Here is a 55,867-nt window from a genome sequence, read left to right on the forward strand (position 1 = left end):
GGTGGTGGGCATCAAGCTTGCCGCCCCGGCCAGCCAAATTGCCGCGCCCAATCCAAGGGCGCGGTGCCAGGGGATGCGTTTTTCCGCGCGTCCGTATAAGAGCGTTACCAAAGGCGAGACAATGAAGAAGGGGAACATCATGGCAGTGGAAATGGGGGCAGCGGACATGGGGCGGAGCGGTGGCTTGCGTCTGGGTGTGGCCGCGGTGGCCTTGGCCGTCGGGATCATGGCAGGGTTTGGTGACGGGGCGATGGCAGCGGCTCCTGCCACCGGTTCCGAGGCCGCCAGCCTTGACGCCGACCTGGCCAAGATCAAGACCGTGGTCGTGATCTACGCGGAAAACCGCGGCTTCGACAACCTGTATGGCACCTTCCCCGGCGCCAATGGCATCGCCAACGCGCCGCAGGACAGCCTGGCCCAGCGCGACCGCGACGGCACGGTGCTCAAGGAACTGCCGCCCATCTGGAAGGGCCTCACCGCCCGCGGCGTGACGCCGGAGGTGACGCAGGCCCAGACGGAGCACCTACCCAACCAGCCCTTCGCCATCGACGATCCCAAGGGCTTCAACCAGGGGCAGGGCGTCATCACCCGCGACCTGGTGCACCGCTTCTATGAGAACCAGATGCAGATCGACGGCGGCAAGAACGACAAGTTCGTCGCCTATGCCGATTCCGGCGCGCTGGTCATGGGCCACTATGACGGAACCAAGCAGGCGATGTGGAAGCTGGCGCAGCAATATACGCTGGCCGACAACTTCTTCATGGGCGGCTTCGGTGGTTCCTTCTTCAACCACTTCATCCTGATCTGCTCCTGCGCGCCCTATTACCCCAACGCCGACCAGGGGCCGGCCAAGGAATTGATCTCGGTGGTGGAGCCGGACCGCGTCACCCTGACCCAGGCGCCGAACTCGCCCACATCAGCGCTGCAGGGGCCGCCTAAGTTCGTGAACAGCGGCAACCTGACGCCCGACTTCTATGCCGTGAACACCATGCAGCCGCCCTACCAGCCCAGCGCCAACAAGCCGGCGCCCGGTGCCGACCCGCGGTTCGCCGATCCGTCCAACCCCACCACCCTGCCGCCGCAGACCATGCCCAACATCGGCGACCTGCTGAGCCAGAAGAAGATCGGCTGGGCCTGGTACAGCGGCGCTTGGCAGGAGACGCTGGACCACGGCAACGCGGCGCCGGTGCCCAATTTCCAGTACCACCACCAGCCCTTCAACTATTTCGCCGACATGGCCCCGGGCACGGCGGCGCGCAAGGAGCATCTGCGCGACGGCGGGCTGTCGGGCAAGGCCTTCCTCAAGGACATCGACGCCGGCAAGCTGCCCGCCGTCACCTTCTACAAGCCGCAGGGCAACCTGACCCAGCATTCAGGCTATGCCGACGTGCAGTCGGGCGACGCCCATATCGCCGACGTGATCGAACACCTGCGCAAGTCGCCGCAGTGGAAGAACATGCTGGTGGTGGTGACGTATGATGAGAACGGCGGCTACTGGGACCACGCGGCCCCGCCCAAGGCCGACCGCTGGGGCCCCGGCACCCGCATCCCGGCCATCATCATCTCGCCCTACGCCAAGAAGGGCTATGTCGACCACACCTTCTACGACACCACCTCCATCCTGCGCTTCATCACCCGCCGCTTCGACCTGCCCAAGCTGGAAGGCATCAAGCAGCGCGACGCGGCCCTGGCCGCCAACGGCAGCCCGGCCCTGGGCGACCTGACGGGCGCCTTGGACTTCGCCCAGAAATAAGCGGGTGGGACGGTTCAGGCTTGAACGGAACGGGCGCCAGCGACGGCGCCCGTTTTCGCTCTGGTTCCCGGTGGAATGGGATGACCCTCTTCGGATGATCCGGCGACGCCCGGGGCAAGGCCCGCCTTGACAGACGGGCTGCTGCGTCCTGATCTGGCCCAGGTCTTTCATCGCCGATTGGTTGGACGCCCGCCCATGCCGCTGCTGCGGACACTGCCCCTGGTCCTGTTGGACGCGGACACCTACGCCCGCCTGTGGTCCCTGCTGGATGAGGGGGAGCGGGCGCGGGCCAACCGTTTCATGTTCGAGGCCAACCGGCGGGAATATGTGGCGGCCCATGGCCTGGTGCGCCTGTGGCTGGGCCATCTGCTGGACCGTCCGCCGGCGGCCCTGGCCTTCACCCCGGTCACGGCCCAGGGCAAGCCGGGCCTGGTGGACGGCCTGCCGGACCTGGATTTCAACCTTTCCCACACCGACGGCTTGGTGGCCTGCGCCGTGACCCGGGGGCCGGGCTGCCGCGTGGGCGCGGATGTGGAGCCGGGCGGCCGCCACATCGGAGCCGACGTGGCGACGGCCATGTTCGCGGCGGAGGAGCTGGCCTGGCTGGACGCCCGACCCGCCGGCCGCTCGGGCCCCGACATGGTGGGCGTGTGGACCCTGAAGGAGGCCTACATCAAGGCGCTGGGCATGGGGCTGTCATTGCCGACCGACAGCTTCGCCATACAGCCGGATGGGCCGCGTCTGATCCGCCACGACGGTTCCCTGCCGGCGGGGCAGGCGTGCCGGCTGTGGACCCGCGACCTGCCCAGTGGTCACAAGGCGGCGGTGGCTTTGATGGGGCCCGAGGACCGCCTAGCCGTCGATCTGACGGTGGAGGAGGGGGTGTCGGATCTCTAAGCCGCAGCCTCTGGCTGCCGGGGCAAGCACCCTGCCGCACAAGCTTGTCGGTTGTATGACACCGGCCGCCCTGGCGCGGACATGGCAGCAATTCGGGGGACCTCGAGCGATTTCCCTTGTACCTGGGACCGGTCACAGCCACTTATGCGGTCTTAAGGAATGGATGAACCTCATCCGTTCCCATGCCGGGCCGCTGGGCCTGGCGGTATCCCCCGGGTGGCGCGTAGCGGTGGCGGCCAAATCGCCCCTGTGCACCCAGGGCATGCTGACCCTTTCGACACCACGCCTGCCGGCACGCGCCCGGGCAAGGGCTTGACCGCGATTTCGCAGCCGCGCACATGACCGCGGCCGGCGCGTCGCCCTGGGATTCTACGACATTGACCGCTTTCGACACCCTTTCGCTGCGTCCTGAGATTCAGGCCGCCTTGGCCCAGCTGGGCCATCACACCGCCACCCCCATCCAGGCGCGGGCCATTCCCCACGCGCTGGAGGGCCGCGACATCCTGGGCATCGCCCAGACCGGCACCGGCAAGACCGCCGCCTTCACCCTGCCCATCCTACAGCGCCTGGGCGCCGCCCCGTCGGCCCTGCCGCTGCGCATGCCCCGTGCCCTGATCCTGACGCCGACGCGTGAGCTGGCGGTGCAGATCGGCGAGAGCATCACCAACTACGGCACCGGCCTGAAGCTCAGCCACACCGTCATCCTGGGCGGCGTCGGCCAGGGCAACCAGGTGAAGGCGCTGGCCGCCGGCATCGACATCGTGGTCGCCACCCCCGGCCGCCTGCTGGACCTGATGACCCAGGGCCATGTGCGCCTGGACAAGGTCGAGGTGCTGGTGCTGGACGAGGCCGACCGCATGCTGGACATGGGCTTCATCCACAGCCTGAAGAAGATCATGGCCAAGCTGCCGTCCAACCGGCAGACGTTGTTCTTCTCCGCCACCATGCCGGGCGACGTGTCGGAACTGGCGAACAAGATGCTGCGCGATCCGCTGCGCGTGGAGGTGACGCCCGTCTCCACCACCGCCGAGCGCATCGACCAGAAGGTCATCTTCGTGCCGGCGCCGGAAAAGCGCCACGTGCTGGTCGACCTGATCCGGCGTGACACCGGCATGCAGCGCAGCATCGTCTTCACCCGCACCAAGCACGGCGCCAATCGTGTGTCGGCGCAGTTGGAGCAGGCGGGCATCGAGGCTGCCGCCATCCACGGCAACAAGTCGCAGAACGCGCGGCAGAAGGCGCTGGACGGCTTCCGCGCCGGCACCGTGCGCGTGCTGGTCGCGACCGACATCGCGGCGCGCGGCATCGACGTCGACGGTGTCACCCATGTGGTGAACTTCGACTTGCCCAACGAGCCGGAAACCTACGTCCATCGCATCGGCCGCACCGCCCGTGCCGGCGCCTCCGGCGTCGCCGTGTCGCTGTGCACGGCCGATGGCGAGGAGCGGGGCTACCTGCGGGACATCGAGAAGCTGATCCGCAAGTCCATCCCGGTGGGTGAACGGCCGGAGGCCACGCCCCAGGCCGCCGCCGCCCCGGTGAGCCGCCCGCCGCTGCCGGCCCGCCCCCCGCGCAACGGTGGTGGCAACCCCGGCCGTGGCCAGCGCCAGGGCGCGCGGGCGTCCGAGGGCCCGGCGGAAGGACGTTCGTCCGCCCGCAATGACGGCCCGCGTCCCGCCCGTCCAGACGGTGGCCGTCCGCAGCAGGCCCGCCCGGCCCAGCCGCAGGGTCCGCGTCCCGCCCAGGCGGGCCCGCGCCCCGAAGGCCGTCCGCAGGCCGCGCGTCCGGCTCAGCCCCAGGGCGCCCGTCCCGCCGCCGCCCGGCCCACCCCCCGGTCCCCGGCCCCGCGTCCCGCCCAGGACGGTGGCCGTGGCACCCCGTTCTCCAGCTTCGTGGCGGCATTGAACGCCAATGAAGACCAGCAGCAGCCGGCGCGTGAGGGCCGCGACCGTCCCCGCCGCCGCCGCTGAGCCGCGGGTCGTTTCGTAGTGTGATGGTTTTTTAGGAAGAGGAGGTCCCCATGGGCCGCAGCAGCAAGCCGAAATCCAAGTCCGTCGCCGAATTCGTCCTGTTCGATGTCCTCTATGACGATGGGTCGCGGTCGTCCAACCGCCGCGTTCCGTCCTCCGAACTGGGCGGCCTGGACGGTGACGAACCGGCGCGCGCCATCATCGAGGCGCAGGACCGCGAAATCGCCCTCATGTCCGGCAGCCCGCGCGGCCGTATCAAGTCGCTGACGCGCTCACCCGTCCGTTGAGCCGTCAGTTGGCTCCGCGCTGATCCATCCGGGTTGGCGCCCCGTATAGAAAAGCGCCCCGTGACTTGATCCCGGGGCGCTTTTTCTTTGTAACGGGGGAAGGGAGAGGCCATGGGCCCGGTGCTGCGTTATGCCGCGATTTATGCGGCCACCCTCATCACCTTCGTCGCCTTGGATGCCGTCTGGCTGACCCGCATGATCGGGTTCTACCGCCAGGTCATGGGCGACATGGTGGCGGACCAGCCGCGCGTCGGGCCGGCGGCACTGTTCTATCTGCTGATGGGCGCCGGCATCGTCTTCTTCGCTGTGGAGCCGGCGAGCCGCGCGGACTCCCCCCTGGTCCAGGCGCTGGTGCGGGGGGCGCTGTTCGGCCTGCTCACCTACGGCACCTATGACCTGACCAACCACGCGACCTTGCGGCTGTGGTCCGCGCGGTTGACGGCGCTGGACATGGCCTGGGGGGCGGTGCTAACCGCCGTGGCCGCCACGGCCGGCTGCGCCGTGGCCCTTTACTTCAGCAGGAAGCCGTAATAGCGGCCCCCGGCCGTCCGATTGACGGATTGGCCGGGGGTATAATCGAAGGTGTCGTCCAGGGTCAGGCGCGTGAAAACCGGCTTGCCCACCATGTCCAGGTGCGCCAGATCCGCGATCTCGTAATGGACATGAACCTTGCCGTTGGCCAGGGACACCATCGCCACGTCGCCGCCGATGCACACCTGGTCGTTGAACTTGGCGCGGACATAATAGGTCTCGCGGCCATCGGCCAACACCATGGATTCGATGCGGCGCACGTCCACCGGCGTCAGCGGCAATTCGATGCGGTAGAAGGACAGCACGTCGGTGCCGGTGGGGCGCGTGGTGTGCAATTCCAAGGCGCAGGCGGCCTGCAGCATCTTCTGATCGGGGCCGGGGCCCATCGGCTCCTCATGGGAGCAGCCGGCCAGTACCAAGCTGGCGCCCAGGCCCAAGACGGGCGTAATCCTCAGCCAAGCGCGCATGCCAATCCCCTTAGCGACCCTATCCCGCTATTGGACAGAGCGCCGATGGATGGTCAAGGGGCTAATCCGTGTCCACCCGGCGCGGGGGCAGGGAAAAAAGGCGCTGGTGCGCCGGCAATAGGCGGCGAAGGCGGCACCGCGCGATCGGGCCATGTGCGCCTCCAGCGGGGGAATGCCGGAGACGTGGACCAGCAGGCCATACATCATGGCCGGCCCGATGAACGCCAGCCAGCCCCAGGCCCAGGGTCCGTCGGCGGATGGCGCCAGGGCGAAGCAGGGATAGGCCAGCCAGATCAGCCATTCGAAGAAATAATTCGGATGACGCGACCACCGCCACAGCCCGACATCGCAAATACGGCCGTGGGCATTGGGGGCGTGGATGGGCGCGCGGTGGCGGAAACGGGTCAACTGGGCGTCGGCGATCCCCTCGCCGGCGATCCCCGCCAGCAAGACCAGGGTCCCCATCACGTCCAGCACGCCAAGGCCGGGAGCCGGGTTGCGCGCCGCGATATAGACCGTAACGGCCAGCAGCGCCGCCGCCACCGCCTGGCTTTGCAGGAACCAGAACAGGCGGGAGGACGCTTTCGCTCCCCAGGTCCGCATCAGTTCGGCGTAGCGCGGATCGTCACCGGCGCCCCGGGTGCGCAGGGCGATGTGGCCGGCCAGGCGGGCCGACCATAACCCGACCAGCGTGGCGACCAGAACTTGCCGGGCGCTGGTCGGCAGGGCGCCCAACGCGGCGTCGCCCACAGGGATCAGGGCGGCGCATAGACCGCCCCCACCCACGGTGAAGGACCAGGTGGCGTCCACCCACCCCGACTGTCGCGTCAGCCGCTGGACCGCCCAGGCGAGCGCCATGAGGGCGCATTGGCCTAGCGCGATGGCCAGCAGCAGCGCCAGTGGTGTCACCGGTTAAAGTCCCACCAGGGGCTGAACCAAGCGGCCCAGCAGGCTGTGGATGCGCAGCCGGCCGCGCACGGCGATCAGGCACAGGCAGTCGCTGTCCGGATCGGCCAGGGGCTGATGTTCGTCGGCCGCGTCCACCGCCGCCATGTCGCCGGAGGCGAAGCGGCCGAAGGCGTCGCTGAAAGCGCCATCGATGACGCAGGTGTATTCCATCCCGCGATGGCCGTGGGTGGGGATGGCCATGCCGGCACCCACGCGGAAAAGCATGACCTTGTAGTCCTCAGCGGGATCCATCCGCACGGCGCGACCCCGGATGCCCGGGGCGACGAAGCGCCAGGGGCCCAGCGCGCGCTGGCGCAAGGCGGGTGGCAGCGCCATGTCGGCTTTCGGCTCCGTCTTGGGGCGCGCCCTGGCCGCCGGAAGTGGCGCATCCAGCCGGGCCAGCGCCCGTTCCAGCGCATCTTCGGCCAAGGACTCCGGCCGCTGGCTGTTCAGCAGCGCGCCACCGACCGCATCCCATGCGTGAACCTGGCGGCGGCACACGGGGCAGAAGTCCAGGTGCGTGGCCACCACCAAGGCGGGGCCGCCGGGCAGTGTACCGGCCGCGTACCGCATCAGCAGGTCCGCATCGGGGTGATGGGTGGGGAGGGGAATGGACGGTGGTTTGCTCATGGCGGTGATCATGGCTTGACCCCCACCGGATCAATCAGCCCGCGCAGGCGGGCCATGGCCAGCCGTAGGCGCGATTTGACAGTCCCAAGGGGGATGCCCAGGCGGCGGGCGATATCGGGGTGGGGCGCATCTTCGAAGAAAGAAAGTCTCACGACCGCCAATTGATCCGGCGGCAGGGTGGCCAGGGTGGCCCGCAGGCGGTCGGCGATCTGCAACGCGGACAGCACCTCGTCCGCCTGTTCCGGCTCGGCCGGGGTCAGGCTTTCCTGGGCCAGCGCCGCGTCCGCCGCGCGGCTGCGGCGGGCGGCATCGATGCGCAGGTTTCGGGCGATGGTGAAGATCCAGGTGGCGGCTCGGGCGCGGGCCGGGTCGAAAATGGCCGCCTTGCGCCAGATGGTGAGCATGGCCTCCTGGGCCAGCTCCTCCGCCTCCATCGCCGGCAGGCCCGTGGTCATCAAGTAACTTTTAATGCGCGGCGCGTAGTGTCGGAACAGGGCGGCGTAGGCGGCGCGGTCGCCCTGGGTGGCGATGGCCTGCAGGTGCCGCGCATGCACATCCTCCAGCACCACAGTGGCGGCGGGCGGGGACGCAGCTGAGCCTGCCTCCGGCAAGCCCATGTCGCCACCGCCGGTCAAGCGGATGTCTCCGGCGCGTCCGTCCACAGGGCGCCCATCACCGGGCCTGCCATCTGCCGGCCGGCCATTTGGGGGCACACCATTCGGGGGCACACCATTTGGGGGCAAAGTCCAAGGCGTGCCCGGTCGGCCGGCTGACGGCCGGCGGCGCGGGAAGGAGTTGCGAAGGGTGCGAGCGTCATGCATGCCACTCTATACGAACCACGGCCGGTTCGGATCAGTCCTTTATCAACTGATCCGCTATTCCCCGTGGCGCGTATAGAAATGGCAAAGATGAACTGCCGGACGTGCGGGAGGGATGGGTCGGATGACGGGGGCGATGCGGGCCAGCGATGGGAACAGGGGGCAGGACGGGGACACCGCGTCCCGCCTGCCGGCCATCCACAGCGCCCTCTACCGGGGGGTGGTGGCGCACCGCCGTACCTGGCCGCGCCATCATTACTTACGGTATCGCGTCTGGTCCATGGTGCTCGACCTGGATGAACTGCCGGTTCTGCACCAGCGGCTGCGCCTGTTTTCGTACAACCGCTTCAACCTCCTGTCCTTCCATGACGCCGACCACGGCGATGGGTCGGGCCAGCCCTTGGGCGCCCAGGTGGCGCGCCTGCTGGCGGAGGCGGATGCCGGTTATGACGGCGGGCCCATCCGGCTGTGGTGCATGCCCCGGGTGCTGGGCTATGTCTTCAACCCCCTCAGCATCTATTTCTGTCACCGCCGCGACGGATCGCTGTGCGCCCTGGTGCATGAGGTGAACAACACCTTCGGGCTGCGCCATAGCTATGTCATCCCCGTCGATGCCGGGGCCGGGGGCCTGGTGCGCCAGCGCTGCGCCAAGCGCCTGCATGTCTCCCCCTTCATGGACATGGATGCGCGGTACGACTTCCGCATCGCGCCCCCCGCGGACAGCTTGAGCGTCGCCATTCAGGTGCGCCGGGGCCGGGAGGATCGGGGCGATGGCCCATCTGTCCCCATCCTGTCCGCCTGGTTCACCGGCCGGCGCCAGGCGTTGGACGATGCCGCCATCCTGTCCGCCTGGGCGGCGCACCCTCTGCTTACCCTCAAGGTGATGGCCGCCATCCACTGGCAGGCTCTCAAGCTGTGGCTGAAGGGTGTCGGCTTCCGTCCCAGCCCGCCGGCGCCGTCCCAGCCTGTCACCATCGTTTCTCCCGCTGACTCCGGCCTGTAGGACCTCTCCGCCCATGTCTACCTTGGATCTCTCTTCCAAATCCCCGACCTCGGCGCAGCCTTTGCGGCGGCTGGCGGCTCATTTGCTGTCGCGCGTCATGGCCCGTGTGTCGGCTGGACGGATCACGGTGCAACTGCCCGACGGCACCCGCCTGACGCGCCAGGCCGCCCATCCCGGGCCGGACGGCGTGCTGGAGATCCACCGCTGGCGGGCTGTGCGGCGCCTGGCGTTTGGCGGGGACGTGGCCTTCGCCGAGGCCTATGCCGATGGCGATTGGTCCAGCCCCGACCTGCCGGCGCTGCTGGAACTGGCGGCGCGCAACATCAGCCGGCTGGATGGCGCCTTCGCCGGCACGCCCCTGGCCCGCATGGTCAAGACTCTGGTGCATCGTGGCCGCGCCAACACGCGCAAGGGCAGCCGCCGCAACATCATGGCCCACTATGATCTGGGCAATGATTTCTACGCCCGCTGGCTGGACCGGGGCATGGCCTATTCCTCCGCCCTGTACACCGCCGCCGACCAGACGCTGGAGGCGGCGCAGGACGTCAAGCTGGACCGTATCGTGCAGCTTCTGGGCCTCAGCGGCCGGGAACAGGTGCTGGAGATCGGCTGCGGCTGGGGCGGCCTGGCGGAGCGGATCGCGCGTGCGGGCTGCCATGTCACCGGCCTGACGCTGTCGCCGTCGCAACTGGCCGTGGCCCAGGACCGGCTGGCCAAGGCCGGCCTGGAGGTCAGGGCCGACCTGCGTCTGCAGGATTACCGCGACGTCACCGGCACCTATGACCGCATCGTCTCCATCGAGATGCTGGAGGCGGTGGGCGAGCGCTACTGGCCCGTCTATTTCCAGACGCTGCGCCGGCGCCTGTCCGATCAGGGTGTCGCCGTGCTGCAGGTCATCACCATCGACGAATCCCGCTTCGAGCACTACCGCCGCGAGGTCGACTTCATCCAGCGCCACGTCTTCCCCGGCGGCATGCTGCCGTCGCCCTCGCGCCTGGTGCGGGAGGCCGAGGCCGCCGGCCTGCGCCTGGAGGGGGCGGAGACGTTCGGCGACAGCTACGCGCGCACGCTGGCGGAATGGCGCCAGCGCTTCCACGCCGCCTGGACGGATATCCACGCCATGGGCTTCCCGCCCCATTTCCGCCGGCTGTGGGACTACTACCTGGCGTACTGCGAGGCGGGTTTCCGCGCCGGCGTGATCGATGTCGGCCTGTACCGCCTGGTGCCGGCGGCCTGAGTTGGGACGAACCGTCCCTGGAGAAAAGTGAAAAGGACTGATCCGGATCAAGCGGTGCGGCCGGCACATGGTTTATGGCTGAGGCAAATCCTGATCCGGACATCGTCCCATGCACGACCACCTGTCCATGCTGCAGTCAGCGCCGTTGAGCTTGCCCGCCCTGATGGCCGCCGTGTTCATGGCCGGCCTGACGGGCGGCTTCGGCCATTGCGTCGGCATGTGCGGCCCCTTCGTGCTGGCGCAGGTGGGCGCGGGGGAGGCGGCGGGCCCGGCGCTGACACGCCCCGCCGGTGCCTTGCTGTTGCCCTATCACCTGGGCCGCATGACCACCTACGCCGCCTTGGGCGCCGTCGCCGGCGGCTTATCCGGCCTTGTCGTGCGGGCGACGGAATATCGTTGGCTGCTGGCGGTGTTTCTGGGGATCGCGGCCCTGCTGTTCCTGCGCCAGGGCCTGGCCGGGCTTGGCCGGGTGGCGCCCCGCCTGGTACGCTTGGTGCCGGCCGGGCGCTTCAGCCTGGGGACGGCGGGGGCGGCGCGCCTGACGGCGGCGCTGGCCCGGCCGCTGCGCCGGCTGTTCGCCGACCCGCGCGGCCTCAACGGCTATCTTCTCGGTGTGCTGCTGGGCTTCATCCCCTGCGGCATGGTCTATGCGGCGCTGGCGGCGGCGGTCAGCAGCGGTTCCGCCGGCGGCGGCGCGCTGGTGCTGGCGGCCTTCGCCGTGGGCACGGCCCCCAGCCTGATGACCGTGGCGGTGGCCGGCCGGGCGGTGGGACGGCAATTCAGCGGCGTCGCCGCCTGGGTCACCCCGCCGCTGATGCTGCTGAACGCGGCCTTGCTGCTCAGCCTGGCTTTTGGCGTCCTCGACCGCAGCCCGTTCTGAGCCGCTAGACGGTACAGAGCGTCCGGGCGCGTTCGATGGCCGCCATCACATCGTGGCGGCGGGTCCAGGGCAGGAAATGGCCGGCCCCCTCCAGCGTGCGCACCTCCACCGTCGCCTGGGTCAGGTGGCGCTGTAGATAGGCGACATTGCCGTAGGGCGATTCCCGGTCCGCCGTGCCGTGCAGGATGACCACGGGGCAGCGCAGCTGGCCCAGGTCGCGCGCCAGGGCGTGAAGTTCCGGCACGATGGTCAACAATTCCCGGTTGGCGTTGCGCAGCGGCCGGGGCAGCAGCCGGCGCCAGGGTTCCCGGTCCGCCCAGGGCTGCAAGGGATGCTGGTGCTCCAGGTCCGGATCGAAAGAAGTCGCCACCAGCACCAGGGCGGCCACCCGCTCCGGCTGGTCCAGCGCCAAGCGCGCCACCACGGGGCCGCCCATGGAATGGCCCACCAGGATGGCCGGCGGGTTGGCGGGGTTCAGCGCCAGCAGCGGCGCCAGCCGTCCGGCCTGGGCCTTCAGGCCGATCAAGGCTTCCCGCGGGGCGCTGTGGCCAAAGCCCGGCCGGTCTGGCGCCAGCAGCGACACCCCCTGCGGGCCGTGGCCCAGGAACCAGCGCCAGCCGCCGGCGCTGCCCGGCGTGCCGTGAACCATGATGATGGGACGGGCCGCCTGGTCCACCGGGTCCGGGCCGGCGGCCAGGACGCTCAGGCCATGGGCGCCGACGGTCAGCCGGTGGACGCTATTCATTCGGTCCCGCCGTCGCCCTGGCGATAGGGGCTTTCCGCCATCAGCGTTTCGATGTCGGCGGCGACACCTGCGCGCTCCCGCTCCACGAAATCGGCCACGGCGCGGCGCAGGCCGGGGTCGGCGATGTAGTGGGCGCTGTGGGTGGTGACCGGCAGGTAGCCGCGCTGCACCTTGTGTTCGCCCTGCGCCCCGGCTTCCACCCGCTTCAGGCCGCGCTCAATGGCGAACTCGATGGCGCGGTAGTAGCAGGCCTCGAAATGAAGGAAGGGGTAGTCGCCGGCGGAGCCCCAGTTGCGGCCGTACAGCGTGTCGTCGCCCATCAGGTTCAGGGCACCCCCCACCCAGGTGGGGCGGCCCTTGTCGTCCGGGCGGGCGGGGTCACGGGCCATGACCAGCACGACGCTGTCCGCCATCTCCGCCCCCAACTGGTGGAAGAAGTCTTCCGTCAGATAGGCCCAGCCCCATTTACGGTCGCTGGTGGCGTTGTACAGGCTGAAAAAAGCGTCCCAGTGTTCCTCGGTCAGGGCGTCCCCCGTCAGGGTCAGCACCTCCACCCCGCTGTCGGCCACCGCCTGGCGTTCCTTGCGCACCGCCTTGCGCTTGCGGCTGCTGAAGGCGCCCAGGAAGTCGGTGAAGTCGCGGTAGCCCCTGTTCTCCCAGTGGTATTGCACGCCGTGGCGGTCCAGCCAGCCGCCCTCCATCAGGGCCGCGCGATCCTCCGCCGCGGGGAAGGTGACGTGGACGGACGACAGCTTGTTGTCCACCGCGGCACTGCGCAGTGCCGCCACCATCAGCCGCCGCACGCCCTCCGGGTCCGGGCACCGGGTGTCGACCAGCAGGCGGGGCCCGGTCGCGGGCGTGAAGGGAATGGAGACTTGAAGCTTGGGATAATACGACCCGCCCACGCGCTCATAGGCGCTGGCCCAGCCTTGGTCGAAGACGTACTCGCCATAGGAATGGGACTTCAGGTACATCGGCGCCGCCCCCACCAGGCGGCCTTGGGCGTCGCGCACTGTCAGGTGCTGCGGCAGCCAGCCGGCCTTGCGTCCGACGGAGCCGCTGTCCTCCAGGATGCGCAGGAAGGCATGGCGGGTGAAGGGATGGCCGGGGTAGGCGTCGCTGGCCGCCACGCGATCCCAGTCCGCCGCTTCCAGCGCGCCAATGCGCGGGGCCACGGCCACCTTGAGACCCGCCGTCCAGTCGCTGCTTCCGTCCGCCATCACGCTATCCCGGTCCGTTCGGCACCCAGGCTAATAGTCGGGTGCCGAACGACATTTAACAAGAGCGGGCGGCGTGCAAAAGATGAAGAGGCTCAGGCCACTTCCAGGATGGCCTCGACCTCGACGGCGACGCCCAGCGGCAGGGCGGCGGCGCTGACGGCGGAGCGGGCGTGGCGGCCGGCATCGCCGAACACCTGCACGAAGGTCTCGGAGGCGCCGTTGATGACCTTGGGCTGGTCGGTGAAGTCACCGGTGGAATTGACGAAGCCCACCAGCTTGACCACCCGCACCACGCGGTCCAGGTCGCCCTCCAGGGCGGCCTTGGCCTGGGCGATCAGGTTCAGGGCGCACAGGCGGGCGGCTTCGGCGCCCTGTTCCACCGTGAAATTGTCGCCCAGCTTGCCGACGCAGCGCAGCTCCCCGTTCCAGAACGGAATCTGGCCGGACAGGAACAGGGTGTTGCCCGTGCGCACGGCCGGGACGTAGGCCGCCACCGGGATGGCCGGGGTCGGCAGCTCGATGGCGAGTTCTTTCAGACGGGCGTCGATACGGCCGGCCATGTCTTCCTCCATGATGGGATCGTTGGGATTGAAACTGCTATCGGCCGGGGACCATAGCGCCATTGGGCGCCGGCAACCAGCCACGGCGTATGAAGAGATCGCGCAAGGGGCGGGTGGTCAGCATCGCCACGGCCGCCCCCGCCACCACGTCGGACGGATAGTGCGCGCCCACCCACAGCCGCGTGGTGGCCAGGGCCAAGGCCAGCCCCACCAGCGCCAGCCGGTGGCGGGGCCACAGGGTGCCGATCGACAGAGCCAGCGCCACCAGGGTGTCGGCGTGGCCGGAGGGGAAGGAATAATAGCGGAAGCCCATGTGGAAGGGCTGGGGCCAGACGGCGCCCTCGCTCAGGAACAGGATGGGCCGGGGCCGGCCCACCGCCGCCTTCACCGCATCCACCGCCAGGCCGGACAGGGCCACGGCCAGGAAGACGAAGGCCACGGCCCCCAGCCAACGGCCCAGCCGCTCCCGTTGGGTCCCTTCCGCCTGGGCGCGCGCCGTGGTCAGCGCCAGGATCGCCAGGCCCAGGGGCACCAGGCTGTACAAGCTGTCACCCAACCGCGTCAGATGATGGCTGGTGGCCGTGACCCAATGCGGCAGCTGCGCCGCCCATAGGGCGAAGGGCCGGTCCACCCACAGCATGAGCACGGCCTCCAGCACCAGGACGCTGCCCCAGATCAGGCCCCGGGTCAGGACCGCGCGCCTCACGGCTGGGGCGTCGCCGGTGCCGGCTCGGCAGCCGGCGCGTTGACCGGCGCGCCGGCGCGGTACAGGGCCAGGTTGGCCCAGTTGCCGCGGGAGTAGTTGAAGCCGCGGAAATGCTTGACCAGTTCCGGCGACAGGCCGCGCGCGGCCAATTGGGCGGCGAAGGCTGGTTCCTCCTTGTCCCGCACCAGGGCCAGGCCGCAGCCGGGATCGTCGGCCAGATGGTTGGCCACCATGTCCGGCTCACCCAGCTTGGTCTTGGTGCCCACCAGGAACACCATGCTGGGCTCGGTGTACCCCGATGCCGCCAGGACGCTGGTCGGGCACAGGCGGTGGTCCGCCACGGCCTGGGCGATGGCGGGGCTCAGCCACATGGCCTTCAGGCTGGGCATGACCAGGCCCAGGATGCTGATCATGCTGAGTGCGCCGCCCGCGGCCACGCCCAGGGTCAGCCGCTGCAGGCAGCCAATCCGCTCCAGCACCACGAAGGCGATGCCGGTGGCCAGCGCCAGGCCGCCGGCGACGAAGCCTGCCGGCAGGTTGGTGCCTTCCAGCCGCAGCGGCGCGCCGGCACCCAGGATGGCCAGCGCCACGGTGATGACCAGGTAGACGATCACGACGGCCCAGCGGCCGATGCGGCCGGCTGTGGTCGCTTGGTCCAGCGTGCCTTGGGTGCTGCCCCGACCGGCCGCCGCCTTGGCGTCGATGCGCGACAGCAGCGCCGCCATGCCCAGGAAGGCCAGGGCGGGGAAGGTGGGCAGGACGTAGTGGGGCAGCTTGGTCGCCACCGCCTCGAAGATCAGCCAGGTGGGCACGATCCAGGCCAGGCAGAAGCGCACGGCGTCGTCATGGCGGCGGCGCCAGGCCCAGGCGGCGCCCAGGCCCACCAGCAAGCTGCCGGGCCAGAAGCTGAGCCAGAAGGTGATGAGGTAATAGCCGGGCGGGCCGGCATGCTTTTCCTGGCCGGAGTTCACTTTTCCTAAGAACTCGTGCCCGATGGCGTCGGCGAAGAACTGGCCCTTGGTGGCCACGGCGATGGCGATGGCCCAGGGCAGCACCATGGCCAGCACGATGGCCAGGCCGGGCAGGGGGCGCAGGCCCTTCAGCCAGGACCAGTCGCGGTCGGCGAAGCCCAGGGTGACGATGCTGCCCAGGACGGGCAGCAGGATGACCGGCCCCTTGATCAGGATGCCCACACCCAGCGCCACCCAGAAGGTCAACGTCAGCCCCCAGGTGGGGGGCAGGGGCTTGCGCCGGTCCAGATAGATGCGGCCCAGCGCGCCCATGGCCGCCACCACCGTGGCCAGCAACACGGCGTCGGTCTTGGCCATGCGCGCCTCGACGCCCAGCAGCACGCTGACGGCCATGAGCAGCCCGGCGCCGAAGCCGGCGGTGGCGCCGAACAGCAGCTGTCCCGCCCAGGCGGTCAGCAGCACGGCGGCGACGGCGCCGATGAGCGAGGGCAGGCGGTACGCCCAGATGGGCGTCGTTTCGGGATCATGGTCGCCGGTGACGGCCTGCACCGCCGTGACGGTGGCGCTCTGCAGCCAATGGATGCCCACGGGCTTCTTGTTGCGCGCCTCGTCCTGGAAACGGATGGAGACGAAGTCGTGCGTTTCCAGCATCTGCCGGGTCGCCTGGGCGAAGCGGCTCTCATCCCGGTCGAAGGGCGGAATGGTGGTGAAGCCCGGCAGGAAGGTGGCCAGGGCCAGCAGCGCCAGGATGACGTAGTGCGCGGGGCGCAGGACGGCGGGGCGGAAGATATCGGTCATAAAGGGGGCGTCCCGTCAGGTCGCGGCGGCGGCTTCGGCGCGCTTGTGCTTATGGATCAGGTGCAGATTGCGGGCGTAGACCACCAGGCCCGGCATCTGGCCGGCGATGATGACCAGGTCCGGCTTCAGCAGGCCGTACAGCAGCACCAGGGCGCCACCCGCCAGGCTGAAATACCAGAAGGTCACGGGCACGACGCTGCGGCCGGCGCGCTCGCTGGAAATCCACTGCACGATGAATCGCGACATGAACATCGCCTGGCCGAACAGGCCGAAGGCCGCGATCCAGCCGTTCTTGCCCAGCGCCTCCTGCCACCAGTGCGCCAGGAACTGGGCGATATGCTCCCACACCATGGCCTCAAACCTCCCGCACGGTGCCGGGCATGGTGTTCCGCCGCAGCATCCACAGCATGCCCAAGAGGTCGAAGAAGCCGACGAAGGCGCGGCCGATGTTGGTGTACTTGGACCGGCCGGCGTGGCGCTTGCGGTCGTTGATGGGCACGTTGGCCATCTTCCAGCCGCTGTAGGTCGCCACGGTGGGGATGAAGCGGTGGATGGCGTCGAACTGCGGGAGTTCCAGCATGGCGGCGCGGTGCACCAGCTTGAAGCCGCAGCCGGTGTCGGGGCAGCCGTCGCGCAGCAGGGACCGGCGGATGCCATTGCCCAGGCGCGAGGTGATCTTCTTGGCCAGGGTGTCGTCGCGGCGACGGCGGATGCCGCATACCACCTTCACCTCCGGATCCCGCTCCACCGCCGCCAGCATGGGCGCGATGTCGCGGGGGTCGTTCTGCATGTCGCCATCGACCATCATGATCCAGTCGGTCTTGGCGGCATGGCAGCCGCTGCGGATGGCGCGGCTCTTGCCCGCGCGCTGGCCGTGGCGCAGGACCCGGACGAACGGATACTTGGCCTTGGCCTGCTGCAGTTCCGCCGGGGTGCCGTCCGTGCTGCCGTCGTCGACGAACAGGACCTCATAGTCCCCGGGATAGGGCGCCACGGCTTGCAGCTCTTCCAGGAGCGGCAGGATGTTGCCCTGCTCGTTCAGGACGGAAATCAGGATGGTGTAGCGCAAACCCATCACCTCGGCGCACGAAGGGCACGAAAAAATCCGGGCTGCCGCCTCGGCAGAGGCGCCCGGGATATGTTTGGGGCAGGAAGCTACAGTTTGCCGCCAGCGTCAACAAGGGCGGCCTGCCCCGGGGTGCTGGATAGGGCAGGGGTGCCTTGCGGCGGCGCGCCTTGAAGGTCGCCGCTTTGCGAACGCCGCCGCGCCGGGGGTGTCAGGCGACGGAGGCCAAGGGCGCGTCCAGGGCCAGCACGTCCGCCAGGCTGACGCTGCGCACGCCGGCCGCCGTCCAGTCGCGCCGCGCGGCGGTGAGGGAGCCGTGCAGGTCGATGGCCCGGCAGGCGTCCTCCACGATCAGCGCCTCGAAGCCCAGGCGGGCGGCATCGGTGGCGGAGTAGGCGACGCAATAGTCCGTGGCCAGCCCCGCCAGGTAGATCCGCTGCACCCCGCGTTCACGCAGGGCGCCGGCCAGGCCGGTCGGCGTCACCCGGTCATTCTCGAAAAAGGCGGAATAGCTGTCGATATGCGGGCGGAAGCCCTTGCGCACCACCAGCTGCGCCTTGTCCACCGCCGGGGCCAGCCCGGGATGGAAGGCCGCGCCCTGCGTCCCCTGGACGCAGTGGTCCGGCCACAGCATCTGCGGCCCATAGGGCATCTGCACCATGTCGAACGGGCGATGGCCAGCATGGGCGCTGGCGAAGGAACGGTGGCCGGCCGGGTGCCAGTCCTGCGTCAGGATCACGGTGGCGAAATGGGCCGCCAGCTCATTGGCCGGGCCCACCACCGCGTCGCCGTCCGCGACGGCAAGGGCCCCGCCGGGACAAAAATCGTTCTGGATGTCGATCAGGATCAAGGCGTCGGTATCGGTGCGCATTCGGACTGCCTGGCGTTCGGGGCGGCTCCTGCGGCGGCGGGAGGCACGCGTGATGGTTTCCAGCGACTCCGCGCCCAAAGGCACCGCCGCCTTCACACGGGGAATTCATTCATCTGAAACACATCGTACATGAAAAAGCCCTCCCAAACCGCAGTTCAGGAGGGCTGATTCTTTTAGGATTATGGCCCTAGGCCCTCTGTCCGAAGGGGCCTAGGGCCAGAAGGACTTATTTCAGCACGCGGCTCCACCAACCCTTTTTCGGCTGTTCCACCGGCGGATTCAGCTCCACCGATGGATGCACCGTGGGGGCGGCTTCATCAGCCGTGGGCACCACGTCGGTCGCCGGCTCCGCCGCTACCGGTTCCGTCACCGCCGGTTCCGTCACCGCCGGTTCCGTTACCACCGCCTCGGCAACCGGCGTGTCGGTCACGGCCAGCGGGGCTTCGGCAGTAGCTTCTTCAGCAGGGACTTCGGCGGCGGGGGCGGCCTTCTTGCGGCTGCGGGTGGCGCGCTTGGGCTTGGCCGGGGCCTCTTCGACGACCGGCGCGGCCTCGGCCACCGGGGCTTCCGCCGCCGGCGCGTCGGTCACGGCCAGGGGGGCCTCGGCAGTAGCCTCTTCGGCGGCGGGGGCGGCCTTCTTGCGGCTGCGGGTGGCGCGCTTGGGCTTGGCCGGGGCCTCTTCCGCGACCGGCTCGGCGGCCGGGGCGGCGTCGACCGGGGCGGGCTCGGCCACCGGGGCGGCCACCACCTCGGCCGGGGCTTCCACCACCGGCTCGGTGGCGGGCACCGGAACGGCGGCGTCGGCGGTCACGGCATCGCCTTCGGCACCCTCGGCCGCGACGACGTCACCATCCTCACCCTCGGCGGCATCACTTCCCGTGACGTCACCCTCGGCGCCTTCACCCTCGGCACCATGGCGGCCGCGACGGCGACCGCCGCGCTTGCCGCGACGGCGCTTCTTGCGCTCGCCATTGGCGTCATCGCCATCGGCGGTTTCCAGGCCCCCGGCACCTTCGCCGTCAGCACCCTCGCCATCGGCATCCTCGCCAGCGGCGGGGTCGATGGCTTCACCGGCGACGCCGGCCTCGGCGGGCTGTTCGTCCTCGGCCGCGTCGGCGGCCTGCGGCGCGCCTTCGCCCCGCTCATGCCCACCGCCACGGCGGCGGCGGCGGCGGCGGCGGCGGTCCTGGCCGTTGCCTTCGCCATGGCCGTTCTCGGCCGTGGTTTCCTCGACCTCTTCCTCGGCGACCTCTTCCTCCACCTCATCGGCCTTTTCCAGGGCGCGGTCGGTTTCGGCGTAGATGCGCTCGGCACTGACGGCGGCAGCGGGCTGGTCGTCGGCGGCCGTGCGGGCGCGGATGCGCTCCAGACGGTGGTCCGGCGGCACCAGGCTGTCGTCGGTCGACAGGAAGACGCGCAGGCCATAGCGGCGCTCGATGGCCGTCAGGGCGTCGCGCTTCTGGTTAAGGATGTACAGGGTGACCGAGCTGGCGGCCGTCACCGTGATTTCGGTGGACCGGCGGCGGATGCCCTCATCCTCGATGGCCCGCAGCACGGCCAGGGCCGCGCTTTCCAGCGACCGCACCATGCCGGTGCCCTCGCAGTGCGGGCAACGCTCGAAGTTGATTTCCTGCAGGCTGGGGCGCAGCCGCTGGCGCGACAGCTCCATCAGGCCGAAGGGCGAGATGCGGCCCAGCTGGATGCGCGCCCGGTCGGCCTTCATGGCCTCCTTCAGGCGCTTCTCGACCGCGGCGTTGTTGCGGCCGTCCTCCATGTCGATGAAGTCGATGACGATCAGGCCGGCCAGGTCGCGCAGGCGCAGCTGGCGGGCCACCTCCTCGGCGGCCTCCAGGTTGGTGCGCACCGCCGTCTCCTCGATGTTCCGCTCCTTGGTGGAGCGGCCGGAGTTCACGTCGATGGCGACCAGGGCTTCCGTCTGGTTGATGACGATGTACCCGCCGGAGCGCAACTGCACCACCGGGTTGAACATGGCGTCGATCTGGTTTTCCACCTGGAAGCGGTGGAACAGCGGAATGTCGTCCGTGTAGGGCTGGATCTTCTTGGCGTGGCTGGGCATCAGCATGCGCATGAAGTCCTTGGCGGTGCGGTAGCCCGCAGCACCTTCCACATGCACTTCGTCGATGTCGCTGGCGTACAGGTCGCGGATGGACCGCTTGATGAGATTCGCTTCCTCATAAATCAGCGCCGGCGCCACCGCCTGCATGGTCTGCTCGCGGATATTGTCCCACAGACGCATCAGGTACTCGAGGTCGCGCTTGATCTCCTGCTTGGACCGTTCCATGCCCGCGGTGCGCAGGATGACGGCCATGCCTTTCGGAATGTCCAGCTCCTCCAGCAACTCCTTCAGGCGCTTGCGGTCCTGCGGGTTGGTGATCTTGCGGGAAATGCCGCCGCCCCGGGGGGTGTTGGGCATCAGCACGCAGTAGCGGCCGGGCAGCGACAGATAGGTGGTCAGGGCGGCACCCTTGGTGCCGCGCTCTTCCTTCGTCACCTGCACCAGCAGGATCTGCCGGCGGCGGATGACTTCCTGGATCTTGTAGGACCGCAGCGAGCGGGGGCGGCGGCGCTCCTCGCCCTCGTCCTCGGCGTGCGCGGCCTCGCCATGGCCGTTTTCCTGGGGCGCGCGGTCGCCGTTGCGGTCGCCCCGCTCCCGGCCGCGGCGGCCGCGGCGGCCACGATGACGGCGGCGGTCGGCGGCCTGGCGGCTCGCGTCGCCTTCACCGGTTTCGCCATCGGCGTCGGCGCTCTCACCATCGCCGCCCTCATCACCCTCGGCATCGCCGTCGGTGTCGTCGTCCTCGCCGTCACCCTCGACGTATTCCGCCGTCTCGCCATCGGCGTCGCCGCTGGCGGCGTGCTCGGCGGACAGTTCCTCGGTGATGTAGGGCTGCTCGATGGTCAGCGGCTGCGCCGGCGGCACATAGGCGTCTTCGGGGTGCCCCTCCGGCACCACCAGGTCGGTGGCCACCGTCTCATGGGCGCCCACCTCGTCCGCGACCGCCTCATAAGCGGCGGCGGGTTTGGCCTGGGCGTCGTCATAGCTGACGGCGGAGGCGCCGGCTTCCAGCAGGGGCGGATGCTCCGCCGCGTGCAGGGCCTCCTCCTCCTCGTGCTCCAGCGCCTCGCGCTCCCGCTCCAGTTCCTCCTGCTCGCGCAGCAGGGCCTCGCGGTCGGCGACCGGGATGCGGTAGTAGTCGGGATGGATTTCAGAGAAGGCGAGGAAGCCGTGGCGGTTGCCGCCGTACTCCACGAAGGCCGCCTGCAACGACGGCTCCACCCGGATCACCTTGGCAAGATAGATATTGCCCTTCAGCTGCTTCCGGCTGGCGATTTCGAAATCAAGCTCATCGAGCTTGTTACCGTTGACGACGACGACCCGGGTCTGCTCCGGATGCGTGGCGTCGACAAGCATACGCTTGGCCATTTTTTATCCTCATGGCACAGGGACGGCATGCCCGCACGACGGACGGGCCCACCGGTGTGCCACCGTTTAGTGCCGAAGCGTTGGGTCCCCATCGCCGCCGAGCGAAGAACACCCCGAAACGGCGCTTCCAGGAAGCGGCCAGCGGGGGGCGGGCGACACGGACCTGGCGCCAACCCCAATCCTTATCAAGGGGGCCGGCGCCGGCTTCGTGGTTTCACAGGACCGAGCATCCCATCAAGCGTCACACCCACGGATCGCATCGCAGCGGACTTGGCTGGCTGCGGCACGAGACCCGGGGGCGACGCCCCTACCCCGGGGAGGGGCAGGCCAGGATACTGGTTGTCGCGAATTCAAGATAAACACGGGGTGGCCCATACTACAATGAAAGAATCACGGGCGGGCTCGGGGGCTGATGGCGACCCGGCCTTGTTCGGACGGGCGGGGCGGGGTGGGGCCGCCCCGCCGCCGCCGCGCGCCCGCCGTTTCTTAGCCAGAATCTCATGATCATGCTTGAAGCGATTGATTCGTCGGCGGTATAAGGCCCATTGGTAAGGCCCGTCTCGTCTCGTTCGGGGGGAACCTGTCTTGTCCGCCTTTGGGCGTCGACATCATCTGTTCTTGGCATATCGGGGGAGGCGGCGCGCACCCCTCGCGGGCGCCCTGGTGGGCGCGGCGATTGTGGCTGGGCTCTCCCTGATTTCGCCCTGGGCCGCCCCCTCGGCGGCAGCCGGCAGCCTGGGGACCCTGGGCGGCCTGGATGTCGCGCAGGCGCAGTCGTTGCGCATGCCCTCCGCGCCCAACCGCAGCGCCGTCCTGGCCGTGCGGCTGGGCCTGCAAGGGGACCAGACCCGGTTCGTGCTGGAGATGAGCGCCCGCACCGACTACCGCGTCACCACGTCCGTCAGCCCGACGCAGGTGGTGATCGACCTGCCGGCCGTGAACTGGCAGGCAGCGCTGCCTGGCGCCGGCCGAGGCCTGGTCAAGGCGATCCGCATGACCAACAGCCTGACCGGCTCCGCCCAGGTGGTGCTGGAAACCGACGGCCCGGTGCGCGTGGCCAACGCCGATTTCCTGCCGGCGCGGGACGGCCATCCACCCCGCCTGGTGCTGGATCTGGCCCATGGTGACCTGGGCAGCCTGATGGCCGCCGTCGCCGGCCCGTCCGCCCCGCCGCCACCGCCCACCGCCCGGACGGAGGAAACCCCGGCCGTCGCCGTTCTGCCCGACGCGCCGCGCGCCGATCTGCCGCCATCGGCGGGAGCGGGGGGCGCCGTCGTGCCGGCCGCCAACCGCATCGGCGCCCTGCCGCCCCAGCCGGCGCCCAAGGCGGATCCGGTGGTGGTTGTGCCACCTTCGCCGGGAGCCAAGCCCACCCTGCGCGACCGCACGCCGCTGATCGTCCTGGACCCCGGCCATGGTGGCGACGATCCCGGCGCCACCGCCGTCACTGGCGTCTATGAGAAGGACATCACGCTGGCCATGGCCCGGGCGGTGGCCCGCGCGCTGGAGGCCACCGGCCGCTATCGCGTGGCGCTGACCCGCGACAGCGACGTCTTCATCCCCCTGCGGGATCGCCCGGGCAAGGCGCGGGCGCTGGGCGCCGACCTGTTCATCTCCCTGCATGCCGACATCGTGGTGGGCCGTTCCGTGCGGGGCCTGTCGGTCTACACCCTGTCGGACAAGGCCACCGACCGCGAGGCCGACATGCTGGCCCAGCGGGAGAACCGGTCCGACGCCATTGCCGGCCTGGACTTGGCGGACCAGAGCACCCAGGTGGCCAGCATCCTGATCGACCTGGCGCAGCGCGACACCCGCAACCAGTCGCGGCGCCTGGCCAACCTGGTGGTGGACTCGGTGGGGCGGGACATCGCGCTGCTGAACTCACCCTTGCGCTCCGCCGGTTTCGCCGTGCTGACGGCGCCGGACGTGCCCGCCATCCTGGTGGAGATGGGCTACCTGTCCCACCCCACCGACGCCCGCCTGTTGACCACGGACAGCCACCGCCGGCGTTTCGCCGCCGACATGGTGCGCGCCATCGACAGCTATTTCGGCCCCCGGCGGCCCGCAGGACGCAAGTAGGCCTCCCGCAAATAAGCCACAGTCGCGTCGCGATAGCTTGCGGCGGCAGTCGTGCGCCTGGGGCATGCGCGCCGCCGCCGGCCGGACGGCGACAGGGCGGGCGCTTCCTGCTAGGGTGCCGCGGTCTTTTGGTCTTATCGCCCGCGGGTGTTGGTCGGTTCCATGCGCATTATCGTCAAGCTGTTGGTCGTGCTGTTGATTCTGGCGGGGGCCGGCTGTGTCGGCCTCTACCTGGGCTATCGCCATTACGCGGCCGACCTGCCGGACTATCACCAGTTGGTGGATTACCAGCCGCCCACGGCCACGCGGGTGCAGGCCGGCGACGGCCGGATGATCGCGGAGTTCGCGGCGGAGCGGCGGGTGTTCGTGCCCATCAGCCTGATCCCCAAGCGCGTGCGCCAGGCCTTCGTCTCGGCCGAGGACCAGAACTTCTATCAGCATGGCGGCGTGGACTGGCTGGCCATCGCCCGCGCCATGGCCACCAACGTGGAACGGGTGGGGCAGGACCGGCGGCCCATCGGCGCCAGCACCATCACCCAGCAGGTGACGCGCCTGTTCCTGCTGAACAACGAGGTCAGCTACGTCCGCAAGATCAAGGAGGCCATCCTCTCCTACCGGATCGAGGACGCGCTGTCCAAGGACCGCATCCTTGAGCTGTACCTGAACGAGATTTTCCTGGGCAACCGCTCCTTCGGTGTGGCCGCCGCCGCGCTGAACTACTTCAATAAGTCGCTGGATGAGCTGACGGTGGATGAGGCGGCCTTCCTGGCCAGCCTGCCCAAGGCGCCGGACCGCTACTACCGCGACCGCTTCCACGACGCCGCCATCGCCCGCCGCAACTACGTGCTGGGCCGCATGGCGGAGGATGGCTACATCACCACCGCCGAGGCCAAGGAGGCGCAGGCCCGGCCGCTGACCTTCCGCGACCGCCATGCCGAGGGCCAGGTCGACGCCGATTACTTCGTGGAGGAGGTGCGGCGCGAGCTGCTGTCCGTCTACGGCGAATCCAAACTGTATGAGGGCGGCCTGTCCATCCGCACCACCCTCGATCCCAAGCTGCAGCAGGCGGCGGTGGAGGCCCTGCGCCATGGGCTGGAGGCGTTCGACCGCCGCAAGGGCTGGCGCGGCCCCGTGGCCCACCTGGACGGTCCGGCCAACTGGCAGGACCAGTTGGCCAAGGCGACCCTGCCGGCCGGTGGCGAACGCTGGCAGTTGGCCGTGGTGCTGAAGGCCGACGGGGAAGAGGCCGCCATTGGCCTGAAGGACGGCAGCCAGGGCAAGCTGCAGCCGGCCGACGTGCGCTGGGCCAAGCGCGCCACCGCGCTGACGCCCGGCGACCTCATCATGGTCGATGCCGCGATGTCGGAGGCCAAGCCCGCGTCGAAGGGCCAGAAGGCGGAAGAGCCGGCGCCCATCCCCGGCGTTTACGCCCTGCGGCAGATTCCCGAGCTGCAAGGCGCCGTCGTGGCTATGGACCCGCGCACCGGCCGCGTGCTGGCCATGAGCGGCGGCTTCAGCGCCCGCATCAGCGCCTTCAACCGCGCCACCCAGGCCAACCGTCAGCCCGGCTCCGCCTTCAAGCCCTTCGTCTACCTGGCGGCGCTGGACCGGGGCTTCACCCCCTCCAGCCTGGTGCTGGACGCGCCTTTCTCCCTGGAACAAGGGCCGGGGCAGGAGAAGTGGCGGCCCAGCAACTACACCGACCAGTTCTACGGCCCCACGCCGCTGCGCGTGGGCATCGAGAAATCGCGCAACGTCATGACCGTGCGCCTGGCGCAGAACATCGGCATGCCGGCGGTGGTGAACGAGGCCAAGCTGTTCGGCATCAGTGACCATCTGGCGCCGGAACTGTCCATGGCGCTGGGCGCCGGCGAGACCACGGTGCTGAAGCTGACCACCGCCTACGCCATGCTGGACAACGGCGGCAAGCGCATCACCCCCACCTTCGTCGACCGCGTGCAGGACGCCAGCGGCAAGACCATCTACCGCCACGACCAGCGGGCCTGCGAGGGCTGCCAACTCACGCCCGGGTCCGTCGCCCCCACCGCCGACGTGGGCGCTGTGCCGGATGTGCCCGACACGCGCGAGCAGATCGAGGACCCCCGCACCGTCTACCAGATCGTCAACATCCTGCAGGGCGTGGTCGATCGCGGCACGGCGGCGTCGCTGCGCGTGCTGGGCAAGACCCTGGCGGGCAAGACCGGCACCACCAACGACAGTCAGGACGCCTGGTTCGTCGGCTTCTCCCCCGACCTGGTGTTCGGCGTCTTCACCGGCTACGACCAGCCGCGCTCCCTGGGCGACCATGAGACGGGCGCCTCGGTCGCCGTGCCCATTTTCAGGGAGTTCATGGCGACGGCGCTGGCCGACAAGCCCTCGCTGCCCTTCCGCGTGCCGCCCGGCGTGCGTCTGGTGCGCGTGAACCCCGAGACCGGCCGCCTGGCCGAACCCGGCGACCGCAAGGCCATCTGGGAAGCCTTCATTCCCGGCACCGAACCCAAAGGCGGCGAAGGCGTGCTGGACGGCGGCGACGGCGGCAGCGTCTGGGTGCAGGCGACGCCAGCGGCGCAGCAGCAGGGCACGCAGATGGGAACCGGGACGGGGACTGTTTATTAAGTGTGCCTCAGGCGCTGATGTCCCCATCCCGGACGCCGGCGATCACGGAGGCTACATTATAGCCGTTGCCCTGGATGATTCGGGCGTCGGGTTCCCCCAGTTCGGCCGCACGGTCGATCCATCGCTTCATTTCATGCTCATCCCCCCGTTCACGGGCGATCATGGCGATGTTCCAGGCCGCGTCGGGGCTGCCGAAGTCATTGGCCAGAAGCAGCCATTTCATGGCCGCATCGGATGTCGTTGTTTCTTCCGACAGATACAAACCCAAGAACACGATGGCTGACCGGTCACCGCCTTCGGCCATTCTGGTCAGACGTTCCAGGCCCTTCTGGCGATCCTCATTGACCAGCCGAATGATGGGCTCGAGAGCGTCTGTTATTTGCGGGGTGAAGCTCATAATCTTTCCGTGAAGCCGTGAATGTGGGCTCTCTGGACAAGGATTATCTTCTAGTTGATCTTCGGCTACCCGACCATGGGGTTGCGTGAAAACAAACGGGCCGCCCCGGCGATGGGGCGGCCCGTTCCGGTTCAGGCGCTGGTTTACGCGGCCGGCTTCAGGCGGGCGGCGGCCTCGCTGTGCGACAGGTTGGGCTTCAGCTTCTGGCGGGCATCCTCATAGGCCTGCCAGTCGGCCAGGTCGGGCAGGGCCGGGATGGTGATCAGTTCCCCCTGGTCCAGGCCCGCCAGCGCGGCGTCCACCATCTCCTCCGCCGGCATCACGATCTCCTGCGGCAGGTGCTCCACCGGCACGCCGGCCACGCCCCAGAACTCCGTCCGCGTGGCACCGGGCAGCACGGCCTGGGCACGCAGGCCCTTGCCCGCCAATTCATGGTGCAGCGACTGGGTGAAGGCGACGACAAAGGCCTTGGTGCCGCCGTAGGTGCCATTCAGGATTTCCGGCGCGATGCCGGCGATGGAAGCGATGTTGATCACCAGGCCGCCGCCGCGCTTCACCAACCCAGGCACGGCGGCGTAGGTCAGGCGGGTCAGGGCGGTGACATTCAGCTGGATCATGGCCTCCATGGCGTCCACATCCGTGTCCAGCAGCGGCGCCGTGGCGCCGACGCCGGCATTGTTCACCAGGGCGGTGATGCGGGCGTCCTCGCGCAGGCGGGCCTCCACCGTGCGCAGGTCGCTGGCCTTGGTCAGGTCGGCGGCCAGCACTTCCACCGTGCGGCCGGTTTCCGCCGCCAGGCGCTGGGCGCGTTCCTGAAGGCGGCCAGCGTTGCGCGCCACCAGGATCAGGTCATAGCCACGGCGGGCCAGGCGGTCGGCATAGATGGCGCCGATGCCGGAGGAGGCGCCGGTGACGACGGCGGTGCCTTTGGGGGCGGTGCCTTTGGTGGAAATGCTGCTCATGATCCGGTTTCCTTTCGCTTGGACACCGGCGGGCCGCCGGCGTTGACAGGGGAAAGATACCGGCGCAGGGTCTTGTCACGAATGTCATTGATGCCACTTTTCAGGACATACTGCTGTCCGTCCATCCCTGGAGAGCCCCATGCGGCGTGTCGGTGTCGTCGTCTTCCCCGGTTTCCAGATCCTGGATTTGGTGGTCGTCACGGTGTTCGAGGTGGCGAACATCATCGCCGGCCGGCCGGTCTATGATGTCCATCTGGTGTCGGAGCTGGGGGGCATGGTGACCAGTTCCTCCGGCGTGGCGGTCCAGGCCCAGCCGCCGGGGGACCTTAGCTATGACACGCTCATGGTCGCTGGCGCCCTGGACTTGGCGGTGGTGCCCGCCAGCCTGGCGGTGTTCGTGCGCGGGGCGGCCCGCGCCGCTCGCCGCACGGCCAGCATATGCACGGGCGCCGCCGTCCTGGCGCGCGCCGGCCTGTTGGAGGGGCGGCGGGTCACGACGCACTGGCTGGTCGCCCGCGCTCTGCAACGGGAGTTTCCCACCCTGCGCATGGAGGAGGATCGCATCTTCATCCAGGACGGCCCCATCTGGACATCGGCCGGCATGACCGCCGGCATCGACCTGGCGCTGGCCCTGGTGGAGGAGGATTTGGGCGCCGACATCTCCCGCGCCGTGGCGCGCAAGATGGTGGTGTATCACCGCCGCCCGGGCGGGCAGTCCCAGTTCTCCGCCCTGCTGGAACTGGAGCCCCGGTCGGACCGCATCCAGACGGTGGTGCGCTATGCCCGTGAGAACCTGAAAGAGGATCTGTCGGTGGAGCGGTTGGCCGAGGTGGCGCATCTCAGCCCCCGGCAGTTCAGCCGCGCCTTCCACGCCGAAACCGGCCAATCGCCCGCCAAGGCGGTGGAGAACCTGCGTCTGGAGGCGGCGCGGGCGCTGATGGAGGAGGGGCGCCACCCCATCGAGATCATCGTGCGCGAAACCGGCTTTGGCGACCGCGAGCGCATGCGCCGCGCCTTCCTGCGCGCCTTCGGCCAGCCGCCCCAGGCGTTCCAGCGGACCGCGCGGCTCAGCGCCTGATTAAAATCGATTTTAATCGGAGGGGTGCGGGGGGCCGATATATACGGTGAAATACAACGAAGCCCTATAAGGACCCTCATCATGATCCGCCCCGCCACTTTAGGCGCCGTGGTGTCAAGCGTGCTTGCCTTTGGCGCGCTGGCAGGCACGGCTTGCGCCCAGACCACCGACGTCATCAGCGACTATTTCAACAATTGGTACGCCCGGGTGGACCAAGCCCAGTCCAGCCAGCCCGGCTGGGTGACGCCGCTGGTCACCGTGACCCCGCGGCTGGAACAGGAATTCCGCTTCGACCAGTTGAACCAGTACCAGGGCACCGGCGCCATGGTCCGCAATTACGGCGGCGGCAAGGGCCTGGAACTGATTCCAACCGCGACCACCGAGGTGGTGCTGAACATCCCGCCTTATCAGGTGCGGTCCAATATCAAGCCGGTCCAGGGCTTCGGCGACGATCCCGTGCTCATGGTGAAGCAGCGCCTGCTGTCCGCCACGGCGGACCCTCAACGCCTTTGGGGCGGGGATTACATCGTCACAGCCTTTCTGGGCTTCCAGGCGCCCACCGGCATCAAGGCCTTCACCAACAACGCCTGGCTGGTCACGCCCACCCTGGCCGCCGGCAAGGGCTTCGGCCAATTCGACATCCAGGGCACCGTGGGCGTCGCCTTGCCCATGGCGCATGAGGTCACCATCGGCCGGGCGGTGGCGACCAACGTCACCTTTCAATACCACGTCGACGACTATTTCTGGCCGGAGCTGGAGGTCAACGACACCTATTGGTCCGGCGGCCTGCGCGACGGCAAGAACCAGGTGCTGCTGACCCCCGGCATCATCTTCGGCCGCTTCCCGCTGGGGGGCCATTCCAAGGCCAATTTCGGCTTCGGTTACCAGTTCGCGGTGTCGCCCACGTTGCAACGTGAACCGGCGCTGACGCCAACCTTGGATCACGCCTGGATTTTCACCGGCCGCGTCTCGTTCTAATCGGCCCTGTCCGCTCCTCCAGGAGTGCGTCAGCCGGGGATGCTGAGGCCGCCCAGTGTCTGGCGCAGGGCGGCCGCCGTGTCCTCGCCGTTGGCCGTCTCGAATTCCCGTTGGGCTTCCCGCCACAGCACGGTACCGGCGCGCAAAGCCTCGCGTCCCTTGTCGGTCAGGGTGATCTCATGGCTGCGCCGGTCGGTGGGGCAGGGGGTGGTCTGGATCAGGCCCTCCCGTTCCAGCGGGCGTAAATTCTTGCCGGTGGTGGTGCGGTCCAAATCCAGGCGCGCCGCCATCTCGTTCACCGACAGGGCGCCGGCCTCATACACCATCGCCAGCATCGAGAACTGCGTCACGCGCAGGCCGGTGGGCGCCAGCTTGGCGTCGTAGAAATTGGTCATCCGCCGCGCCGCCCGCCGCAGGGCGCCGCAGTTGCAATGGGCGACGCCGTCGCGCTGCTGGCCGAAACTCATCCCGCTCTCCTTCCGCCCCCGTTTCTATCAGGCACTGGCATCCCGCGCCAGATAAGAGTATATGCCCCTATATAAGAGCATATACTCTTACTTGATCCAGAGGGGACGACGACCATGACCACCGATATCGGCACCACGGACACCGGCACCACCGGCATCGGGCCGGCAGCGGCGGCGGCGATATCCGGGGCCGGGGGGCGGGATAAGCCCAAGCCGCCGCCCGCCCGCCACGCCCTGCTGCACGGGCCCATCGTGCCCACCATGCTGCGTTTGGCCCTGCCCACCATCGCGGTGCTGGTCATCCAGACGGCCGTTGGTGTGGCGGAGACGTATTACGTCAGCGCGCTGGGCACGGACGCGCTGGTGGGGGCGGCCCTGGTCCTGCCGGTGTCCATGCTGATGACCATGGTGGCCGCGGGCGGCATCGGCGGTGGCGTCGCGGCGGCGGTGTCGCGCGCCATGGGGGCGGGGCGGACGCGCGACGCCAACGCCTTGGTGTTCCACGCCCTGGTCCTGGCCATCGCCTTTGGCCTGGCGTTCACGGTGGGCCTGGGGCTGGGCGGGCCGGCGCTCTATCGCCTGCTGGGCGGGACGGAGGGGGCGCTGGCGGCGGCGCTGTCCTACTCGGGGTGGCTGTTCGCCGGTGCCGTGCCGGTTTGGATCATCAACCTGATGTCGGCCGTGCTGCGCGGTATCGGCAATGTGCGGGTGCCTGCCTTGGTCACCCTGGTCGGGGCGGCGGTCATGATACCGCTCTCGCCCTTCCTGATCTTCGGCATCGGGCCGGTCCACGGTTTCGGCGTCGCCGGCGCCGGCATGGCGGTCAGCGGCTATTACACCGTGGCGGCGGGCGTGTTGCTGGCCTACATGGCGCGCGGCCGCTCGGGCCTGACCTTGCGCCGCGTGCCGCTGGAAGGGCGGTTGTTCCGCGACATCCTGGGCGTGGGCGTCGTCTCGGCCCTGAGCGCCCTGCAACTGAACCTCATCACCCTCCTGGTCACGGGCGCCGTCGGCCGCTTCGGGACCGAGGCGCTGGCCGGCTTCGGCATGGGGTCCCGCCTGGACTATCTGCTGATCCCGTTGCTGTTCGGCCTGGGCACGGCGGTGCTGACCCTGGTGGGTACGGCCATGGGGGCGGGTGACGGCCCCCGCGCCCGTCGCGCCGCCTGGATCGGCGCCCTGATGGGGGCGGGGGTGACGGAGGCGATCGGGCTGGGCGTGGCGCTGTGGCCGTCCGCCTGGGTGGACCTGTTCAGCCATGACCCCGCCGTGCTGGCTCATGGCGCCCACTACCTGCGCACGGTGGGGCCGGTCTATGGCGCGGTGGGCCTGACCTTCATCCTCGGCTTCGCCTCCCAGGGCGGCGGCCGGCCCCTGTGGGCCTTCCTGGCCGGTACGGTGCGCCTGATCGTCGCGGCCGGGGGCGGATGGCTGGCGGTGGGCTTGGGCGCCAGCCTGGGCACCCTGTTCGCGCTGGTGGCCGGTGCGTCCCTGGCGTCCGCCGCGCTTTGCGTCACCGCCGCCCTGACCGGCGCCATCTGGCGACCGGGGCGGGAGTGATCAGATAAGGTTGTATTAACTGTATGTTGCAATCATTTAAGTTGACTCGCTCGAGTTAACAAGCCAAAAAAGTTTGGCAAGACAAGCAACCATGGCCCGATCACCTGCCGCTGGGGAGGCGGCGCCCAAACGCTGACTCCGCCTCCCGGTTCGCGGGAACCGTCCTGATTTTGACCATAGCCCGTGATGTCAGGTCCCACTTCGTGGGCGGCCCTAGCCGCCTGTCTTTCGCGATCCTTTCAAAACAGGGGGCCTTCGACACAGGGGGCCTTGAGAGAGCGAGGAAGCAATGACGATCATTCAGCCCTATGGCGTTGCGATTACCCAGGCCATCGCGAGCGGCGACCTGGAGGAAATGAAGCGGGCCAAGGCCCTGGCCGAGGACCATGTCCAGCGCTACGGCGACATCCCCACCCTGCTGACGCACCTCAAGGCGGCCATCGCCAAGCTTGAGGCCGGCAAGACGCCCTGATCCTGCCAGCCGGGACAGGGATTTTTTGCACCCACAAATACAACTTAAGAGGGTTTAAAATGTCGCATATACCGCTTTATGCCGTCGCCGCCACCCAGGCCATCGCCAAGGGCGACTTGGCGCAGCTCAAGAGCCTGCACGCCGAGGCCGAGAAGCACCTGCAGGAATACGGCGACGTCGCCACCGTGCTGCAACTGCTGAAGGTCGAAATCGCCAAGGCCGAAGCGGCCAAGCCCTGATCCCAAGCGCTTAACCCCGGGAGGAAAACCATGTCATCCCTTCACGTCCTTTACGGCGTCGCCATCACCGACGCCATCGCCAAGGGCGACCTGGCGGAACTGAAGAAGCTGGCCGCCGAGGCCGAGGCGCATGTGCAGCAGTACGGCGACGTGCCCACCCTGCTGACGCATCTGAAGCTGGAGATCGCCAAGGCCGAAGCGCGCAAGCCCTGAGCCCGGCGCCATCGTAAGGCTGGCCGGCGCCCCCCTGGGCCCCCCTGGGGGTGCCGGCCTATTCCAACGTTTTTTCAAGGGTTTTCCCCATGGACAACAGCGCGTCCGCCTTGCCGCCCACCGATCAGGAGGTTCCCGTCCGCTTCCGCCGGATGGAGGACCATCACAACCTGGTGCCGGTGCACGTGGTGTGGGAGATCACGCTGGCCTGTAACCTGAAGTGCCAGCACTGCGGCTCCCGCGCCGGCCGGCCCCGCGCCGATGAACTGACGACGGCGGAGGCGCTGGACCTGGTGGACCAGCTGGCGGCCTTGGGCACGCGGGAGATGACCCTCATCGGGGGGAGGCGTATCTGCGTCGCGACTGGATCGACATCGTGCGCCGATGCCGCGAGCATGGCATGCGCACCGCCATCCAGACCGGCGCCCGCAACCTGACCGACGCCCGGCTGGACCAGGCGGTGGATGCCGGCCTGCAAGGGCTGGGCGTGTCCATCGACGGCCTGCCGGAACTGCACGACCGTGTGCGCGGTGTCCCGGGATCGTACGACCAGGCCATCAGCGCGCTGCGCCGGGCCAAGGCGCGCGGGCTGGATATCTCGGTCAACACCCAGATCGGGCCGGAGACGCCGGCCCATCTGCCCGAGTTGATGGATCGCATCATCGAGGCCGGCGCCACCCATTGGCAGATCCAGCTGACCGTGGCCATGGGCAATGCCGTCGACCACCCCGACCTGCTGCTGCAGCCCTATCAGCTGATCGACGTCATGCCCCTGCTGGCCCGCCTGTACCAGGAGGGGGTGGAGCGGGGCCTGCTGATGATCGTGGGCAACAACATCGGCTATTTCGGCCCGTATGAACGCATGTGGCGCGGCTATGGCGATGAGACCATGCACTGGACCGGATGCGCCGCCGGCCAGACCACCATCGGCATCGAGGCCGATGGCACCATCAAGGGCTGCCCCTCGCTGGCCACCTCGCTCTATTCCGCCGGCCATGTCCGCGACATGACGGTGGAGGACATCTGGCGCCATACCGAGCGCATCAGCTTTGGCCGCCTGCGTTCGGTGGATGAGATGTGGGGCTATTGCCGCACCTGCTATTACGCCGACGCCTGCCGCGCCGGCTGCACCTGGACCTCGGAATCGCTGTTGGGCCGGCGGGGCAACAACCCCTACTGCCATCACCGGGTGCTGGATCTGGCCAAGCATGGCCTGCGCGAGCGGGTGGTGAAGGTGAAGGAGGCGCCAGCGGAGAGCTTCGCCATCGGTGAGTTCGCCCTGATCACCGAGGCCATCCCCGGCGTGACGGACGCGCCACCCCTGCCGGCGCGCGACCCGGCCCAGGTGCACATCCACCCCCGCGAACGAGCGGCCGGCGGCGGCACCACGCCACCGAAGCTGGAGGTCTGCCGGGGCTGCGACCAGTACATCTGGCCGCACGAGGAAACCTGCCCCCACTGCGGCTGCGACGTGGCGGCGGAGGCCACCCGCCACGCGGAGGACACTGCCCGCCGCCGCGCCCTGATCGAGCAGGCCAAGCGCTTCCTCGCGGGGGTGCGGCGGGAAGCGCCGGCGGCGGAGTAGGACTCAGGGCGGCTGTCTGTCAAACTCCGCCCGGGACGTCTCATAAACGGCGTCGAACGTGCCGCATTTCCGGATTAAGTATTCTCCAATCTCTCTATTTGATCGAGCATCGTCGAGGGAGATGCTGGAAGCATTGTCATGATCCGCGAGATTCTGTTTCGGAGCGACGGCCGCATAGTCGTTCAATGCCGCCTCTTCGCATTCGCGGTGTGCGTTGGCGACCTTGCGATACGTCGCGTCAAAGCGAGTCATCTGACGTAATTCGATTACGGAGGCGCAATCGTTTTTACGATGGAAAGGGGGATCCCACCTCAAGAGGACTCTAACCCCATTTTTACCCGGTCCAATAAAGACGCCTATCGGACCGTGGGCCGATATGGCGAACTCCAACTCCCTCCAGTGTTCATGAATATCCTGTGTCGTTAAACAGGCAACACCAGGCAGGAAGGATACATGTGTATCCAAGGTTTCAAGGGGTGCTTCCCACCCAGTGCAATTTATAGTCGTTTCGGCCCGATAATTTACATCGGCTAAGATGCCATTGCTGGCTTGGTCGCGGACGGAATCCTGCTCATTGTCGGGACTAGCTGTGAACCAGCCGCTTCGGGCGGAAAGTTCTCGCAAATCCATTGCCGCCGAGTCAGACCAATGTTCACATTTGGAAAGCGGTATGTGCCGAGCCTGAACCTCTGTGAAATGAAGGTTCAGTGTTTGCTCAACATAGGCAACGTCCAGCCGATGGCCGGAATCAGCGATTTTCTGCAGGCGGTCGATCAGTTCGATAATGCGGCTTCTGGCCGACGTTAGCTCGGTTTGCTCGTTCGCTGACGTCGGCGTCGCCGCGAAAAGCAGCGTGACCAAAAAGACCGCGAGGAAACAGCGTGCAGCCAATCACACCCCCGCCTGCAGGCCCTTCACGAACTCCGACAGGCCCACCTGGCGGCGGCGCACCAGGCGCTCGGCGGTCAGGATGGCGTGGGCCTTGGCGACGGAGGTGTCCACGTCGTTGTTGATGATGACGTAGTCGTACTCGGCCCAGTGGCTCATCTCGTTGGACGCCTTGCTCATGCGCTTGGCGATCTCGGCCTGGCTGTCCTGGGCGCGGCTGGTCAGGCGGCGTTCCAGTTCGCGGGCCGACGGCGGCAGGATGAAGATGCTGACCAGGTCGTCGCGGGCCTTTTCCTTCAGCTGCTGCGTGCCCTGCCAGTCGATGTCGAACAGCACGTCGCGGCCACCGGCCAGCGCCTGCTCCACCGGCTCGCGCGGGGTGCCGTAGTAGTTGTCGAAGACCTTGGCGTATTCCAGCAGCTTGCCCTGGTTCACCATCAGGTCGAACTCGGTGAGGCTGGTGAAGTGATAGTCCACGCCCGCCACCTCGCCCGGCCGCTTGGCGCGGGTGGTGGCGGAGACCGACATGGTCAGCTCCTGGTCCTGCTCCAGCAGGCGGCGGGCGATGGTGGTCTTGCCAGCACCCGAGGGGGAGGACAGCACCAGCATCAGGCCACGGCGGTGCATGTAGGGGGGCAGGGCGGGGGATGGGGTGTCGGCGGTCATGGCGGGCGTGCTCATTCGATATTCTGGACCTGTTCGCGGAACTGCTCGATCGTGGCCTTCAGCGACAGGCCGATGCGGGTCAATTCCACGTCGGCGGACTTGGAACAGAGGGTGTTGGCCTCACGGTTGAACTCCTGGCACAGGAAGTCCAGCCGGCGGCCCACGGCGGCGCCCTCGGCCAGCATGTCGCGGGCCTGGGCGATGTGGGCGCGCAGGCGGTCCAGCTCCTCCCGCACGTCGGCCTTGGCGATCAGCAGCGCCGCCTCCTGGGCCAGGCGCTCCTCCGGCAGGGCCGGCACGGCCTCCAGCAGGGCCTGCACCTGGGTCTTCAGCTTGTCGCGCAGGGCGGCCGGCTGCAGTGCGGCGGTGTTGGCGGCGGCCTCGGTCAGCGTGGCGATCTCATCCAGGTGGCCGGCCAGCACCTCAGCCAGGCGGGCGCCCTCGGCCAGGCGGGCGGTGGACAGGGCCTGGATGGCCTGGGTCACGGTCTTGGCCATGGCGGCCTCCAGCGCCGCCCGCTCCTCCGGCTGCTCCGTCTCCTCGCCGGTGTCGATGACGCCGCGGATGGCCAGCAGGGCGTCCAGCCGGGGCGGGGCTGCCCCGGCACCCTCGATCTCCCGCGCCAATTCCAGCACCTGGGCCAGGAACTCGCGGTTCAGGCGCAGGGGGGCCGTGGTGGTGGCGCGGTTGACCGTCAGGTTCAGGGTCACGTTGCCGCGGCGGATGAGGCGGTTCACCTCCGCCCGGGCCAGGGCCTCGATGGCGTCGAAGCCGGAGGGCTGGCGGGTGCGCAGGTCAAGGGCGCGGCCGTTGACGCTTTTCACCTCGACGATCCACGAAATGCCGCCAAGCGCACCTTCGGTGCGGGCGAAGCCGGTCATGCTGGCGAGAGGGGCGGTCTTGCTCAAAGGGTCGGATCCGGGGTACGGGGAGGACGACAGGGACGCATCGGCGCGCTGCCGCTGGACCGGCGGCGAGACATGCTGCATCGTCTTGAGCCCAGGGTTATAGCCCGTGCGGGCGGCGACAAACAAGCAAGCGCCACAGGCGCCCGCGGGGTGCGGGCCTTGCGGTAGACGCGGGGGGCACGCCCCGTGACGAAACAGGCGAAGGGGGACGGGCGGTGCAGTCGCCGAACAGTATTCTGATCACCGGCGCGTCCAGCGGCATTGGCGAGGCCCTGGCCCTGGCCTATGCGGTGCCGGGGCGCCAGCTGTGGCTGACGGGTCGTGATTCGGCTCGGCTGGCGGCGGTGGCGGACGCCGCGCGCGCCAAGGGCGCGCGGGTCACGGCATCGGCATTGGACGTGCTGGATCGCCAGGCCCTGGGCGATTGGATTCGGGCCGCCGATGACGGCGTGCCCATCGACCTGGTCATCGCCAACGCTGGCATCTCCGGCGGCACGGGCGGCGGTGGGGACGGGCTTGCCGGGGAGACGGAGGAGCAGGCGCGCCGCATCCTGGCGGTGAACATCGAGGGCGTGCTGAACACCATCCACCCCCTGATTCCGCGCATGGTGGCGCGCAAGCGGGGGCAATTGGCGCTCATGTCCTCGCTGGCGGCCTTCCGCGGTATGCCCGGCGCCCCGGCCTACTGCGCCTCCAAGGCGGCGGTGCGGTCGTATGGCGAGGGGCTTCGGGGCGAGCTGATGGGGCAGGGGGTGCAGGTTTCCGTCATCTGCCCCGGCTTCGTGCGCAGCCGCATGACGGCGGTCAACACCTTCCCCATGCCCTTCCTGATGGACGCGGATCGGGCGGCGCGCATCGTCGTGCACGGCCTAGCCGCCAACCGGGCGCGCATCGCCTTCCCGTGGCCCACCTACGCCGTGTCCTGGCTGCTGGGCGTCCTGCCCCCCAGCTGGACCGACGCCCTGCTGGCCCAGGCGCCGCGCAAGGCTTAAAGCCAACTTCTCCAAATGGGACATACGCCTTTGGGTGCGAGAACAATACGTGACGGTGCCGTTTCCGGACGGGGAGACGCCGATCTGGCGCCGCCCAAGCTGGCGACCCTGGAATGGGGGCGCTTCCTGGCCGCGACCGCCGTGGTCCTTGGCCATGCCGGCCCCAATGTCGATAAGCTGGCGGCGCCGGGCGTGGGGCCCGTGCTGGGCGGCTGGCCGGTGCCCGGTGCCCTGGGCGTGACGTATTTCTTCGTCCTTTCCGGCTTCGTCATGATGATGGCCCATGCCGGGGATTGGGGCGACATCGCCGCCGTCCCGCGCTTCTGGTGGCGCCGCCTTTGCCGACTCTATCCGGCCTACTGGCTGGCGCTGCTGATCCCGTTTTACTTCCTCCATTCCCTGATCACGCCGGAATCGGCCATACCGATGATCCTGCTGTCACCGGGGCATGACCGGGAATTCATACCGGCGGCCTGGACCTTGCGGCATGAGCTGGTGTTCTATTTCTTCTTCGGCCTGGCCCTGATACCCCGGCTGGGCCCCGCCATCCTGGCCGTATGGGCCTTCGCCACTTTTTGGCGGTGGATACCGTGGCCGGTCCTGGACATGCTGCACCTGCCGCGCTCGGTATGGCTGAGCCGCGTGGCCAATCCCTGGGGCATGCGGGCGATCAGCTATTTCAATTTCCATTTCATGGCCGGCCTGGCCGCCGGATGGATATTCGTCAGGCTCCGTCCCGGGCGCCGGACCAGTCTGGCCCTGACGGCGCTGGGGGCCGCATTGGTCCTTGTGACGCTGCCCGGTCTCGCCTGGGGCAGGGAGTATGGCGACCCGGTGATGTTCATGCGCATGGCGGTCCAGGTCGGGCTGCTGGTGCTGGGGCTGGCGGGGCTGGAACGTCATGGCGTGCTGCGCGGGGGCCGGCTCGCCCGCCGCGCCGGCGCCGTATCCTATCCGCTTTACATCGTGCACATGGCGCTGCTGCTGGCGCTGGAGATCACCTTGCCGAAAGTCGCGCTGTCCGGGCCGGCGCTGTACGGCGCGCTGGTGGCGGTGCTGGCGCTGATCTATCTCGTCGCCTGGCTGGTCACCGTCCTGTTCGACCAGCCGGTGCAGCGCTTGCTCCGCGCGTTTGAGCAGCGTGTCGCACCCCGGCCACCAGGCTGGGCCGCCGTCGTTCAGTCCCGGGTGTAGCCCCAGACCGCCGCCGGCGGGATGTTGGACATGGCCCAGCCCAGGCGCTTGCCCGTCAGGCCCAGCGCCTGGCGCCGCAGGGGGAGCGGAAGGAATAGGTGAAGGCCAGGAACCGGCGGCCGCGCGGCATGACGGCATAGGCCTCATCCATGATCAGGCGCTGGGCCTCGGTCGGGATCAGGATCATGGGGATGCCGCAGACGATGGTGCCGACCTTGCCCACCCATTGCGGCGGCAGCAGGGTGCGCACGTCCTTCACATCGCCCAGCAGCACGGTGACGCCGGGGAACTTGGCCGTCATGTAGGCGTGCAGTTCCTTGTCCCGCTCGATCACGAACAGGCGGGAGGCGGGAATGCCGGAGTCCAGCAAGGCCTTGGTGATGGCGCCCGTGCCGCCGCCATATTCCACCACGATCTCATCCGCCTCGCGCCGCACATGGCGGGCCATCAGGCGCCCCAGCGACGGGGCCGACGGGGTGATGGAGGCGATGGAGACGGGATTGGCGGCCCAGCGGCGGAAAAACAGCCAGGCGGGGTTCTCGCTGGCCGGGCTGTGGGCCCGGGGGGCATGCCCACGCGCATGGCTTTTGGCGGAGCCCCGGGCGGCGAATTTCTTGCCGGTCAAGGTCGTCTCGGCGCGATCAGTCGGCATGGGTCAGGCGTTCCTCAGCATCGGCATTCCAGCGGCGGCGCGTCCCCCGGCCGACATCGTGTCACCGGGTGGGCGTAAGGCTTTCAGGTCGTCGCTCCCCGGGTGGGAGCCCTGGGCCCCAGGCCCCGGGAACAAATGTATGCACGGAACATAGGCGCACAGATGGCACGCACCGCCCCGATTTGCAATGATGGCTGTGTTACATCCCGGTTTCGGTTACGCAATTTCGGACTGGGGCCCAAGGGCGGGGTGCGGCGCATGGGCGCAGGCGACGCATGGGGGCCGGCGACGGGCCTCACGCCCCCGCCGCCATTGCCTCTTCCAGCTGTTCCGACAGGGTCAGCCAGGCCTCCTCGGCGGCGTCCAGGTCCTTCTGCACCTGGCCCAGCTCGATCTGCAGCTTGGTCACGGCCTCCTTGGGGCCCTGGTACAGGGCGGGGTCGGCCAGCTTTTCGTCCAGTTTGGCCTTCTTGGTGCCCAACTGGCCCATGCGCTTCTCCGCGTCTTCCACCTTGCGGCGCAGGGGGGCCAGCTGCTGGCGCAGCTCGGCCGCCGCGCGGCGCTCTTCCTTGCGGTCGCGGCCGGCGGCGGGGGTGACGTCGCGTGAGGCGCTGTCGCTGCGGCGCTGGTCCAGCAGCCAGGCGCGGTATTCGTCGAGGTCGCCGTCATAGGGCTTGCAGGTGCCGTCGGCCACCAGCCACAGCCGGTCGGCCGTCAGTTCCACCAGGTGCGGGTCGTGGCTGATGAGGATGACGGCGCCCTGATAGCCGTTGATCGCCTCCACCAGCGCCTCGCGGCTGTCGATGTCCAGGTGGTTGGTCGGTTCGTCCAGCAGCAGGATGCCCGGCGCCTCCCTGCTCATCAGCGCGAACAGCAGGCGCGCCTTCTCCCCGCCCGACAGGTCGCGGATCAGGGTGTCGGCCTTGATCTGGGGGAAGCCGAAGCGGCCCAGGTGGTTGCGCACCTGCTGCTCGGTGGTCCCCTTCATCGCTGCCTGGGTCTGCTGCACCGGCGTCCAGGCCAGGTTCAACTCCTCCGCCTGGTGCTGGGCGAAATAGCCGACCTTGAGCTTGGAGGATCGGCGGACCTCACCCCCCATGGGGGCCAGCCGCCCGGCCAGCATCTTCACCAGCGTGGACTTGCCGTTGCCGTTGGCGCCCAGCAGGGCGATGCGGTCCTCGGGGTCGATGCGCAGGTTCAGGTTGCGCAGGATCGCCTTGTCGCCATAGCCGACGACGGCGCCGTCCATGTTGATCAGCGGCGGCGACAACTCCTCGGGTGAGGGGAAGTCGAACCGCGTGCGGTGTTCCTCCAGCACGGTGATGGCGGGGCCCAGCTTCTCCAGCGCCTTCAGGCGGCTTTGCGCCTGCTTGGCCTTGCTGGCCTTGGCGCGGAAGCGGTCCACGAAGTCCTGCATGTGCTTGCGCTGGGCCTCCTGCTTGGCCGACTGGGCCTTCAGGTTCTCCAGCTTGGCGGCGCGCACGGCGACGAACTGGTCATAGCCGCCGCTGTAGGAGGTCAGCTTCTGCTGATCCAGGTGGATGGTGGTGGTCGGGACCTTGTTCAGCAGTTCCCGGTCATGGCTGATCAGCAGGATGGTGTGGGGGTAGTTCTTGAGATAGCTCTCTAGCCACACCGTGGCTTCCAGGTCCAAATGGTTGGTCGGCTCGTCCAGCAGCAGCAGGTCGGGCTGGGTGAACAGCACGCCGGCCAGGGCCACGCGCATGCGCCAGCCGCCGGAGAAGTCGGCGCAAGCGCGCTGCTGCGCCGCCGCGTCGAAGCCCAGGCCGGACAGGATCTGCGCCGCCCGCGCCTCCGCCGAATGGGCGCCGATGTCGGCCAGACGGGTGTGGATGTCGGCGATGCGCGTGGGGTCCGTCGCCGTCTCGGCTTCCGCCAGCAGGGCCGTACGCTCGGTGTCCGCCGCCATCACCGTGTCCAGCAGGCTGGTGGCGCCCGCCGGCACCTCCTGCCGGACCATGCCCATGCGCATGCCGCTGGGCAGGCTGATCTCCCCGCCATCGGGGTGCAACTCGCCGGCGATCAGCTTGAACAGGGTGGACTTGCCTGTGCCGTTGCGCCCCACCAGCGCCACCTTGTGGCCCCGGGGCACGACGACGGAGGCCTGGTCCAGAAGGGTGCGGCCGGCGATGCGGTAGGTGAGGTCGGTGATGGTCAGCATGGCCGCCCTCTTAGCATGAGGCGCACCGGAAGGCACTTGTCAGCTTAGCCGGCCAGGTTCCGTAAAGCGCTCTGTACAGTATGTATAAAACGTCCATAATGTACGTTATGTAGTAAAGGAGATGGGATCATGGTCGCTAAGCGATCCAGCTTGGAAGCCTTGCCCCGGCGCAACGCGACCCAGGTCCGCAGTCGCTGGGCTGACATCGCGCGGGAGGTCCAGGCCAGCGGCAGCGTGGCCATCACCACCCATGACCGGGTGGAAATGGTGCTGGTATCGGCCGAGGAGTATGATCGGTTGGCAACCAGGGCGGCCGATGCCCTGGCGCAGCAGCAGGCCGGTTTGGAGCGGCTGGCCGCTCAATTCGACGCGGAATTGGCCACACTGCGGGAGCCGGGCGCCAGGGATCGACTTGACGACATGCTGGCGTCCAAAGGTCAGGGCGGAACCCGACCGAAGGCGGGCTATTCATATTGAGCGATCCACGGCCCTTCATTCTGGTGCTGGCGGGAGTGAACGGCGCCGGCAAAAGCTCTTTCGGTGGTGCGCTTTTGGCGGCCCATGGTCTGTCCTACTTCAACCCAGACACCATGGCCCGCCACATGGTCGCGCAGACCGGGCTGGCGCCGGATGCCGCGAATATGCGTGCCGGCCGTCAGGGGTTGACCAATCTCCGTCAGGCTATCGCTGATGGAACCAGCTATGCCTTCGAAACCACCCTGGGCGGTAGCGCGATTCCCGCCCTCCTGCTGGCCGCGGCGGCCACCCATCGTATCGTCATGCTGTATTGTGGATTGGCAACGGTGGAGATGCATCTGCGGCGGGTGGCCCAGCGCGTGGCCTTCGGTGGGCATGACATCCCGGAGGCCAAGATACGGGAACGCTGGGTAACCTCCCGCGCAAACCTGATCCGTATTCTGCCGGTGATCAGCCACCTTCAGCTTTTCGACAATAGCGTCACGGTCGGGGCGGGTGACGACATCCCGCCGGCAAGATTGATCCTGGAGACGCGGGAGCGTGAAATTTTTATGCCAGTGGCGGAGGACTTGGCGGCGCTGGCGTCAATTCCAGACTGGGCGAAGCCCATTTTCCAGGCGGCGCGCGACCTTGCGCGGGGCGCGGGTGGTGCCGAAAAGGCCTGACGGGTGCGCATCACGGGCAGAGCGACGCCTGTTGCGGCCCCGCGTGCGCCCGTATATAACGCCGCCACTTTCGAGATTCCTCGTATCAAATCCCAGGAGATCCGGCCATGGCCGTCGAACAGACCTTCTCGATCATTAAGCCCGACGCCACCCGTCGCAACCTGACCGGCAAGATCAACGCCAAGTTCGAGGAAGCCGGCCTGCGCATCGTCGCGCAGAAGCGCATCCAGATGACCAAGCAGCAGGCTGAGAAGTTCTACGAAGTGCACGCCGCCCGTCCGTTCTACGGCGACCTGGTGTCCTTCATGACCTCCGGCCCGGTCGTGGTGCAGGTCCTGGAAGGTGAGAACGCCGTGGCCCGCAACCGCGAGATCATGGGCGCCACCAACCCGGCCAACGCCGACGCCGGCACCATCCGCAAGGAATTCGCGGAATCGATCGAAGCCAACTCCGTCCACGGCTCCGACAGCCTGGAGAACGCGAAGATCGAGATCGCCTACTTCTTCGCCGGCACCGAGATCGTCGGCTGATTGCCGACGTCACGGATGACGATCCAAGGGAAGCGGCCCCGGGGTTCCTCGGGGCCGCTTTTCTTTTGGCGGTAGCCATGGATGGCTTCCTGCACAGAAATTATGCAGGAAGGGCGGTGGCGCGGCTTTACGCATTTTTCTGGCTGTCCGGTCAAAAAATCCTGACCAAATGGTCAAATTCATGTCACTCTCCATGCCATAAGTTTCGAGCTGCAACCGCGCAATCAGTTTCTGTCTATAACTATTCCATGGGTTTCGAGTTATAAGGGCGGGCATGCCTGGCCGAACGGGGCCGGGCGCTTTCTGGGAGAGCAGCTTTGGCACAGCGTCACGATGGCTTCGGCGTCCACCCCATATCCCCGTTCGCGGCCCCTGACGGCCGCGGCTCAGGCAGCGTCCCGAACAACATGGACGCCTTCTGGATGCCCTTCACCGCTAACCGGCAGTTCAAGAAGGCGCCGCGCCTGTTCGTGGGCGCCAAGGACATGCACTACACCACCGATGACGGCCGCCAGGTGCTGGACGGAACCGCCGGCCTGTGGTGCGTGAACGCCGGCCATTGCCGGACCGAGATCGTCCAGGCGGTGCAGGCCCAGGTGGCGGCCATGGACTACGCCCCGGCGTTCCAGATGGGCCATCCGGGCGCCTTCGAACTGGCCGCCCAACTGGCAGCACTGCTGCCCACCGGCATGGACAAGGTGTTCTTCACCAATTCCGGCTCCGAATCCGTGGATACGGCGCTGAAGGTGGCGCTGGCCTACCACCGCGCCCGGGGGAGGGCGCGCGCACCCGCTTCATCGGACGCGAACGCGGCTATCACGGCGTCGGCTTCGGTGGCATCTCGGTCGGCGGCATCGTCACCAACCGCAAGGTCTTCGGCCCCCTGCTGGCCGGTGTCGACCACCTCCCGCATACCCATGACAAGGCGCACCAGGCCTTCACCAAGGGGCAGCCGGAATGGGGCGCCCACCTGGCGGATGAGCTGGAGCGCATCATCGCCCTGCACGACGCCTCCACCATCGCCGCCGTGATCGTGGAGCCGGTGGCGGGGTCCACCGGCGTGTTGCTGCCGCCCAAGGGCTACCTGGAAAAGCTGCGGGTCCTTTGCGACCGCCACGGCATCCTGCTGATCTTCGATGAGGTCATCACCGGCTTCGGCCGCCTGGGCGCGCCCTTCGCCACCGACTATTTCGGCGTTGTGCCGGACATCATCACCGCGGCCAAGGGCCTGACCAACGCCACCGTTCCCATGGGGGCCGTGTTTTTCAAGAACCACATCTACGACGCCTTCATGACCGGGCCGGAGAACGTCATCGAGCTGTTCCACGGCTACACCTATTCCGGTCACCCGCTGGCCACTGCCGCCGGCCTGGCCACCTTGAAGATTTACAGGGAGGAGGGGCTGCTGACCCGGGGGGCGGAGCTGGCCACCTATTGGCAGGAGGCGGCGCACAGCCTGCGCGGCCTGCCGCACGTCATCGACGTCCGCAACCTGGGCCTGATCGCGGGCATCGAGCTGGAGCCCATCGCGGGCAAGCCCACGGCGCGCGCCTTCGACGCCTTCCTGCGGGCCTTTGAGAAGGGCCTGCTGATCCGCACCACCGGCGACATCATCGCCCTGTCGCCGCCGCTGATCATCGAGAAAAGCCACATCGACCAGATCTTCGGCACGCTGGCGGAGGTGCTGCGCGATTTACCCTGAAGTGGGTCCCTAAAGCGGGCCACATCCGGCGGGACCACCGGATCGTGTAAACCCGCACTCTCATGAACAGGTCAAGGGCAAGCCGCGATCATCGCCGATAGCGGCTTGCCCCAGGGGCCCCGCCCTTGGACAAAAAACAAGTCGAAAAATAAAGCCAATCAAGGCATACGCCTGCGACACGCGTACCTCTGAACAGGACCGCCGGAAACGCACGACCGTTCCGGCGGTGGCCCAGCAACGGGCGGGAAAGGACGGGAGCAGTAGATGAGTGGCGTCAACGGGGCCGCACACGGAAGCCAGCTCAGCCTGGAGCGGGATTTGGTTTCCCCCTTCACCGCCTTGCAGGCCATGGCGGAGAGCAGCCGGTGCCTTTACTGCTATGAGGCGGCCTGTGTCACGGCCTGCCCCACCGCCATCGACATTCCAGGCTTCATCCGCAAGATCGGCACCGGCAATGTCAAGGGCGCCGCCCGCACCATCCTGGACGCCAACATCATGGGCGGCACCTGCGCCCGCGCCTGCCCGACGGAGGTGCTGTGCGAACAGGCCTGCGTCCGCAACAAGGCGGAGGCGGAACCGGTGGCCATCGGCCGCCTGCAGCGCTACGCCACCGATGTGCTGTTCAAGGCGGGCGTGCAGCCCTTCACCCGGCAGACGCCGACCGGCAAGCATGTCGCGGTGGTGGGCGGCGGCCCCGCTGGCCTGGCCTGCGCCCATCGCTTGGCCCTGCTGGGGCACGAGGTCACGGTGTTCGAGGCGCGCGCCAAGGCCGGTGGCCTGAACGAATATGGCTTGGCCGCCTACAAGATGGTCGGCGACTTCGCGCAGCGCGAGGTGGACTTCATCCTGTCCCTGGGCGGTATCAGCGTGAAGACGGGCATGGCCCTGGGCCGCGACGTCACGCTGGCCCAACTGCGCCAGGATTTCGACGCCGTGTTCCTGGGGATCGGCCTTGCCGGGATCAACACCCTGGGGGTGGCGGGCGAGGATTTGGCCGGCGTGGCCGACGCGGTGGACGTCATCGCCGCGCTGCGCCAGCGGGCCGCCCCGCCGGTGGCCTTGGCCGGCCGCCGCGTGGTGGTCATCGGCGGCGGCAACACGGCGGTGGATGCGGCCATCCAGTCGCTGTGCGCCGGGGCGGCGGAGGTCACCATGGCCTATCGCCGTGGCACGGCCGAGATGGGCGCCACGGGGCATGAGCAGGACCTGGCCCGCACCCAGGGTGTCGTCCTGCGCACCTGGCTGGCGCCGCGCGAAATCCTGGGGGCCGGCGGCGCCGTCACCGGCATCGTGTTGCAGCGCATGGCGATGGATGCCGGTCGCCTGGTTGGCGCCGGCGAGACGGTGACCATCCCTTGTGACGTCGTGCTGAAGGCCGTGGGGCAGAAGCTGGCGCCCGGCGGGCTGGACGGACTGGCCCTGGCCGGTGGCCGCGTCAAGGTGGATGAGAGCCTGGCCACCAGCCTGCCCGGCGTCTATGCCGGCGGCGATTGCATCAAAAGCGGCGAGGACCTGACCGTGCAGTCCGTGGCGGACGGCAAGGCGGCGGCCTTCGCCATAGACGCCTACCTCAAGGCTTGAGCAGGGAAGGGACGACCCATGGCCGATCTCAGCACCACCATCGCCGGCATCACATCACCCAACCCGTTCTGGCTGGCTTCCGCCCCACCCACGGACAAGGAATACAACATCACCCGCGCCTTCAAGGCCGGCTGGGGCGGTGTGGTGTGGAAGACGCTGGGCGAGGACCCACCCGTGGTCAACGTCAGCAGCCGCTACGGCGCGCTGCTGGACAGCAACCGCGCCATGATCGGCTTCAACAACATCGAGTTGATCACCGACCGCCCGCTGGAGGTCAACCTGCGGGAGATCGCGGCGGTGAAGAAGGCCTGGCCCGACCGCGCCGTCGTCGTCTCCCTCATGGCGGTGATGACCGAGGCGGCGTGGGCGGGCCTCGCCCGGCGCATCGAGCCCACCGGGGCCGACGGGCTGGAGCTGAACTTCGGCTGCCCTCATGGCATGTGTGAGCGCGGCATGGGCTCCGCCATCGGCCAGGTGCCGGAAATGGTGGAGCAGGTGACCCGCTGGGTGAAGAACGCCACCCGCCTGCCGGTGATCGTGAAGCTGACGCCCAACATCACCAACGTGCTGTGGTCGGCGGAAGCGGCCAAGCGTGGCGGGGCCGACGCCGTGTCGTTGATCAACACCATCAACTCCATCGCCTCCGTCGACCTGGACGCCATGGCGCCCACCCCCACCGTTGGGGGCAAGGGCACGCACGGCGGCTATTGCGGCCCAGCGGTGAAGCCCATCGCGCTGAACATGGTGGCGGAGATCGCGCGCAACCCGGATACGCGGGGCCTGCCCATTTCCGGCATCGGCGGCATCGGCACCTGGCGCGACGCGGCGGAATTCCTGGCCCTGGGCTGCGGTTCGGTCCAGGTCTGCACCGCCGCCATGACCTATGGCTTCCGCATCGTCGAGGACATGATCGACGGACTGTCGGCCTGGATGGATGAGAAGGGCTATCGCACCCTGGCCGATTTCCAGGGGCGCGCCGTGCCCAACGTCGTGAACTGGAACGACCTGAACATGAACTTCGTCACCAAGGCGAAGATCGACAAGGATTTGTGCATCGACTGCGGCCGCTGCCACATCGCGTGCGAGGATACCTCGCACCAGGCCATCCGCATCCTGCCTGGAGACGGGAAGCGCCTGTTCGAGGTGGTGGATGAGGAGTGCGTGGGCTGCAACCTGTGCGCCCATGTCTGTCCGGTGCCGGACTGCATCACCATGCATGAGCAGGAGACGGGCCGGCCCTACCTGACCTGGCCCGAGCATCCCCAAAACCCCCTGCGCGTCCAGCCGCCCAAGGCCGCCGAATAAGGGAGCATGTGAACCATGAGCACTGAGGCCAAGTTCGGCACGAACGTCGCCATAAACGGCAGCCGGCTGTGGGACAGCCTGATGGAGATGGCCAAGATCGGCGCCACGCCCAAGGGCGGGGTCTGCCGCCTGGCCCTGACGGACCTGGACAAGCAGGGCCGCGACCTGTTCGTCCAATGGTGCCGCGACGCGGGCTGCGCCATCACCGTGGACGCCATCGGCAACATCTTCGCCCGCCGCCCTGGCCGCAACAACGCCCTGCCGCCCATCCTGATGGGCAGCCACCTGGACAGCCAGCCCACGGGCGGCAAGTTCGATGGCGTCTATGGCGTGCTGGCCGGGCTGGAGGTGGTGCGCACCCTGAACGACCTGAACTACCAGACCGAGGCGCCCATCGAGGTGGTGGCCTGGACCAATGAGGAAGGGTCCCGCTTCGCGCCCGCCATGGTGGCCTCGGGCGTCTTCGCCGGCACCTTCGACCTGGAGTACGGCCTGTCGCGCAAGGACCTGGACGGCAAGACCATGGGGGAGGAGTTGGCCCGCATCGGCTACGCCGGCGACGCCCCCATCCGTGGCCGCGAGCTTGGCGCCTATTTCGAGGCCCATATCGAGCAGGGACCCATCCTGGAGGCGGAGGACAGGACCATCGGCGTGGTCACCGACTGCCAGGGCCAGCGCTGGTATGAGATCACCTTCACCGGGCAGGAGGCCCACGCCGGCCCCACGCCCATGAGCCGCCGGCGCGACGCCCTGCTGGGCGCCGCCCGCGTCGTGGAGGCGGTGAACCGTATCGGGCTGGAGCATGCGCCCTACGCCTGCGCCACCGTGGGCCTGATGCAAATCCACCCCAATTCCCGCAATGTCATTCCGGGCCGGGTGTTTTTCACCGTCGATTTCCGCCATCCCGACGATGCCGTGCTGGCGGAAATGGATGCCAAGCTGCGGGACGCCGTTGCACGAGTCGCCCAGGAAACCGGTCTCGAAACGGAATTCGAGCAGATTTGGTATTATGCCCCGGTGAAGTTCGACGCGGGCTGCGTCGAGGCCGTGCGCGGCGCCGTGGCGGAATTGGGCTACAGCAACCGCGACATGGTGTCCGGGGCGGGGCATGACGCCTGCTACCTGGCCCGTGTAACCCCGACATCGATGATCTTCATTCCTTGTGTGGACGGCATCAGCCATAACGAGATTGAACATGCGCATCCGGAATGGTGTGAAGCCGGATGCAATGTTCTCCTGCGGGCCGTGGTGGCGAAGGCCGACGCCACCTGACCCGCGTTCCGCATTACGGGTACGAGGGGTTGGAAGTACAGATGGCGCAGGGTGTTGGGGGAGCGTCCAAGAAGGACCAGAAGTCAGTACGGGCGGACGCGCCGGCCGCGGCGCCCGAAGGGGGCATCCGGCGCGAGAACCTGCGTCGCATCCTGACGGCGGCGGAGCAGGTGTTCGCCGAGCAGGGCTACGGCGGCGCCACCACGGCGGCCATCGCGCTGCGCGCCGGCCTGCCCAAGGCCAATGTGCATTACTATTTCAGCACCAAGCACGACCTGTACCGCGCCGTGCTGGCCGACATCCTGAAGCAGTGGCTGGACCCCCTGGCCCATGTCACGCCGGACAGCGACCCGGCCCAGGCGCTGGCGGGCTATATCCGCGCCAAGATGCGGGCCACGCGCGACCGTCCGGTGGTGTCCAAGGTCTTCGCCAGCGAGATCATCCACGGCGCCGCCGAGATCGAAAGCTTCCTGACGTCCGACCTCAAGAAGCTGGTGGATGAGAAGTCCGCCGTGTTGGACGGCTGGATCGCCGAGGGCCGCATGGCCCCGGTGGATACCAAGCACTTCTTCTTCTTCATCTGGGCGGTGACGCAGCATTACGCCGACTTCGACGCCCAAGTGCGCGCCGTGCTGGGCCGCAAGAAGCTGACGCGCCGTGACTTCGACACCATCACGGTGGAGGTCGTGCGCTTCATCCTGCGGGGCGCCGGCTTGTCGCTGCCCACCTGAGTTTCCAGTCGAGTTATTGAAAAAAGGGAGATGCCGTCATGACCACCACCCCCTCCGTTCGCACCCTGATCCGGGGCGGCACCGTGGTCACCGCCGACCAGACCTTCCGCGCCGACGTCTATGCCGAGGATGGGGTGATCAAGGCGGTGGGCCCGGATCTGGCGGCACCGTCGGACGCGACGGTGGTGGACGCCGGCGGCTGCTATGTCATGCCCGGCGGCATCGACCCGCATACCCACATGCAGTTGCCCTTCATGGGCACGGTGGCCAGCGATGATTTCTACACCGGCACGGCCGCGGGCCTGGCGGGTGGCACCACCATGATCATCGATTTCGTCATTCCCAACCCCAAGCAGAACGTGATGGAGGCCTACCGCACCTGGCGCGGCTGGGCGGAAAAGGCGGCGGCCGACTATTCCTTCCACGTCGCCATCACCTGGTGGGATGACAGCGTGCACGCCGACATGGGCACCCTGGTGCGCGACCACGGCGTCAACAGTTTCAAGCACTTCATGGCCTACAAGAACGCCATCATGTGCGATGACGAGGTGCTGGTGAACAGTTTCACCCGCGCCCTGGAGCTGGGCGCCATGCCCACCGTCCACGCCGAGAATGGCGAGCTGGTGTTCCAGTTGCAGAAGCAGTTGTTGGCCCAGGGCCTGACCGGTCCCGAGGCCCATCCCCTGTCCCGCCCCACGGCGGTGGAGGGGGAGGCGGCCAACCGCGCCATCCAGATCGCCAAGGTGCTGGGTGTGCCGCTGTACATCGTGCACGTCAGCTGCCGCGAGGCGCTGGAGGCCATCGCGCGCGGCCGCATGGACGGCCACCGCGTCTATGGCGAGGTGCTGGCCGGCCATCTGCTGGTGGACGACAGCGTCTATCGTCATCCCGATTTCGAGGTGGCCGCCGCCCATGTCATGAGCCCGCCCTTCCGCCCGAAGGAGCATCAGGCCGCCCTGTGGCATGGCCTGCAGTCGGGCACCCTGCACACCACCGCCACCGACCATTGCTGCTTCTGCGCGCCGCAGAAGGCCGCCGGCCGCAACGACTTCACCCGCATCCCCAACGGGACGGGCGGGGTGGAGGATCGCATGGCCGTGCTGTGGCACCACGGGGTGAACAGCGGGCGCCTGACCATGAACGAGTTCGTGAAGGTCACCTCGGCCAACGCCGCCCAGATCTTCAACATCTACCCGCGCAAGGGTGCCGTCGCCGTGGGCGCCGACGCCGACCTGGTGGTGTGGGACCCGGCCGCGACCAAGACCATCTCCGCCAAGACCCACCACCAGAACGTGGACTACAACATCTTCGAGGGCATGGAGGTGCGGGGCCTGCCACGCGTGACCCTGACCGCTGGCCGTGTCGCCTGGCAGGATGGCGATTTGCGGGCGGTGCGCGGCGCCGGGCGCTATGTCAACCGTCCGGCCTTCGCGCCCGGGTTCGATGCCGCCGCGAAGCGGAAGCAGGCGCTGAAGCCGGTGGGTGTGGATCGGACCTGAGGATCCTGTCCGCCCTGCGGACGGGAAATGGCCGTGGGACGGGACAAAAAGCAAAAATAAGGCACAGGGTGGAATAAGTCCGGAGGGCGGATAACGAAATAAACGGGGATACGGGCATGAGTACGGCTGCGGACATGGGGGCCGGCGTCGACACGTCGTCGGACATCTGGAACGAAGACTTGGCGCCGGTGGACGCCAGGCATCGCACGTGGCGCTGGGTGCATTTCGCCGCCCTGTGGGTGGGCATGGTGATGGGCATTCCGGCCTACATGCTGGCGTCGGGCCTGATCGAGCAGGGCATGTCGGCTTGGCAGGCGGTGGGGGCGGTGCTGGTGGGCAACCTGATCGTGCTGGTGCCCATGCTGCTGGTGGGGCACGCGGGTGCCAAGTACGGCGTGCCCTTCGCCGTCATCATCCGGTCGTCGTTCGGGGTGCGGGGCAACAAGCTGCCGGCCCTGCTGCGCGCGCTGATCGCCTGCGGCTGGTTCGGCATCCAGTGCTGGGTGGGCGGCAACGCCATCTATGCCGTGGGCAACATCCTGACGCGCGGCGCCCTGGAGGGCCCGGTGCTGGGTTGGGTCGGCATCAACGCCGGGCATCTGGTCTGCTTCTTCATCTTCTGGTCGCTGCATCTCTATTTCATCGCCAAGGGGCCTGAATCGGTCCGCTGGGTCGAAACGCTGACGGCGCCCCTGAAGATCCTGATCGTTCTCGCCCTGCTGTGGTGGGCCTATGACAAGGCCCATGGTTTCGGCAGCCTGCTGTCCGCCCCGTCGCAGTTCGGCCCCGGCGCGCCCAAGGAAGGGCAGTTCTGGGTCGTCTTCCTGCCCAGCCTGACGGCCATGGCGGGGTACTGGTCCACGCTGGCCATCAACATTCCCGACTTCACCCGCTTCGCCCGCAGCCAACGTGACCAGTATGTGGGCCAGGCCATCGGCTTGCCGCTGCCCATGGCGGGGCTGGCCTATATCGGCGTGGCGGTGACGTCGGCCACGGTCATGGTCTATGGCAAGGCCATCTGGGACCCGGTTGACCTGGCCGGCCGCATGGAAGGCATCGCCGTCGCCATCGGCCTCGCCATCATCGTTATCGACACGCTCTGCGTGAACCTGGCGGCCAATGTCGTGGGGCCGGCCTATGACTTCGCCGCCATCTTTCCCCGCCACGTGAATTTCGCCCGGGGCGGCTACATCACCGCCGCCATCGGCATCGTGATGATGCCATGGAAGCTGATCGAATCCACCCAGGGCTACATCTTCACGTGGCTGCTGGGCTATGGCGCGCTGCTGGGGCCGCTGCTGGGCATCATGCTGGCTGACTATTGGCTGGTGCGGCGCACGCGGCTATCGATGGAAGGGCTGTTCGACGTGGACGGCCCCTACGCTTACACGGGCGGCTGGAACATGGCCGCGCTGACGGCCCTGGCCGTCTCCGTCCTGCCCAACGTCCCGGGTTTCCTGCACGTGGCGTTCCCCAGCGTGTTCGGGGGCGTGCCTGTGTTCTTTCAGGAAATCTATAACTACGCCTGGTTCATCGGCATGTTCATCAGCACGGTGGTGTACACGGGCCTGATGCGCCGGCGGGTATGACCCCAGTGGCCACATGAAGTCTTGGGCCCGGGATCGAACGCCTGGGCCAAGGCTGTCACCATGGTAGTGGCAAGACGTGAGGAGGGAAGGATGGCAGGCGCACCCCTGAAGCCACCGGCGGAGGTGGCCAATTTCCTGAACCTGGACATCCGGGTGGGACGCGTGGTGGAGGTCCAGCCTTTCCCCAAGGCGCGCAACCCGTCCTACAAGGTGGCGGTGGACCTGGGCGAGCTGGGCGTCAAATGGTCCAGCGCCCAGATCACCCACTATGCGCGGGAGGATCTGGTGGGCACCCTGGTGGTGTGCGTCTGCAATTTCCCGCCCCGCAACATCGCCGGTTTCCTGTCGGAGATCCTGATCCTGGGCGCCCGGAATGCCGACGGCAACGTCATCGTCCTGACCCCGTGGTCCGCCGTGCCGCCGGGGGAAACGGTATACTGACGGCTCAGGCCGCCCGCATCAGCCGGATGAAGTCATCGGCGAAGGTCTCGGCGTCACGGCGGAGTCTTGGAGGGCCAAGCGGCCGGATGGAGGGGCTGGACTACACCTTGCCCAGCAACAGGGCCAGCACCAGGATGATGTCGCCGACGATCATCAGGAACATGGAGAAGCCCCAGCCCAGGGCGAAGTGCGCCAGGAACATCAGCAGCAGCAGGACGACGGAGATGATGCCCGCCTTCACGAAGCGGGTGAACGCATGCCAGCCGTCGGCATGTTCCTTGACCACCGCATCGCTGACCGCGACCGCACCGCTGTGAGCACCGGCCATAGTTCGCCCTCCCTTGTCCCGAGATGAAACCCGTTTCCCAAGGTTTATGCGCAAACGCGGGCCGCTGGCAAGGGGCCGCGTTGTTCGGTTAACGGTTCAGGTCACGCCTTGGTTGTGGGGCGGCCCCGGTGACGGGTGGCTGTGGCGGCGATGGCCATGCATAATGGCGCGATGAGAAACGAAACACCCCCCTTGTCGCCGGGTGGAAGGCGATCATGAGGCCGCGCCCCCTTATGCTGGCGGCGATCACCCGGTGTGAGCGGCATCAGGCTACGGCCGCGGTCGCCGACGCCATCATGGCGGCGGGCGGGTGGCTGGTCGACAGCACCCAGTTTTCCAATCTGGCGATGGCCTTGCGCTTCGTCCTGCCGGCTGAAGGGCTGACACCTTGGGCGGCGGCCGTGGCGGGGGCGGGCGTGCGGCTGGATGAGGACAGCCGGGCGCGGCTGGTCGCCCAGGCGGCCATATCCCACACGCCGGACACGGAAATCACCGCCGCCCTGAACCTGACCTTCCTGCATGACGAGCCGGATCTGCGGCAAACGGTGCCCGCGATCCCCGGATAGGGCGTCAGGCGGCAGGCGGGTTCAGCGCCGTGGCGGGCAGGGGCAGGGGCCCGGTCAGCAGGGCGCGATTGCCTGCCACCGTCACGCGACCCTCGGCGATCAGGCGCACCGCCAGGGGATACAGCTGATGCTCCGCCGCCAGCACGCGGGCAGACAGGGTGTCGGCGGTGTCGTCCGCCTGCACCGGCACGGCGGCTTGCGCCACGATGGGGCCGCTGTCCACCTCGCTGCGGACATAGTGCACCGTGCAGCCGTGAAAGCGCACACCGGCGTCCAGCGCACGCTGGTGCGTGTCGATGCCGGGGAAGGCCGGCAGCAGCGACGGGTGGATGTTGATCAGGCGGTCGCGCCAATGATCCACGAACCAGGGCGACAACAGGCGCATGAAGCCCGCCAGGCACACCAACTGAACGCCGGCATCCTCCAACGCCCGGGTCATGGCCTGCTCGAACGCCGGCTTGTCGGCATAGTTCTTGTGCGGCAGCGCCAGGGCCGGGATGCCGGCGTCCCGCGCCCGCTCCAGCCCCGCGGCATCCACCTTGTTGGACAGGACCAGCGCCACCTCGGCCGGGAAGCCCGGCGCGGCGGTGGCGTTCAGCAGGGCCTGAAGGTTGCTGCCCCGGCCGGAAATGAGGACGCCCAGCTTGAGCCTGCCGGGCGTCCCATCGTTCAGGCGTGCCATGCCTGGTCCGTGCCCGTCACGGTGACGCGATGGGCGGCGTCCGCCGCCACGGGCACCACCCGGCCGATGCGGGTGACGGTCTCGCCCCCCTGCGTCAGGATGGCGATGGCCTCGTCCGCCTTGTCGGCGGGCACCACCACGGCCATGCCGATGCCGCAGTTGAAGGTGCGGGCCAGTTCCAGGTCGGCGATGCTGCCGACGCCCGCCAGCCAACGGAACACCGGCGGCAAGGTCCAGGACGTGGCGTCCAGGGTGACGCCCAGGCCGTCGGGCAGGACGCGCGGAATGTTCTCGATCAGGCCGCCGCCGGTGATGTGGGCCATGGCCTTCACCAGGCCGGCGCGCACCGCCGCCAGCGTGCTCTTCACATAGATGCGGGTGGGGGTCAGCAGCGCCTCGCCCAGGGTCTTGCCCGGGGCGAAGGGGGCCTCATCCTCATAGGTCAGGCCGGAGACGGACACCAGCTTGCGCACCAGGGAATAGCCGTTGGAATGGACGCCGCTGGACGCCAGGCCCAACACCACGTCGCCGGCGGCGACACCGGCGCCGGTCAGCACCTGGCTCCGTT

Annotated in this window: 54 protein-coding genes and 2 pseudogenes (2 of these 56 cut by a window edge); 31 read left to right on the forward strand and 25 right to left on the reverse strand. The window is 68.3% G+C overall.

The window, feature by feature from the left end; genetic code table 11:
* On the reverse strand, positions 1 to 12 hold the start of the coding sequence (locus ULB03_RS21285) for a cytochrome-c peroxidase (RefSeq protein ID WP_322485076.1). It extends 1,215 nt beyond the left edge of the window; the window shows 12 of its 1,227 coding nt (coding positions 1–12); it begins with the start codon at positions 10 to 12; its stop codon lies beyond the left edge, outside the window.
* Between the two features lie 238 nt (positions 13 to 250).
* Here ULB03_RS21285 and ULB03_RS21290 point away from each other — a divergent pair, with 238 nt between their 5' ends.
* From ULB03_RS21290 to ULB03_RS21310, 5 genes are all read left to right on the forward strand, one after another.
* Positions 251 to 1,753 (forward strand): acid phosphatase, encoded by a 1,503-nt coding sequence (locus tag ULB03_RS21290; protein ID WP_322485077.1) that lies wholly within the window; start codon positions 251 to 253, stop codon positions 1,751 to 1,753.
* Positions 1,754 to 1,948: 195 nt separating this feature from the next.
* Positions 1,949 to 2,650 carry a 4'-phosphopantetheinyl transferase family protein gene (locus ULB03_RS21295; RefSeq protein ID WP_322485078.1) on the forward strand — a complete coding sequence of 234 codons (702 nt, stop codon included), beginning with the start codon at positions 1,949 to 1,951 and terminating at the stop codon, positions 2,648 to 2,650.
* 377 nt (positions 2,651 to 3,027) lie between these two features.
* Positions 3,028 to 4,620: a DEAD/DEAH box helicase gene (locus ULB03_RS21300; RefSeq protein WP_322485079.1), complete on the forward strand. Its 1,593-nt coding sequence runs from the start codon at positions 3,028 to 3,030 to the stop codon at positions 4,618 to 4,620.
* Positions 4,621 to 4,670: 50 nt separating this feature from the next.
* Positions 4,671 to 4,907, forward strand: a complete 237-nt coding sequence (locus tag ULB03_RS21305; protein ID WP_322485080.1) for a hypothetical protein — start codon at positions 4,671 to 4,673, stop codon at positions 4,905 to 4,907.
* 111 nt (positions 4,908 to 5,018) lie between these two features.
* Positions 5,019 to 5,438, forward strand: coding sequence for a DUF2177 family protein (locus tag ULB03_RS21310; RefSeq protein ID WP_322485081.1), 420 nt, complete (start codon positions 5,019 to 5,021; stop codon positions 5,436 to 5,438).
* Here the strand turns inward: ULB03_RS21310 and ULB03_RS21315 are convergent.
* From ULB03_RS21315 to ULB03_RS21330, 4 genes are read right to left on the reverse strand one after another with little or no spacing between them, the layout of a single operon-like run.
* Positions 5,417 to 5,905, reverse strand: a complete 489-nt coding sequence (locus tag ULB03_RS21315; protein WP_322485082.1) for a hypothetical protein — start codon at positions 5,903 to 5,905, stop codon at positions 5,417 to 5,419. The two genes, ULB03_RS21310 and ULB03_RS21315, sit on opposite strands and share 22 nt — an antisense overlap.
* Positions 5,906 to 5,932: 27 nt before the next feature.
* A complete protein-coding gene (locus ULB03_RS21320) occupies positions 5,933 to 6,814 on the reverse strand; it encodes a DUF1295 domain-containing protein (protein ID WP_322485083.1) in 882 nt (293 codons plus the stop codon).
* Between the two features lie 3 nt (positions 6,815 to 6,817).
* Entirely contained in the window at positions 6,818 to 7,483 is a 666-nt protein-coding gene (locus tag ULB03_RS21325; RefSeq protein WP_322485084.1) for a ChrR family anti-sigma-E factor, read from the reverse strand.
* 8 nt (positions 7,484 to 7,491) lie between these two features.
* A complete protein-coding gene (locus tag ULB03_RS21330) occupies positions 7,492 to 8,118 on the reverse strand; it encodes a sigma-70 family RNA polymerase sigma factor (protein WP_322485085.1) in 627 nt (208 codons plus the stop codon).
* A 307-nt stretch (positions 8,119 to 8,425) separates the two neighbouring features.
* Here ULB03_RS21330 and ULB03_RS21335 point away from each other — a divergent pair, with 307 nt between their 5' ends.
* The 3 genes from ULB03_RS21335 (at position 8,426) to ULB03_RS21345 (ending at position 11,421) form a co-directional block, all read left to right on the forward strand.
* Positions 8,426 to 9,304: a DUF1365 domain-containing protein gene (locus ULB03_RS21335; protein ID WP_322485086.1), complete on the forward strand. Its 879-nt coding sequence runs from the start codon at positions 8,426 to 8,428 to the stop codon at positions 9,302 to 9,304.
* A 13-nt stretch (positions 9,305 to 9,317) separates the two neighbouring features.
* Entirely contained in the window at positions 9,318 to 10,541 is a 1,224-nt protein-coding gene (locus ULB03_RS21340; protein WP_322485087.1) for a cyclopropane-fatty-acyl-phospholipid synthase family protein, read from the forward strand.
* Between the two features lie 109 nt (positions 10,542 to 10,650).
* Positions 10,651 to 11,421, forward strand: a complete 771-nt coding sequence (locus ULB03_RS21345) for a sulfite exporter TauE/SafE family protein (RefSeq protein WP_322485088.1) — start codon at positions 10,651 to 10,653, stop codon at positions 11,419 to 11,421.
* 4 nt (positions 11,422 to 11,425) lie between these two features.
* Here the strand turns inward: ULB03_RS21345 and ULB03_RS21350 are convergent, their stop codons facing one another.
* From ULB03_RS21350 to ULB03_RS21390, 9 genes are all read right to left on the reverse strand, one after another.
* Entirely contained in the window at positions 11,426 to 12,166 is a 741-nt protein-coding gene (locus ULB03_RS21350) for an alpha/beta fold hydrolase (protein WP_322485089.1), read from the reverse strand.
* Positions 12,163 to 13,386, reverse strand: a complete 1,224-nt coding sequence (locus ULB03_RS21355; RefSeq protein WP_322485090.1) for a GNAT family N-acetyltransferase — start codon at positions 13,384 to 13,386, stop codon at positions 12,163 to 12,165. The genes ULB03_RS21350 and ULB03_RS21355 overlap by 4 nt, the downstream gene beginning before the upstream one ends.
* A 92-nt stretch (positions 13,387 to 13,478) precedes the next feature.
* Positions 13,479 to 13,946 carry a RidA family protein gene (locus ULB03_RS21360; protein ID WP_322485091.1) on the reverse strand — a complete coding sequence of 156 codons (468 nt, stop codon included), beginning with the start codon at positions 13,944 to 13,946 and terminating at the stop codon, positions 13,479 to 13,481.
* Positions 13,947 to 13,983: 37 nt separating this feature from the next.
* Positions 13,984 to 14,652 (reverse strand): phosphatase PAP2 family protein, encoded by a 669-nt coding sequence (locus ULB03_RS21365; protein ID WP_322485092.1) that lies wholly within the window; start codon positions 14,650 to 14,652, stop codon positions 13,984 to 13,986.
* Positions 14,649 to 16,421 (reverse strand): ArnT family glycosyltransferase, encoded by a 1,773-nt coding sequence (locus ULB03_RS21370; protein ID WP_322485093.1) that lies wholly within the window; start codon positions 16,419 to 16,421, stop codon positions 14,649 to 14,651. The genes ULB03_RS21365 and ULB03_RS21370 overlap by 4 nt, the downstream gene beginning before the upstream one ends.
* A 15-nt stretch (positions 16,422 to 16,436) precedes the next feature.
* Positions 16,437 to 16,772, reverse strand: a complete 336-nt coding sequence (locus tag ULB03_RS21375; protein ID WP_145729386.1) for a lipid-A-disaccharide synthase N-terminal domain-containing protein — start codon at positions 16,770 to 16,772, stop codon at positions 16,437 to 16,439.
* A gap of 4 nt (positions 16,773 to 16,776) precedes the next feature.
* Entirely contained in the window at positions 16,777 to 17,490 is a 714-nt protein-coding gene (locus ULB03_RS21380; RefSeq protein ID WP_246130102.1) for a glycosyltransferase family 2 protein, read from the reverse strand.
* 208 nt (positions 17,491 to 17,698) lie between these two features.
* Positions 17,699 to 18,358 carry a bifunctional nicotinamidase/pyrazinamidase gene (gene pncA, locus ULB03_RS21385; RefSeq protein WP_322485094.1) on the reverse strand — a complete coding sequence of 220 codons (660 nt, stop codon included), beginning with the start codon at positions 18,356 to 18,358 and terminating at the stop codon, positions 17,699 to 17,701.
* Between the two features lie 226 nt (positions 18,359 to 18,584).
* The gene (locus ULB03_RS21390) at positions 18,585 to 21,803 is read right to left on the reverse strand and encodes an Rne/Rng family ribonuclease (protein WP_322485095.1); all 3,219 of its coding nucleotides are present in this window, start codon (positions 21,801 to 21,803) and stop codon (positions 18,585 to 18,587) included.
* A gap of 678 nt (positions 21,804 to 22,481) precedes the next feature.
* Here ULB03_RS21390 and ULB03_RS21395 point away from each other — a divergent pair.
* The gene (locus tag ULB03_RS21395; protein ID WP_322485096.1) at positions 22,482 to 23,882 is read left to right on the forward strand and encodes an N-acetylmuramoyl-L-alanine amidase; all 1,401 of its coding nucleotides are present in this window, start codon (positions 22,482 to 22,484) and stop codon (positions 23,880 to 23,882) included.
* 162 nt (positions 23,883 to 24,044) lie between these two features.
* Entirely contained in the window at positions 24,045 to 26,498 is a 2,454-nt protein-coding gene (locus ULB03_RS21400) for a penicillin-binding protein 1A (protein ID WP_322485097.1), read from the forward strand.
* Between the two features lie 7 nt (positions 26,499 to 26,505).
* Here the strand turns inward: ULB03_RS21400 and ULB03_RS21405 are convergent, their stop codons facing one another.
* Both ULB03_RS21405 and ULB03_RS21410 read right to left on the reverse strand, forming a co-directional pair.
* Positions 26,506 to 26,895: an SEL1-like repeat protein gene (locus tag ULB03_RS21405; protein ID WP_322485098.1), complete on the reverse strand. Its 390-nt coding sequence runs from the start codon at positions 26,893 to 26,895 to the stop codon at positions 26,506 to 26,508.
* Between the two features lie 143 nt (positions 26,896 to 27,038).
* Positions 27,039 to 27,857, reverse strand: coding sequence for an SDR family NAD(P)-dependent oxidoreductase (locus ULB03_RS21410; RefSeq protein WP_322485099.1), 819 nt, complete (start codon positions 27,855 to 27,857; stop codon positions 27,039 to 27,041).
* Positions 27,858 to 27,996: 139 nt separating this feature from the next.
* Between ULB03_RS21410 and ULB03_RS21415 the strand changes: the two genes are divergently transcribed.
* The gene (locus ULB03_RS21415; RefSeq protein ID WP_322485100.1) at positions 27,997 to 28,935 is read left to right on the forward strand and encodes a GlxA family transcriptional regulator; all 939 of its coding nucleotides are present in this window, start codon (positions 27,997 to 27,999) and stop codon (positions 28,933 to 28,935) included.
* A gap of 81 nt (positions 28,936 to 29,016) precedes the next feature.
* Positions 29,017 to 29,913: a hypothetical protein gene (locus ULB03_RS21420; RefSeq protein WP_322485101.1), complete on the forward strand. Its 897-nt coding sequence runs from the start codon at positions 29,017 to 29,019 to the stop codon at positions 29,911 to 29,913.
* Between the two features lie 29 nt (positions 29,914 to 29,942).
* Here ULB03_RS21420 and ULB03_RS21425 read toward each other — a convergent pair whose 3' ends face one another.
* Positions 29,943 to 30,380, reverse strand: coding sequence for a MarR family winged helix-turn-helix transcriptional regulator (locus tag ULB03_RS21425; RefSeq protein ID WP_322485102.1), 438 nt, complete (start codon positions 30,378 to 30,380; stop codon positions 29,943 to 29,945).
* Positions 30,381 to 30,494: 114 nt separating this feature from the next.
* Here ULB03_RS21425 and ULB03_RS21430 point away from each other — a divergent pair, with 114 nt between their 5' ends.
* The 5 genes and pseudogenes from ULB03_RS21430 (at position 30,495) to ULB03_RS21455 (ending at position 34,449) form a co-directional block, all read left to right on the forward strand.
* Entirely contained in the window at positions 30,495 to 31,940 is a 1,446-nt protein-coding gene (locus ULB03_RS21430) for an MATE family efflux transporter (protein ID WP_322485103.1), read from the forward strand.
* A gap of 289 nt (positions 31,941 to 32,229) precedes the next feature.
* Complete coding sequence (locus ULB03_RS21435; protein WP_040847170.1) at positions 32,230 to 32,412, forward strand: DUF1843 domain-containing protein; 183 nt, start codon at positions 32,230 to 32,232, stop codon at positions 32,410 to 32,412.
* 59 nt (positions 32,413 to 32,471) lie between these two features.
* Positions 32,472 to 32,651, forward strand: a complete 180-nt coding sequence (locus ULB03_RS21440) for a DUF1843 domain-containing protein (protein ID WP_322485104.1) — start codon at positions 32,472 to 32,474, stop codon at positions 32,649 to 32,651.
* Positions 32,652 to 32,681: 30 nt separating this feature from the next.
* The gene (locus ULB03_RS21445; RefSeq protein ID WP_277908711.1) at positions 32,682 to 32,864 is read left to right on the forward strand and encodes a DUF1843 domain-containing protein; all 183 of its coding nucleotides are present in this window, start codon (positions 32,682 to 32,684) and stop codon (positions 32,862 to 32,864) included.
* Positions 32,865 to 33,016: 152 nt separating this feature from the next.
* Positions 33,017 to 34,449, forward strand: a pseudogene (locus ULB03_RS21455) (GDL motif peptide-associated radical SAM/SPASM maturase).
* 3 nt (positions 34,450 to 34,452) lie between these two features.
* Here the strand turns inward: ULB03_RS21455 and ULB03_RS21460 are convergent.
* Genes ULB03_RS21460 through ULB03_RS21470 form a run of 3 tightly spaced genes read right to left on the reverse strand, consistent with a single transcriptional unit; the run spans position 34,453 to position 36,884 of the window.
* On the reverse strand, positions 34,453 to 35,340 hold the full coding sequence (locus ULB03_RS21460) for a hypothetical protein (RefSeq protein ID WP_322485107.1): 888 nt from the start codon (positions 35,338 to 35,340) through the stop codon (positions 34,453 to 34,455).
* Complete coding sequence (gene gmk / locus ULB03_RS21465) at positions 35,341 to 36,003, reverse strand: guanylate kinase (RefSeq protein ID WP_322485244.1); 663 nt, start codon at positions 36,001 to 36,003, stop codon at positions 35,341 to 35,343. It abuts the gene before it with no gap.
* A gap of 11 nt (positions 36,004 to 36,014) precedes the next feature.
* Positions 36,015 to 36,884 (reverse strand): YicC/YloC family endoribonuclease, encoded by an 870-nt coding sequence (locus tag ULB03_RS21470; protein WP_322485245.1) that lies wholly within the window; start codon positions 36,882 to 36,884, stop codon positions 36,015 to 36,017.
* A gap of 242 nt (positions 36,885 to 37,126) precedes the next feature.
* On the opposite strand from ULB03_RS21470, the gene ULB03_RS21475 reads away from it, so the two are divergent.
* Both ULB03_RS21475 and ULB03_RS21480 read left to right on the forward strand, forming a co-directional pair.
* Entirely contained in the window at positions 37,127 to 37,903 is a 777-nt protein-coding gene (locus ULB03_RS21475) for an SDR family NAD(P)-dependent oxidoreductase (protein ID WP_322485108.1), read from the forward strand.
* Positions 37,904 to 37,933: 30 nt separating this feature from the next.
* Positions 37,934 to 39,097, forward strand: a complete 1,164-nt coding sequence (locus ULB03_RS21480; protein ID WP_322485109.1) for an acyltransferase family protein — start codon at positions 37,934 to 37,936, stop codon at positions 39,095 to 39,097.
* Positions 39,098 to 39,152: 55 nt separating this feature from the next.
* On the opposite strand, the gene ULB03_RS21485 is transcribed toward ULB03_RS21480, so the two are convergent.
* The gene (locus ULB03_RS21485) at positions 39,153 to 39,749 is read right to left on the reverse strand and encodes a class I SAM-dependent methyltransferase (RefSeq protein WP_322485110.1); all 597 of its coding nucleotides are present in this window, start codon (positions 39,747 to 39,749) and stop codon (positions 39,153 to 39,155) included.
* 295 nt (positions 39,750 to 40,044) lie between these two features.
* Positions 40,045 to 41,931, reverse strand: a complete 1,887-nt coding sequence (locus tag ULB03_RS21490; protein WP_322485111.1) for an ABC-F family ATP-binding cassette domain-containing protein — start codon at positions 41,929 to 41,931, stop codon at positions 40,045 to 40,047.
* Between the two features lie 129 nt (positions 41,932 to 42,060).
* Here ULB03_RS21490 and ULB03_RS21495 point away from each other — a divergent pair, with 129 nt between their 5' ends.
* The 11 genes and pseudogenes from ULB03_RS21495 (at position 42,061) to ULB03_RS21545 (ending at position 53,723) form a co-directional block, all read left to right on the forward strand.
* Positions 42,061 to 42,408: a type II toxin-antitoxin system Phd/YefM family antitoxin gene (locus tag ULB03_RS21495; protein ID WP_322485112.1), complete on the forward strand. Its 348-nt coding sequence runs from the start codon at positions 42,061 to 42,063 to the stop codon at positions 42,406 to 42,408.
* The gene (locus ULB03_RS21500; protein ID WP_322485113.1) at positions 42,405 to 43,073 is read left to right on the forward strand and encodes an AAA family ATPase; all 669 of its coding nucleotides are present in this window, start codon (positions 42,405 to 42,407) and stop codon (positions 43,071 to 43,073) included. The genes ULB03_RS21495 and ULB03_RS21500 overlap by 4 nt, the downstream gene beginning before the upstream one ends.
* A 107-nt stretch (positions 43,074 to 43,180) precedes the next feature.
* Entirely contained in the window at positions 43,181 to 43,603 is a 423-nt protein-coding gene (gene ndk, locus ULB03_RS21505) for a nucleoside-diphosphate kinase (RefSeq protein ID WP_040844830.1), read from the forward strand.
* 422 nt (positions 43,604 to 44,025) lie between these two features.
* Positions 44,026 to 45,305: pseudogene (gene aptA, locus ULB03_RS21510) on the forward strand (omega-aminotransferase AptA).
* 264 nt (positions 45,306 to 45,569) lie between these two features.
* The gene (locus ULB03_RS21515; protein ID WP_322485114.1) at positions 45,570 to 46,886 is read left to right on the forward strand and encodes an NAD(P)-dependent oxidoreductase; all 1,317 of its coding nucleotides are present in this window, start codon (positions 45,570 to 45,572) and stop codon (positions 46,884 to 46,886) included.
* 18 nt (positions 46,887 to 46,904) lie between these two features.
* Positions 46,905 to 48,191: an NAD-dependent dihydropyrimidine dehydrogenase subunit PreA gene (gene preA, locus ULB03_RS21520; RefSeq protein ID WP_322485115.1), complete on the forward strand. Its 1,287-nt coding sequence runs from the start codon at positions 46,905 to 46,907 to the stop codon at positions 48,189 to 48,191.
* A 15-nt stretch (positions 48,192 to 48,206) separates the two neighbouring features.
* Positions 48,207 to 49,463, forward strand: coding sequence for a Zn-dependent hydrolase (locus tag ULB03_RS21525; protein ID WP_322485116.1), 1,257 nt, complete (start codon positions 48,207 to 48,209; stop codon positions 49,461 to 49,463).
* A gap of 41 nt (positions 49,464 to 49,504) precedes the next feature.
* A complete protein-coding gene (locus tag ULB03_RS21530; protein WP_322485117.1) occupies positions 49,505 to 50,194 on the forward strand; it encodes a TetR/AcrR family transcriptional regulator in 690 nt (229 codons plus the stop codon).
* Between the two features lie 38 nt (positions 50,195 to 50,232).
* Positions 50,233 to 51,693, forward strand: coding sequence for a dihydropyrimidinase (gene hydA / locus ULB03_RS21535; RefSeq protein WP_322485118.1), 1,461 nt, complete (start codon positions 50,233 to 50,235; stop codon positions 51,691 to 51,693).
* A gap of 116 nt (positions 51,694 to 51,809) precedes the next feature.
* On the forward strand, positions 51,810 to 53,282 hold the full coding sequence (locus ULB03_RS21540) for an NCS1 family nucleobase:cation symporter-1 (RefSeq protein WP_322485119.1): 1,473 nt from the start codon (positions 51,810 to 51,812) through the stop codon (positions 53,280 to 53,282).
* A gap of 90 nt (positions 53,283 to 53,372) precedes the next feature.
* Positions 53,373 to 53,723, forward strand: a complete 351-nt coding sequence (locus ULB03_RS21545; RefSeq protein ID WP_322485120.1) for a tRNA-binding protein — start codon at positions 53,373 to 53,375, stop codon at positions 53,721 to 53,723.
* Positions 53,724 to 53,823: 100 nt separating this feature from the next.
* Here the strand turns inward: ULB03_RS21545 and ULB03_RS21550 are convergent, their stop codons facing one another.
* On the reverse strand, positions 53,824 to 54,051 hold the full coding sequence (locus ULB03_RS21550) for a hypothetical protein (protein WP_322485121.1): 228 nt from the start codon (positions 54,049 to 54,051) through the stop codon (positions 53,824 to 53,826).
* Positions 54,052 to 54,266: 215 nt separating this feature from the next.
* Between ULB03_RS21550 and ULB03_RS21555 the strand changes: the two genes are divergently transcribed.
* Positions 54,267 to 54,617 carry a hypothetical protein gene (locus ULB03_RS21555; RefSeq protein WP_322485122.1) on the forward strand — a complete coding sequence of 117 codons (351 nt, stop codon included), beginning with the start codon at positions 54,267 to 54,269 and terminating at the stop codon, positions 54,615 to 54,617.
* Positions 54,618 to 54,621: 4 nt separating this feature from the next.
* Here ULB03_RS21555 and purN read toward each other — a convergent pair whose 3' ends face one another.
* Positions 54,622 to 55,299, reverse strand: a complete 678-nt coding sequence (purN, locus tag ULB03_RS21560; RefSeq protein ID WP_322485123.1) for a phosphoribosylglycinamide formyltransferase — start codon at positions 55,297 to 55,299, stop codon at positions 54,622 to 54,624.
* Positions 55,287 to 55,867, reverse strand: partial view of a phosphoribosylformylglycinamidine cyclo-ligase gene (gene purM / locus ULB03_RS21565; protein ID WP_322485246.1) — the 3' portion only. It continues 487 nt past the right edge of the window; only the last 581 of its 1,068 coding nucleotides appear in the window; its start codon lies off the right edge, out of view — the gene reads right to left on this strand; it ends in the stop codon at positions 55,287 to 55,289. Before purM ends, purN begins: the two co-directional genes overlap by 13 nt.

Origin of the sequence: Nitrospirillum goiasense (assembly GCF_034427435.1) — a bacterium.
Lineage (GTDB): Bacteria > Pseudomonadota > Alphaproteobacteria > Azospirillales > Azospirillaceae > Nitrospirillum.

Bases quoted from the DNA above. Each gene is read 5' to 3' on its own strand.
- ULB03_RS21290 (WP_322485077.1), top strand. From the start codon at position 251: ATGGCAGCGGCTCCTGCCACCGGTTCCGAGGCCGCCAGCCTTGACGCC.
- ULB03_RS21295 (WP_322485078.1), top strand. From the start codon at position 1,949: ATGCCGCTGCTGCGGACACTGCCCCTGGTCCTGTTGGACGCGGACACC.
- ULB03_RS21305 (WP_322485080.1), top strand. From the start codon at position 4,671: ATGGGCCGCAGCAGCAAGCCGAAATCCAAGTCCGTCGCCGAATTCGTC.
- ULB03_RS21310 (WP_322485081.1), top strand. From the start codon at position 5,019: ATGGGCCCGGTGCTGCGTTATGCCGCGATTTATGCGGCCACCCTCATC.
- ULB03_RS21315 (WP_322485082.1), bottom strand. From the start codon at position 5,905: ATGCGCGCTTGGCTGAGGATTACGCCCGTCTTGGGCCTGGGCGCCAGC.
- ULB03_RS21325 (WP_322485084.1), bottom strand. From the start codon at position 7,483: ATGAGCAAACCACCGTCCATTCCCCTCCCCACCCATCACCCCGATGCG.
- ULB03_RS21335 (WP_322485086.1), top strand. From the start codon at position 8,426: ATGACGGGGGCGATGCGGGCCAGCGATGGGAACAGGGGGCAGGACGGG.
- ULB03_RS21340 (WP_322485087.1), top strand. From the start codon at position 9,318: ATGTCTACCTTGGATCTCTCTTCCAAATCCCCGACCTCGGCGCAGCCT.
- ULB03_RS21345 (WP_322485088.1), top strand. From the start codon at position 10,651: ATGCACGACCACCTGTCCATGCTGCAGTCAGCGCCGTTGAGCTTGCCC.
- ULB03_RS21350 (WP_322485089.1), bottom strand. From the start codon at position 12,166: ATGAATAGCGTCCACCGGCTGACCGTCGGCGCCCATGGCCTGAGCGTC.
- ULB03_RS21355 (WP_322485090.1), bottom strand. From the start codon at position 13,386: ATGGCGGACGGAAGCAGCGACTGGACGGCGGGTCTCAAGGTGGCCGTG.
- ULB03_RS21360 (WP_322485091.1), bottom strand. From the start codon at position 13,946: ATGGCCGGCCGTATCGACGCCCGTCTGAAAGAACTCGCCATCGAGCTG.
- ULB03_RS21370 (WP_322485093.1), bottom strand. From the start codon at position 16,421: ATGACCGATATCTTCCGCCCCGCCGTCCTGCGCCCCGCGCACTACGTC.
- ULB03_RS21375 (WP_145729386.1), bottom strand. From the start codon at position 16,772: ATGGTGTGGGAGCATATCGCCCAGTTCCTGGCGCACTGGTGGCAGGAG.
- pncA (WP_322485094.1), bottom strand. From the start codon at position 18,358: ATGCGCACCGATACCGACGCCTTGATCCTGATCGACATCCAGAACGAT.
- ULB03_RS21390 (WP_322485095.1), bottom strand. From the start codon at position 21,803: ATGGCCAAGCGTATGCTTGTCGACGCCACGCATCCGGAGCAGACCCGG.
- ULB03_RS21400 (WP_322485097.1), top strand. From the start codon at position 24,045: ATGCGCATTATCGTCAAGCTGTTGGTCGTGCTGTTGATTCTGGCGGGG.
- ULB03_RS21405 (WP_322485098.1), bottom strand. From the start codon at position 26,895: ATGAGCTTCACCCCGCAAATAACAGACGCTCTCGAGCCCATCATTCGG.
- ULB03_RS21410 (WP_322485099.1), bottom strand. From the start codon at position 27,857: ATGAGCAGCATTTCCACCAAAGGCACCGCCCCCAAAGGCACCGCCGTC.
- ULB03_RS21415 (WP_322485100.1), top strand. From the start codon at position 27,997: ATGCGGCGTGTCGGTGTCGTCGTCTTCCCCGGTTTCCAGATCCTGGAT.
- ULB03_RS21420 (WP_322485101.1), top strand. From the start codon at position 29,017: ATGATCCGCCCCGCCACTTTAGGCGCCGTGGTGTCAAGCGTGCTTGCC.
- ULB03_RS21425 (WP_322485102.1), bottom strand. From the start codon at position 30,380: ATGAGTTTCGGCCAGCAGCGCGACGGCGTCGCCCATTGCAACTGCGGC.
- ULB03_RS21430 (WP_322485103.1), top strand. From the start codon at position 30,495: ATGACCACCGATATCGGCACCACGGACACCGGCACCACCGGCATCGGG.
- ULB03_RS21435 (WP_040847170.1), top strand. From the start codon at position 32,230: ATGACGATCATTCAGCCCTATGGCGTTGCGATTACCCAGGCCATCGCG.
- ULB03_RS21440 (WP_322485104.1), top strand. From the start codon at position 32,472: ATGTCGCATATACCGCTTTATGCCGTCGCCGCCACCCAGGCCATCGCC.
- ULB03_RS21445 (WP_277908711.1), top strand. From the start codon at position 32,682: ATGTCATCCCTTCACGTCCTTTACGGCGTCGCCATCACCGACGCCATC.
- gmk (WP_322485244.1), bottom strand. From the start codon at position 36,003: ATGACCGCCGACACCCCATCCCCCGCCCTGCCCCCCTACATGCACCGC.
- ULB03_RS21470 (WP_322485245.1), bottom strand. From the start codon at position 36,884: ATGACCGGCTTCGCCCGCACCGAAGGTGCGCTTGGCGGCATTTCGTGG.
- ULB03_RS21485 (WP_322485110.1), bottom strand. From the start codon at position 39,749: ATGCCGACTGATCGCGCCGAGACGACCTTGACCGGCAAGAAATTCGCC.
- ULB03_RS21490 (WP_322485111.1), bottom strand. From the start codon at position 41,931: ATGCTGACCATCACCGACCTCACCTACCGCATCGCCGGCCGCACCCTT.
- ULB03_RS21495 (WP_322485112.1), top strand. From the start codon at position 42,061: ATGGTCGCTAAGCGATCCAGCTTGGAAGCCTTGCCCCGGCGCAACGCG.
- ndk (WP_040844830.1), top strand. From the start codon at position 43,181: ATGGCCGTCGAACAGACCTTCTCGATCATTAAGCCCGACGCCACCCGT.
- ULB03_RS21515 (WP_322485114.1), top strand. From the start codon at position 45,570: ATGAGTGGCGTCAACGGGGCCGCACACGGAAGCCAGCTCAGCCTGGAG.
- preA (WP_322485115.1), top strand. From the start codon at position 46,905: ATGGCCGATCTCAGCACCACCATCGCCGGCATCACATCACCCAACCCG.
- ULB03_RS21525 (WP_322485116.1), top strand. From the start codon at position 48,207: ATGAGCACTGAGGCCAAGTTCGGCACGAACGTCGCCATAAACGGCAGC.
- ULB03_RS21530 (WP_322485117.1), top strand. From the start codon at position 49,505: ATGGCGCAGGGTGTTGGGGGAGCGTCCAAGAAGGACCAGAAGTCAGTA.
- hydA (WP_322485118.1), top strand. From the start codon at position 50,233: ATGACCACCACCCCCTCCGTTCGCACCCTGATCCGGGGCGGCACCGTG.
- ULB03_RS21540 (WP_322485119.1), top strand. From the start codon at position 51,810: ATGAGTACGGCTGCGGACATGGGGGCCGGCGTCGACACGTCGTCGGAC.
- ULB03_RS21545 (WP_322485120.1), top strand. From the start codon at position 53,373: ATGGCAGGCGCACCCCTGAAGCCACCGGCGGAGGTGGCCAATTTCCTG.
- ULB03_RS21550 (WP_322485121.1), bottom strand. From the start codon at position 54,051: ATGGCCGGTGCTCACAGCGGTGCGGTCGCGGTCAGCGATGCGGTGGTC.
- ULB03_RS21555 (WP_322485122.1), top strand. From the start codon at position 54,267: ATGAGGCCGCGCCCCCTTATGCTGGCGGCGATCACCCGGTGTGAGCGG.
- purN (WP_322485123.1), bottom strand. From the start codon at position 55,299: ATGGCACGCCTGAACGATGGGACGCCCGGCAGGCTCAAGCTGGGCGTC.